The following is a 57,671-nucleotide window of genomic DNA, read 5'->3' as shown; positions in this document are numbered from 1 at the left end:
GAGTTTTACCCAGCATCTTTTTAGAGAATGTGTAACCAATGCTAACTTCTCTTAGTTTCACATAAGAAGCATCATAAGTCCATTTTTCCCATATCTGGCTATATACCTGCTCGTATAATGAACGTGTTTCAACATAGGTAGTGTTTGGCGTTCCGTCTGCATGAACACCTGCTACCAAAGTACCACCACCATCAGCTACAGCATTACGCACTGGGTTACCTTTGGCGTTATTGCCAACAGTTTCAGCACCAAGACCCGAACCATTTAGGTTCTGTTGTGTAACTGATACAAATTTGCCACCCTTTTGAAAATCAAGAGAGAAAGCCAGGGTAAATCCTTTATAATTAAAGGAGTTTGTAAAACCACCGGTATAACTTGGCAGCATGCTACCTAAATTAACTGTACTGCTCCATGTTGGCATACCATTCGCATCAACTACTATATTACCATGTGCATCACGTATAAAGCCTGAGCCAATGATCTGGCCGTATGAGCCGCCAACAACACCATTAACACCAAAGCTTGGAGAACCAACAAAACCAAAACCCGTTGCGCCAGCTGGATTATTGCCACCAGATGAGTCATAAGTGGGCTTGTTATCAGGAGCAACCGGTAAGGTGTTTGTGCCAGGGTATAGTGATAAAATTTTGTTACGGTTAAACGCGATGTTAAAATCAACATTCCAGATAAAGTCCTTTGATTTAACAGGGGTGCCGCCAAGGGAGATCTCAATACCATTATTTCTGATCGAACCTGCATTCACTACGGCCGATGAGTAACCAGAGGTTCCGTTAATAGGTAATGATAATATTTGATCTTTTTGTGTACGTGTATAGTAGTTAAAATCAAACTTGATCCGGTCTTGAATAAAATGCAATTCTGTACCTACTTCATAAGAGGTAGAAAGAGCTGGTTTTAAATTTGCATTTGGTAAAGCGTTAGGCACTGTTTGTGTAGGCGACGTTCCGTAAGGGTTTGTACCTAAATTGTATGTTTGATAAATTTGATATAGCCCTGCATCAGAACCTAACTTGGCAGCTGATAGTCTTAATTTACCAAAAGTAAATATATCATTCTTCGGCATTAACTCCGTAAATACAAATGAAGTTGAAAGACCGCCATACCAGTATGAGTTATTGTTTACAGGCAATGTTGACGACCTATCATTACGTGCATTAAAATCAAGGTATAAGAAATTCTTATATCCAAATGAAGTATATCCGTAATAACTATTTACCCTACTTAGTCCATTAAAACTAATTGCTGTTGGAGCGTTTGAAGAGTTACCTAAAGTGTAAAGATCAGGTATTGCCAAACCACCGTTGGTGTTACCACCAGTAAACAAATAACGATCCTGGCGACTTTCGGCATATACACCCGCTTTTACAGACAGATCACCAAATAGGTGATTGTAAGTCACATTTCCTACATAGTTATTTTCTTTATAGGTATACTGGTTTTGAGTGTATTGATCAAGATTCAGTGTTCCCGAAGCGGTCCTGTTATTATCATCACGATTCAAAAGATCTTCTCTTGCGATCAATGACACCGATAAGTCTTTTGTGAATTGATAAGTAGCTGTTAAATTGCCGTATACACGGTTGCTATTTGATTTAGAAGTATTTTCATATACCTCTGTATAAGGATTATCCCAATAGTGAGGTGTAAGATCGTCCGGACTGGTAATATTCCATGAAGTAAAAGTACCATCTGCACGACGGTAATTTTTTAGCTTGCTCATGTCAACATCCCGGTGAAACCATTGGCTGAATGAACCAGCAGTTTGAGTTCCGTAACCTTCATCAGGTATATTGCTTGAATTGATTTGTGAGAAGTTAACATTTGCACTTACCGTTAATTTCTTAGTAAGCTTTAACTCACCATTCAAACTTACGTTGTTACGTTTTTGATCACTGTTTGGTGTAATACCTGTACGATCAATATTGGTGTATGATACGCGGAAATTATAATTGTCGGCTGCTTTTGAAAACGCGGCATTGGTGTTATAAGTAACACCTGTTCTGTAAAAATCACGTACGTTGTTTGGCTGAGGTACAAATGGAACTAATTTACCATAACCCGGGTTTGATGGATCCCAGAAATACCAGGGTGCATATAAAGTACCATCCATTTTAGGGCCCCAGCTTTCATCAACACCATAATCGTAGTATTTTACGCCGTTAAAGTTAGCATTAGATGCTGGAGATGATCCTGGATCATAAGTATAAGTATTCCACTTGATACTGGTACCGCCACCATATTCATTTTGATAGTTAGGCAGTTGGTAAACTTTTTCAAAAGTAGTTGATTGGTTAAATGATATACCAATACCTTTATCAACACCTTTTTTAAGTTGAATAACAACAGCACCTTCAGATGCACGCTGGCCATACAAGGCTGTAGCCGCAGGGCCTTTTAAAACCGTTAATGATTCAATATCATCATTGTTTACTCCATTAGGGTCAGTAATAACACCATTTACTACATAAATTGGGTTACCCCCTTGTAAAGCGTTAACACCACGGATACGAATGGTAGATGTTCCGAATTTGGCACCAGAACCGCCCAATACCTGCACACCGGCAATTTTACCGGCAAGGGCCGTGTTTAAGTCTGATTGCTTGGTAACCGTTAAATCATCACCTTTAACCGCCTGAGCAGCATAACCTAATGATTTTTGCTCACGTGAAATACCTAAGGCGGTAACAATCACTTCATTTAAGCCTTTGCTCGATGCTACTAAAACTACATTTAGCTGGCTTTTTCCACCTACAGGAACATCCAGGGTAGTATAACCAATAAAACTAAATGATAAAATTGCATTTGGAGGGGCATTTAAGGAGAACTTACCGTTGATACCGGTTTGGGTACCGGTAGTTGTTCCTTTTACTTTTACGGTTACACCAGGCAAGGGTAACCCATCTTCTTTAGCCGTTACCGTACCAGTAATGGTTTGGCTTTGCGCAAAAAGCTGTGTTACAGCCAATAAGATACCGCACAAAACGAGGAGTAGTCTTTTTTCCATAGAAAAAAATTAGTTAATAGTTAAGGCGGTAAATCTACTGACAGCTATGAATGAAAAGCAAGCAAAGATTGTAACATTTCTCTTACAAACAAATTTTTAACTAAAACAGTCATTTTTTTTCAAAATCACTAAAACAAATTTATTTTTCTCTCGTTAAAGATGCATTACTGACACGTTCAGTTATTAATAAGACAGTTAATTTAGTTAATTAAAAAGGGAGAAAATACGCGAGGTATTTTCTCCCTTTGCTTTTTATAAATACCTGTATTACAGTTATTAAAATAACAACTCACTACCCCAGCACCATAAATTTAAAACAAGAAAAGGATGGGGGTTCCATCCTTTTCTTGTTTTAGCGGAATACTACCGTTAATTATTTGGCTACTTTTTTTGCTGGGATCAATGGTAATATAATAACAGCTAAAAAGGCAACAACTTTTAATACAACTAACATAACTTTAATTTTTTGATTAATATTTAATTCTTTCTGCATCGGTTGCGACTAAAAACATGCCATCGCCAAAAAGTTATTTTTATCAAAAAATTGCGTATTTCCTGATTTTGCTAAAATTTTTAAATGAATCGAAAAAAGGTTGAATTATTAAATTTTAAGGCTATTTTTAATAAGCGATAATAAAAAACTGATTTTCAGCAGTAATAAATCTCAATTTATTAAAAAACACAGGTATTTAAGATGAATAAACCTGACAGAGTATCTAAAACCCCTAAAAATTAAAAAGCGGAAAATTGGTTTTGCAATTTACCCCCTCTGCTTTTTAATAAGTGTCGGTTTTTCATTATCCTGTTAAACTATATCCGGGAATTATATAAATTCCGTTCGGGTTAGTCATCCAAATGTAAATATTGTCAATTTGTCAGCAAGCATGACAAACTACAACTTACTGACAAACAGACATTTAAAGCAACGTAAAAAGCATGGGTAAATTCTATAGTTATCCTTTCAGCACTTCCCTGCTAATCACGATCTTCTGTATTTCTGACGTGCCCTCGCCTATGGTACACAATTTGGCATCTCGATAGTATTTTTCGACCGGAAAATCCTTGATATAACCATATCCACCAAATATCTGTACAGCTTCATTAGCCGTACGCACCGCTACCTCCGATGCATAATACTTAGCCATGGCCGATTGTTTGGTTACCGGCAGGTGCCTGGTTTTCAAATCAGCAGCCTGCATCACTAAAAGTTCAGCTGCTTCTATTTCGGTAGCCATATCAGCCAGTTTGAAAGCTATTCCCTGGAAGTTACTGATAGCCTGCCCAAACTGTTTACGCTCTTTGGAATAAGCCACCGCCGCATCAAACGCTCCTTTAGCAATACCCAACGATAAGGCAGCTATAGAAATACGTCCGCCATCTAATATAGTCATGGCCTGTTTAAAGCCTTCACCCTCTTTGCCCAACAAGTTCTCTTTAGGTACTCGGCAATTATCAAATATGAGCTCCGTAGTTTCCGAAGCGCGCATACCCATTTTGTTTTCCTTTTTGCCATGGGTAAAACCTGGCGTGCCTTTTTCTATAACCAGAGCCGAGATACCTTTTGAGTCGCCCTTTTCTCCTGTCCGCACCATTACTACGGCCACATTACCCGATTTGCCGTGGGTTATAAAGTTTTTTGAACCATTTACTATGTAATGATCACCATCTAATATCGCGGTAGTTGCCATACCCATCGCGTCAGATCCGGTGTTTGCTTCGGTAAGGCCCCAGGCACCCAACCATTCGGCGCTGGCCAGCTTGGGCAACCATTTGAGTTTTTGCTCTTCATTACCAAAAGTCAGTATATGACCGGTGCATAAAGAGTTATGTGCAGCCAGTGACAGGCCTATCGACCCACATACCCTTGCAATTTCCGATATAACGGTTACATATTCGGCATAGCCAAAGCCAGAGCCGCCGTATTGTTCTGGCACTACAACCCCCATCATACCCAGTTCGCCCATTTGTTTAAATAACTCAAGCGGAAAATGCTGTGCCTCGTCCCATTCGGCCACAAATGGCCTGATATTTTTTTCGGCAAAATCCCTTGCCATCTCACCCACCATTCGCTGGTTATCGCTAATAGAAAAATCAAACCCTACCGGGCTGTCTGTTAATAAAGAATCCATGTTTTATAATTGGTTATTAGCAAAGTAACGGATTAATTATCAAGATAGTTTGACCTTGACGAGGGCCGAAAAGAAGTACAATTTGGTATCTGGTATAAATTATAGGTTTAGTTCAAATAGGGTTATTTTTGGGGCAAAAAGAAAGGCGGAAATTATTTTTCAGAATTTAACAAATTATTGCTTTTACTGATAGAATCAGAAGAAAAGAGGATTAATATCGAATAATGAATTCCGAATTTCCAATATCGAAATCAAAAAGTCTCTTCGGGTATATCGCAGAAGCCTTTGAGGGGGCTTAAAATAGGACAAATCATGGTTTACACTTTTTCACTACATATTCAAATATATCCATTGATTATCAAGTATTTAAATCAATGCAAACCATAAAAAGTGTAAACCATGTAAACCCACTTCTGTAACAAAATGGGGTATGTTTATGAATGTGTATAAAATCATGTAAGGGCGTTGCCTGCGGCCAGGCTTTACACTCATACCGCGCAGGCATTAATCACTGGCCGGTATTCGTTTCAATCCTTAACGCGAAGAAGTGATTACCCTGTGCAGCGGTTACCCTCAATATTCTGCCAATACTACCAGGGTATCACTGATGGGGGTTATTCGTTTACGGCCCTCTAAAAAGCCCAACTCAACCACAAAAGAAAAACCGGCTATTTCACAACCCATTTCTTTGATCAGTTCACTCGCGGCGGCTACCGTACCACCTGTTGCCAGCAGATCGTCGTGGATCAGCACATGTTGCCCGGGCTCAAAAGCATCGATATGGCATTCAATAATGGCAGTACCGTACTCCAGTTTGTAGGCTTTTTGTTTGATGGTAAAAGGTAGTTTACCGGCCTTACGTATGGGTACAAAAGGGACTCCCAGCTTAGTGGCCAATGTTAGTCCGAATAAAAAGCCCCGGCTTTCAATCCCGGCTATTACATCTATTTGTTTTCCTTGCAATTGTTCAACAAAGGCATTAATAATGCTATCGCATAAAACAGGATCTTTGAGTATAGGGGTTATATCTTTAAAAACAATTCCGGGTTTCGGAAAATCTGGAATATCACGAATGGCAGATTTTATTTGCTGGGTTATCATTTGAAAGTTAAATATGGCTCAATTTTACGCAAAATTCCATCATCAAGTATGGCAATATTTTTCATATCATCAACTGATTCATAATCACCATGCTGATTGTGATATTCTAATATGGCATTGGCCTGTTTGTAGCTCAAATACGGGAACCGCCTGAGCTGATCAAAACTGGCCGTATTTACATTTATTTTAGTGATATGTTTGTTATCAACACCGACGCCGCCTTTTATTTCGGCGTATTTAGCTTCATCAATGCCAAATACTTCTTTTAATTGTTCTTTATTATAAAAGCCACCCACACGCTCCCGATACCTGATAATGCGCATAGCAAACGCTGGCCCTATTCCTCTTATACGGGTTAATTTTGCAGAGTCGGCGCTATTCACCTCAATCACTTCGCCCGGTGCAGCCTTTTCCGTGCGATGATAAGTATCCGGTATATTGATGTATGGCTCCAGGCGCTGATAATCGGCATCGGTAATGGAATAGATCTTTTTAACATCATCCTTGGTATAAAAGCGCCCGCCTTTTTCCTCATAATTTTTGATCACTTTGACCTGCCGTTCGCTTAAGCCCAGTTTCTGCCACCCGGCATCTGTTAACTCATTCGGGTTAAAGGCAAACATTACCGCGGTGGCCGTCTTCGATTCACCTTCCCATGATTTATTCTCTGTACTTACTCTTTTACCCTTACTTAGCAATGCAACCGCTTTATCAAATTCATTAAAATTTATTATATTATCTTTGCGGATTGCCTGATAAACATAGGGCGCTGCTAAAATCAATGCCATTAAAATAATAACTACTACCATTCCGTTCCATTCTTTTTTGGTTACAGACAGGTAGTTTTTAAAATACGGCTTCATTTACAGCGTTTATCGATTGTTAAAATAAATAAATTTTCAGGATATTTATAAGTTAAATAAAACACCCCCTTTTTATAAAAATGAAAGTAATAACCACCGAAGAGTTTGCCAAAGCCACCAAACTGGATAAGTTGAAAATGCCGGGCCTGGCCGCTTTATTGATGGAGCTCATGAAAATCAACCAGGTTAACGAGCTTTTTGCACAAGCCCAACCTAAAGAAGGCCCCGAGTTTGTTGATGCTATTTTAGAGGGTTGCGGAATTGATATTGAATTTGACGAACGTGAATTACGAAACATACCCAAGACGGGGGCTTTTGTTGCCATAGCCAATCATCCTTATGGTGGTATTGAAGGTATGGTTCTCCTAAAAATATTATGTATGGTTAGGCCTGATGCTAAGCTGATGGCTAATTTCCTCCTTAAAAAGATTCCCAACCTAAGTGATTATTTTATAGCCGTTAATCCTTTTGAAAATGTGGAACACTCCTCCAGCATTAGTGGCTTAAAAAACACCCTGGAGCTTTTAAATAATGGCACACCTATCGGCATTTTCCCGGCAGGCGAAGTATCAACCTTTAAGGTGGAACAAAAACAGGTAACAGATCGCCTTTGGCATCCGGTTGTGGGTAAAATAATAGCTAAGGCGAAAGTGCCTGTTGTGCCCATTTATTTCCACGGCAATAATGGCTTGTTGTTCAATTTGCTGAGTTTGATACACCCTGCCCTGCGTACGGCCAAATTACCTTCTGAACTGTTTAACAAGCACGGTCACACCATTAAACTGCGCATTGGCAAACCCATTAATATAGAGGACATACCCGATCATAACAACAGCGCCAAACTCCTTAACTTTTTGCGCGCCCGTACCTATGCCCTTGGCACTGGTCTGGAGGAAGAAAAAAAGTTATTTAGCCCGCGTAACCTGTTCAAAATAAAACGCCTGCCCGAGGCTGTGGCTCCAGAAATCGATTCGACCATATTGGAGAAGGAGATAGAGCCACTGCGAGAGAACTACAGGATATGGGCCGAAAAGAACTACGAGGTATTTATTGTACCCACGTCAACTATTCCCAATGTTATACGGGAGATAGGCCGCCTGCGCGAAATTACCTTCAGGGAAGTGGGCGAAGGCACCAACAAAGCCATCGACCTGGATGAATATGACATTTATTACAACCACCTGTTTATTTGGGATGTTGATGCCAAAATGATTGTAGGCGCCTACCGTATAGGTTTGGGCGACGAGATATTTTACAGCGTTGGTAAAAATGGATTTTACATTACTGAGCTATTCAAACTTAAAACTCAGTTTACCCCTGTGTTACGTAAGAGCCTGGAACTAGGTCGTTCCTGGATCCGCAAGGAGTATCAGACTAAACCGCTTCCATTGTTTTTACTGTGGAAAGGCATTCTGAAATTTCTGATCGATAACCCCAGATACCGTTACCTTATCGGGCCGGTAAGTATAAGTAACTCATTCTCTAAGTTCTCCAAGTCGCTTATTGTTGATTATATCAACCGTAACCACTTTGACCATGAAATGGCGCAGTATGTAAAACCGCGCAAAAAATTCAAGGTTGATTTTGCCAAAATAGATACCGATCTGCTGATGGCCGGCGAGGATACCTTCAAAGGGCTCGATAACCTGATATCGGAGGTAGAAACCCGTAATATGAAGGTGCCGGTACTGTTGCGCCAATATATCGCGCTTAATGCCAAGATCATCAGTTTTAACATCGATCCCAAATTTGCCGATTGCCTGGATGGTTTCCTGGTGCTCGACCTGGAGAAAGTACCTCAGGACATTTTGGAAAAACTGGGCAAAAATCTGTAGCTAACAAATGCTGTTTTATGATCCAAAAAACTTTTTAAAGCTCAAATTTTAACACTTTTTTAGATAAAAACGGGTTAAAAACATTTGCTTTTTGGTCATTTTAACAAAGTTTTAACGCCATTTTAACATTTTTTAACAAATTTTTGATGGGTTTTTAAAACTTTAAAAAGTATCTGTTTATTGATTGTCAAATAACTGCGTACTAACCGGTTGTTTTTTTGCCCTCTTTTGTTATTTAACCAAACAGCCCGACTCCCTTGAAAAAGGAGAGCCGGGCTGTTTGCTGATATAAAGATACGAAATATTTGTCTGGATACCAATTTGGGTGGCCAACCCTTGCTTCGGTTTTTTTGTTTGAAATTGAATATATTGCGGTAAACAACCTTAACCCCGCAACATGAATAACAAGCCAACCGGCGATCACGCCGAAACCGCCCAACTGAAACAGGTGCTGAGCCTGCCCACCGGAATTTTATTGGTAGCCGGCATCATGATCGGCTCGGGGGTGTTCAAGAAGATCGTCCCCATGTCGCAGGCTTTGCATAGCGAAACGTATATTTTGCTGGCCTGGATCATTGGGGGTGTTATTACCATGTTCGGCGCTTTTACCTATGCGGGCCTGGCTACTATGACCACGCAAACCGGCGGCGTATATGAATATCTGCGATTGATCTATGGCGATTTTATTGCCTTCCTCTTCGGCTGGACTATCTTCACTATTGTTGGCAGCGGTGCCGTGGCGGCGTTATCCTTTGTATTCGCGCAATCTGTCAATACCCTTTTGCCCCTGCCCGAGTTTTTATCGTCCATTAAAAATATGGGCATCGGCGATTCTATTTTTCCCTTTGCCGACTCGGGCATTAAAATGCTGGCGGTACTTACTATTATAGCCCTCACCTGGGTAAATTACAAGGGGGTAAATAAAGCCGGGGTTTTAAACAACATCGTAACCTCAGCAAAAATACTGGGTATACTGCTGCTCATTATCGCGGGATTCCTATATAGCGGCCATCCGGTTGTTGCAAAAGGCACTGAAGCAGTTGAAGCACCACATGGCGCCTCCTTATATAGCGGTTTGTTTGGCGCCATGCTCAGCGCGCTATGGGCTTATGACGGATGGGCCAACATCACTTTTGTAACCGGCGAAATCAAAAACCCCAAACGCAACATCCCACTGGCCATTGTTGGCGGTGTAGGCATCGCCATGACCTTGTATGTATTGCTCAATTACGCTTACATGAAAGTTTTGCCCGTATCGCAGCTGGCACTACTGGGCAGTAATAAAATAGCCGCGGCCGAAATAGCCGGTATCATCATGGGTAAAACAGGTACTATCATTATCGCTATACTCATCATGACCTGCACTTTTGGGGCCTTAAACGGCTGTATCATTTCGTATCCCCGGGTTTATTTCCGGATGGCACAAGAGAAAGTTTTCTTTAAAAAAGCGGCACTGGTGCATCCTGTATTCCGTACCCCGCACATCGCCCTCCTGTATTCGGCTGTCTGGAGCATCATCCTGGTATGCAGCGGTACCTTCGATCAGATCACCAACCTGGTTATTTTTGCCTCTTATGCGTTTTTCGCGCTGGCTACCGCGGGTTTGATCAGGATGAAGATCAAGGGCGTGATCAAATCAAAAGTTATCGGTTACCCGGTAATTCCGGTTATTATTATCTTATTCTGTATCGCGCTCACCATCAATACTATTATTACCCAACCATTGGCCTCGGTGTTGGGCCTGTTGCTCATTTTAAGCGGCGCGCCTTTTTATTGGTATTTTAAGAAGAGGATATAAGGGCATAAAAAAGACTTACGAAGTTTTGAAAACTTCGTAAGTCTGACGTTTCAGTTTAAATTTTTTTTCTTTCGCTAACGCACGCGTGTCGCGTGTGCGTTAGCTCGATATCCCAGATATTTACCAGTGCATCAGAAAGCACACGCGACACGCGTGCGCCAGCCTGGGAGCCTGATGTTTCCTGGTGTTTTAAAAAGAAGGTGCAAAACAACAACCCTTTATTTCCATAACAGCTTTATAATTATTTAATAATTTAATAATACTAAGTACAGTGCTAAAATACAACCTACACATATATTTAATATTATAAACACACATTAAACTTTATCAAAAGCATTATGAAAAACAAATTCAAGATTCATTATTACTTATTATTCCTATTATTACTACCATTACTTAACAGTTGTAAAAAGGATTTATCATCAAGCTTACCACAACCCGGTAAAAGCACAGACAGACCCAAAGGTGTAAACACGCTTACTCCGTACCCCTTTGATTGGGAATCAGGAGACTATATGCCAACTCCAAACGGGACCCAGATCTTAAAGCCATGGGCAAGCGGTTCAAACCAATCATTTCCTTTGCTTTATGCTACAGATATAAAAAAAGCTGATGGCTGGGAATTGGTTTATAATACTTTTAAACCAACAGAATTTGTACAACCGGCTTATTTTGTTTTATACAACCGGTACAGGGGCATTTTGAGGGGCTATTTTTATTTAACCCCCGGCACGCCTATCCCGAGCAGTTACATTTCACATACGCTTATACAGAGAACAAATGGCTCAGATGCCCCGCTGCTAAGTTATTCGGGAAATAGTGCTGCTGATTTAAGCGTTATAGCCAGCAATACCAACCTGGTTCAACAGTATAAAACCACGGCAACCGGAACATGGTACGCTGCTGAATTTGAAATGGCTTATGATCCTTCGGTTGGCACAAAAGATGCCAACAGTAATACCATGACCTGGCAGGTTAACTCCATCAATGCAAGCGATCTTGCCATAAACGGAACTTCACAAGGAAGTATTAACGGTACTATTGCACAACCAAACCCTCCTGGCCCAAGTATTTTTGGCAGTGTGATCAGCGGAGCTTTAGATTTTGTTGGGCTTAAAGCGCTGAGCAGCATAACCCTTAAGGCAACTACCCCAAAAATAGCATCGGATGTTATCGGATCGTTAAAAGACGCTGCAAAAGCAGGACTAACAGGACAGGCCAAAAACATAGCCAATGGCATATTTGGCGGCACTTCCAGCGGGGGCGACAGCACCAAACAGTATGTACACCTAACCACTAATACCAATTATAAACTAACCGGTACGTCAACAGATATCTATACACTGGCCAATCCGAGCATGGTTATACCCGGAAGTAACGGCCAAACAAGTGTAAGCGGCTATGCACCGGCATATACCAAAGCATTAGGTATCATGACGTTATCAGCAGCGCCTACTTCACAATTATATGAATATGACTATTCCTGGGGATATACCTTCGGAATGACCTTAAATACCAATTCCTATACAATTGTATGGAATCCTGGCATTATCAATTCCAATCCGGACGGAGCCGTTATCAGAAATTTAAAGCAGGAAATAATCAGCTATGAAAATTATAACGACCCATACTCAAACCCTGGCGAAAGCTCTATCCCATGGCCTGCTAATATAACTGAATATGACGGCTTTAACCCATATCTGAAAAACGACCTGGCTGTAGATAATATCATCCGGCTGAAACTTTATAATACATGTTATGGTTGTGATTTTAGTAATGATGCATTAAATTATCCATTAACCGATGGAAAGAAACTACCTATGCACGTACTCCGCATTACCTTTGATGTGGTACCGAATAACGGAACTCCTAAGGTTACTATAGTAAAATCTTTTAACATCATTTTAAAAGGCCCTACTATTTATCGTTAATGATGACCCTGTCAGATCGGTATAACTGATACAACAAAACGCCCCCTGCCGGTAAAATGGCAGGGGGGTTGTTTTTTGTTACTTTTCCTTTTTATTTCACGGTACAAACTGCGACATATACCAGCAAACACTTGCCTTTCCCCATGCATGTTTGCCCTATTTGGTTGGCTCAAATCAGTCGAAACACCCATTACATATGCCCATAAGCGGGAAGCTTGCGATAGGGAAAGTCTGATCATTGGGTTTAAATCAGACTTCACAAAATTTCTTTACTTGCGCTCGTTTGCAACGAGTGCTTAACATGGGTTTGCGTTTAAAACGCAAGGGCGATACAATCGCTTAACCACGATAAGCGCTCGTTTGCAACGAGCGTAAGGCAGATATTATAAGAGGCTATAAAAAAGACTTACAAAGTTTTGAAAACTTCGTAAGTCTGGTCGATCCGAAAGTGATGAAGTACCATGCGATGAAACCCCTTCCTCCCCTTCCCCAAGGAAGGAATCGCACATACCCATTCTTTTCTGTAATAACTGCACAAAAACAGGCTATAAAACAAAAACACCCTACCGTTTTACCGGTAGGGTGTTTATTTATTGTTTTAGTTTAGTTTTTGTTAGGTATTACCAGCTGTAACGGATACCAAACTGCATTTGCCAGCGTGATGCGAACAAATCAACCGAGTAAGGCAATCCTGGATCCGCAAATGTATATTTCGGATAAGTTTTCGAAGCATTTTCAAATGATGGAGTTCCACCTTTTGCCGGCGTTAAACCAACACTTGCTGAAGAATTGAATGTATTAGCTGAGAAATAATACTGACCCCATTTTTTGTTCAGTAAGTTGGTCAGGTTGATGATATCATAAGTAAAGGTGATCATCTGTTTGTGTTTACCACCAAATTTAAAGTCCTGAGTGAAACGGAAATCTAATTGATTATTCCATGGTGTAAAAGCAGCGTTACGTTCGGTAAAGTTACCACGACGTGATGATAAATATGAGTTCTTATCAATAAAGGCATCAAATGCAGCAGCTTGTTGAGCTGCAGTTTGGCCACCTGGAATATCAGAGAAGAAATTTACTGTTTCGCCACGTTTAGGGATATAAGCTAAGCTTAACTGTTGGCCTGTTCCGTCGATAGCATTAGGGTAAGTATCAAAAGTATACGGGTTACCGCTTTGCGCGCTAAAGAAGAAGGTAAAGTTAGCTGGATAATTATGGTTAGCATCCCAATCGTGTTTGAAATTCAAATTTGAAACGATACGGTGACGGATATCAAAGTTTGAATTGGCTAAACCCGGATTATTAGGATTTAAAGCCTGATTTAACTGCCAGTTTGACTCCATTGAGTTACGGATACCATTCGTAACATCTTTTGAGTGGCCGTAGGTGTAAGCAACAGAAACATTTAAAGCATTTTTTGGATCAAATTGAGTGAATTTAGCAATCTGTCCTGTTAAGCTATAACGGTAACCCTCACTGGTATTTGATAACAAGTAAGCATTGGTATATAATTTATTGATTTTACCATTACCATTAATAGCGGTGGCGGTGTTATTAAATATAGGCTGCAGATGCTGAGTATCATAAGGATAATATGTTACCTGATCTTGAGTATTTACCTGTTGAAATTTTAAATCATGAATAACTTTGGTATAAATACCTTCACCGGTAAATTTCCACTGATCATCAGTAGTATAGTCAACCGCTAAACTACTTCTCCATACCTGCGGCATTTTGAAGTTGTTATCGATCATATCTACCTGGGTAGCACCAGCAGGAGTAGTATTAAAGTTTTGTTGGTTAACAAAGTTTAAACCACCATTAGCAGGTGCTTGTACTGGGTTAGTACCTGGTGTAATTGGCGATGTAGCTGACGGTTTTTTATCATAAGCACCATAAGTAACACCATTATTGTAGAAGGCGTAACCAAACCATGCAAACGGAACACGACCGGTAAAGAATCCGCTACCACCACGTAAAACAACACTTTGATCACCTAATACATCATAGTTAAATGCCACGCGTGGGTTCCACTCTATGTTACCCAGGTAGTTTTGTTTGATATCTTTTGGTTTGGTGTAATTAAAAGTGGTACCATAGTTAGGATCAACCGGAGCGTTTGTTGTTTTATCACTCAATGGTTGTTTGTTTGGTACATCTGCATAATCAGCACGTATGGCAACTGTCAACTTGAAATTGTCGGTTAACTGAATTTCATCCTGGCCGTAAAAGCTTAACAAGTTAACTTTAAATTTAGCCGAAGGATTATTTAAGATATAATCACGTGTGTTATTGGTATAATTAAAGTTGGCACGTATACGAGCCGGGTTATTATTCAGGAAGTCTTCAATGCTGTTATAAGCAATACGGCCGTTCCATGAGTTCACGAAGTTATAAGTGATATTATAAAACTCGTTGTGCGTACCGAAGGTAAAAGTATGTTTACCTTTTGTCCAGGTTAGGTTATCGGTAAACTCAGCGGTTTTCTGGTGCATATCAAATATGGCGGCCTCACGGTCGGTACCCATAAATATGGTTGTACCAGGAGTACGGCCGGTGATCTCGATCTGTGGTAAAGCAGGGTTTGAGTTTGGATCACGGTAATCATGAACAGCCGAATAACCCAATACCAAGCTATTGCTCACACTGTTAGAAAACCTTGATTTTAACTCAGCCACGGTTGAGGATGAGTTGTTATGTGAGGTATAATCGATACCACTAAAACGGAAGTTTTGCTGATCGCGCTCTAAGTTGGTAGCTTTTGAAGTAATGGTATTGTTACGGATGGTTAACTGGTTATGATCATCAATGTTCCAGTCCAAACGGTTAAAGAACTTGTTTGAGTTAGAGAAGATAGTGGTATTGTTATATGTGCCTGGATCAATTCCACCTGTATAAGCTTTAAATGCGGCAACAAGCTTATCACCATCCGCCTGACTTAATATATTAGGTGAGCCATTGTGATCAAGTCCTCTGATCACGGGATCCTGTCTGCGGGCAATCTCCTCGTTAGTGAAGAAGAATAATTTGTTTTTGATGATCGGGAGACCTATACGGATACCGGTTTGGTAATCATGAAAATCAGACAATTTTGAACCATCACCACCGGCAGCAGTAGGGGCGTTGTTTGCGCCTACCATGAACGAGCCACGGCCAAAACCGTAAATCGAACCGGTAAAATCATTAGTGCCGCTGCGGGTTACGGCGTTGATACTACCACCCAATACGTTACCAATTTTAATATCATAAGGAGCAACCAATACCTGGATATCCTGTATCGCATCTAATGATACCGGGCTGGTACGGGTACTGCTACCTACTTGTCCTGACGCATTGTTCTGACCACCTAATGATGGGCTGAAACCGATCGCATCGTTATTGATAGCACCATCCAGTGTTACGTTATTGTAACGGTAGTTGGTACCCTGGAATGAGTTGTTGTTACTTTGAGGAGTGTTACGTGTAAGATCCTGTAAGCTGCGGTTGATAGAAGGCTGCGTACGGATCTGGTTTTGGTTGATACGGGTGCCTGCACCGGTTTTGGTGCCGCCTGCTGAAGCTGTAACCTTTACCTCCTTTAATGAAGTAGTTTCGTCGGCAAGAGCGAAGTTCAGGGTAGTGCTACCCAGGCTCAGTGTAATATTTGTTCTTTCGTCTTTTTTAAATCCAACAAAAGAGGCCGAAATGGTGTACGGACCACCTGGGTTAATGTTGGTGATAGTGAAACGACCATCAGAGTTAGTCTGGGCGCCGTAACGTGTTCCTGTACCGGTGTTCAGCACAGTTACAGTTACACCAGGCAGGGTAACCCCCTTTTGGTCGGTAACTTTTCCGCTTACTACTGAGGTGGTAATTTGCGCCTTGGCAACGTTAGCAACCCCTATAATAAGCACTGATAAAAGGATAAAGTAAAGCTTTTTCATTTGTGTTTATTTAGAACACAAAGGTTCGGCTACAATATTAACAGTATGTTAACACTAGATTATTTTTAACCCCAATTGTTAACATTAAGTGAAAATGACAAATTAGTACTTAAGCGATAACTTTTTAAGTATGAGGTGAAGCAGATAGATAGGACCGATAAGCAAAAACTTAATATCATCTAAAAAAGATGGTTTCTTACCTTCAATTTTATGGCCAACGAACTGCCCTATCCATGACACAAAGAAGATGACCAGTGAAACCAGCCATAGTGCAGGACCACCAGCCTGGTGCCAATGTTCCAACTGTATAATACCATAGCTAAAGCCAAATAATATCAACAACATAATGTACGACAGTACCGGCGAAAGTTTCAGATAGTAGTAGATACTAAATGCAATTAAAAAGGATGCCCAGTTAAACACGCCGTTATAACTACCCAGGAATTTCAGGTACGGAAAAGGGATTGACCATACCAGGCCCAGCAGGCTGAACACGATAAGCGGGATACAAATAAAATGGATAGCCTCATTAGTTCCGTTCCGATGGCTTTCGGCGTATTTGGCAAAGTAAACATCAACCGGACGAATAGGGTTAGCATCGCCGGCACCACTTTGTGAGGTATTTGATATATTACTGGAGGCCATAATTTAATCTAATATAAGAAAAAGTATCAAGTAGTTAGTATCAAGTATCAAGACTTGGGGAAAATAGAAGCAAGAGATAAGAATAAGGAGTCAAGACCCAGGAAAATAAAATAGAACCAAGAGTCAAGAATCAAGAGCCAAGACCTGGGAAATAAAAACTGGAAAATAAAAAAGAGTCAAAACCTTATCGATCTTGACTCTTATCTCTTGATTCTTCTTTTTGGATTCTTATCTCTTAGCTCTCTCCTACTACTTAGCAAATGCTACCGAGCGGGTTTCCCGGATCACGGTAACCTTGATCTGGCCTGGATAGGTCATCTCGGTTTGGATACGGTTGGAAATATCTGCCGCCAGTACTTCAGACTGCGCGTCGGTTATTTTTTCGCTTTCAACCACCACACGCAGCTCACGGCCAGCCTGTATAGCGAAAGTTTTTTCGACACCAGGGTAAGATAACGCCAGTTCTTCCAGTTCTTTTAAACGTTTGATGTAGCTTTCAACCACCTCACGGCGTGCACCCGGACGGGCGCCCGATATAGCGTCACAAGCCTGGATGATAGGTGATAACATCGAGGTCATCTCAATTTCATCGTGGTGAGCGCCAATAGCGTTGCAAACTTCAGGGTGTTCTTTATATTTTTCGGCCAGCTGCATACCCAATATAGCGTGTGGCAGCTCTGGGTTATCATCAGGTACTTTACCAATATCATGTAACAAGCCTGCACGTTTAGCCATCTTCACATTCAGACCCAGCTCTGCTGCCATGGTAGCGCAGAAGTTAGCCACCTCACGTGAGTGTTGCAGCAGGTTTTGCCCGTATGATGACCGGTAACGCATACGGCCAACCATACGGATCAGCTCCGGATGTAAACCATGTATGCCCAGGTCAATCACCGTGCGCTCACCTATTTCTACTATTTCTTCTTCAATTTGCTTTTTGGTTTTGGCTACTACCTCCTCAATACGGGCCGGGTGTATACGGCCGTCCGTTACCAAGCGGTGCATAGCCAAACGGGCAATTTCGCGCCTTACCGGGTCAAAACCCGAAAGGATAATGGCTTCCGGAGTATCGTCAACGATGATCTCGATACCGGTTGCGGCTTCCAAGGCGCGAATGTTCCTACCCTCGCGACCGATAATACGGCCCTTAATTTCGTCGTTCTCTATGTTAAATATCGAAACCGTGTTTTCAATAGCGCTTTCGGTAGCGGTACGCTGTATGGTTTGTATAACTATCTTTTTAGCTTCTTTGGTAGCGGTTAGCTTAGCCTCGTCAACAATATCCTTAATCTGGATCATGGCTTTGGTGCGGGCTTCTTCGCGCAGGGTATCCACCAGCTGGTTACGGGCATCATCGGCAGATAAACCGGCAATGGTTTCCAGTTGTTGTACATGTGAATTTTTAAGCACTTCTACTTCTTCCTGTTTTTTAACAACAATTTCTGTTTGTTTTTCCAGGTTTTTACGGGTGTTGTCCAGCTCGCTTTCTTTGCGGTTCATGTTTTCCAGGCGCTGATTTAATGATTGCTCCTTTTGTTTCACACCGTTTTCGCGCTGGTTGATGGCGTTATTTTTGTTATTTACTTCCTGCTCATGCTCGGCCTTCATTTGTAAAAACTTCTCTTTGGCTTCCAGCAGTTTATTTTTCTTTAGTATCTCGGCATTGTTTTCAGCATCCTTCAGTATCTTTTTCACTTTATTCTGGGCCGATGCCTCCTGGTCTTTAAAAAGCTTCCGCAGCAGGAAGCGCCCGATAACTATCCCAAGGCCAACGCCAAGCAATAGTCCTATTATTCCGTATAGTAATATGTCCATCTTCTTTTTTAGGGTGTAAGGTTATATAAATAAAAAAACCGCAACTAAACTCTTAAGTATCATGTATTTAAAAACTTCATTTCGGATATTGGGGACCATGGTTACGTTAATACCATTCGAGTAACGCATGCCTCTTTGATCCGCTTAATATTGAAGCGTTAAGTTTTTAATAGTGAAACTTAAAATTTAACTGCGGTTAAATCTTAATTGTGCTCTGTATATGTAAAGAACGCTAATTACTTTGAGAAAAACTCAGTCAGCAAATGATCCAGCTGGTAAACCTTTTCGGCAATATCGGTATCTTCAACGGTAACCTTTTTTTCGGCTTTTAATGATGATGTAGCATAGTGCAACACCGCCATGGAAAGCAGATCCTGCTTATCCCTCACCGCGTAGTTTTCCTGATATTCCTTTATCCGGTCATTGATCAGTTTAGCCGCCCTGCGTATTATTTCTTCTTCCTCCATGTTTACCTTTAAAGGGTAAACTCTGTCAGCAATATTTATTTTTATTGAGATTTCTCCCATTGAGCTTTTCACTTTTTGCGTTATTTCTTCAATAACACAATACACTTATCTATTTCCTGCACAAAGTCGTTAATTTTTTGCTTTATATCAAGACTTTTTTCATTTGTTTCTGAAAATGACTTGGCCAGCTTCAATACACGAAGCTTTTCTTCCAGTTCCTTTGTCTTGTTTTTACTGGCATCAAGGGCTACGGTCAAAGCCTCACTTTCCAGTTTTAACAGATCGTTTTCCTCCTGTAAAGCAGCGCAAAGCTCTATCAACCTCTCGGTTTTATCTACAATTTTATTTAACTGTTCTGCTACAGAAGGCATCTTTTTTAATTAGTGAATTATTGAATTAGCGATTTAGTGAATTGATGATTTTTTAATTACCTGGCTATTGAATTATAATTCTAAAATTTTAAACTCTAAATCCGAAATCAAAATTCCGAAATCCGAAATCATCCTTATTTTCTGATCTCCGCTCCGGCTTCTTTACCTAAGTTATAAATTAATTTTTGCATAATGGCATCAATCGCTTTGTCGGTAAGGGTCTTTTCGATATCCTGAATGATGAAGCTTAACGCGTATGATTTTTTACCGGCCGGTAGTTTGTCGCCTTCGTAAACGTCAAATACACTAACTTCCTTCAGCAGCTTGCGTTCGGTTCGCTGGGCAATTTGCTTTAACTGACCAAAAGTAACTGCTTTATCAATCAGCATAGACAAATCACGACGTACTGCCGGGAACTTGGAAACCTCCTGGTAAACGATCTTGTTTTTGCGTACAGCCGTTAAGATTAGGTCGAAATTAAAGTCAGCATAAAATACTTCTTTATCCACATCCACCTTTTTCAAAGCCTCGCCTGCAACCGCGCCAAACTTAACCAGCTGTTTGCCGTTCAGCATATACTGTAGCCCGTAAGCCAGTTTTTTGCAGGTAGCATCTTCTACCACATAGCCGGTAATATTCAGGCGCTCTAAAATGCTATCAACGATAGCTTTCAGGTTATAAAATGATACCGGTTTTGGTTTTTGGTTCCATTGCTCGGCGGTTGTTGCTCCGGTCAGAAATACTGAGAAACGTTGCACCTCGTTATATTTATCGTCCTTCACGCTGTAAACCTTGCCAAACTCATAAAATTTCAAGTCGGCAGCACGGCGGTTCTGGTTATAGGTAATCGCTTCCAGGCCCGAGAACAGCATGGTTTGGCGCATCACATCCAGATCGCTGCTCAGCGGGTTCAATATTTTTACGGCAGCATCCAGGTTATCTGAATAAGCCGATTTGGTGAGTGAGTTGGATAGGATCTCGTTAAAACCATTCGCAGTAAGTAAGTCCGACAGCTGGTTTTGCACAGTATCCTTCTCTGCCCTTTGCGAGTTATTTAACGATGCCCTGATCTGGGTAGGGATCTCGATATTGTTATAGCCGTAAATACGCAGTATCTCCTCTACCACATCTACCTCACGGGTAACATCAACACGGTATGGAGGTACTTGTAAGGAAAGTGTTTCTTCTGTTTCACTAACTACCTTAATATCCAATGCCTCAATAATGGCTTTGATCTCGGCATGCGGGATGTCTTTACCTATCAGGCGGTGAATATTTTTATAGCTTACCTCAAAAGCAAACGGCGCAACAGGTGCCGGGTAATGATCAAAAATTTCTGACGATACTTCGCCGCCGGCTACCTGCTGTATGAGCAACGCCGCGCGTTTCAAAGCGAACACAGTCATGTCCGGGTCAGTACCACGCTCAAATCTGAACGAGGCATCAGTTTTCAACCCATGCCTTTTAGCAGTTTTACGTACCGATACGGAATTAAAATAGGCGCTCTCCAAAAAGATGCTGGTGGTTGATGCTTTTACACCTGAAGCAATACCGCCAAACACACCGGCAATACACATTGGCTCTTCGGTGTTACCTATCATCAGGTCGTTTTCTGATAGCTTGCGCTCTACATCATCAAGGGTTTTAAAAAGCGTTCCTTCGGGGTAGTTTTTCACCAGTACTTTGTTGCCTTTTATTTCGTCGGCATCAAAGGCATGCAGTGGCTGTCCCAACTCGTGCAGCACATAATTGGTTACATCCACAATATTATTGATAGAACGGACGCCGATAACAGCCAACCGCTCCTTTAACCATTTTGGTGATTCTTTTACTTCCAGACCGGTCATGGTTAAACCGGAATAACGCGGACTTGCCTGCTCGTTCTCCACCACAACTTCAACAGTTCTGTTGTTATTGGCAATTTTAAACGCACTAACATCCGGCCGGGTAACACCGATCTTTAAAAAAGCAGCAATATCACGGGCAGTCCCCAGGTGCGACATAGCATCGGCACGGTTTGGTGTTAAACCTATCTCGTACATATAATCGTCGTTCACCTTAAAATAGTCTTTGGCCAAAGTACCAACCGGGGCGTCGGCATCTAATACCATAATACCTTCGTGACTGGTGCCTAAACCTATTTCATCCTCGGCGCAGATCATCCCTTCGGATACTTCACCGCGTATTTTTGATTTTTTGATGGCGAAAGGTTCACCGCTAACAGGATATACGGTAGTACCCACCACGGCTACTACTACTTTTTGTCCGGCAGCTACATTGGCTGCACCACAAACAATCTGCAGATCTTCGGGGCCGCCTACATCAACTTTAGTTACGTGCAGGTGATCGGAATTGGCATGATCAACGCATTCTTTAACATAGCCGATCACCAGGCCTTCCAGTCCGCCGGGAATAGCCTGTACTTTTTCCAGGCTTTCCACTTCCAAACCCGTTCCGGTAAGGATAATAGAGATTTCCTGCGGCGTTTTATCCGTATTAATAAACTCTTTTAGCCAGTTATATGATATTTTCATTATTGAGCAGCGATAATCGGCAAAGATATAAAGATTTCGGAAGTCGGATTTGGGATTTGGGATTTAATTGTATTTCGGATATCGAATTTTATCTGAACCTCGATTTGCCTGATGAACGGATTAAAGGATTCCCTTTTTTCTGGGTAAAATCAAGTTAATCCTGCAATCCTATAAATCACGGTTCAGATAAAATCCGAAATCGAAATTCCCAAATCCGAAATCATAAAACTCCTTCATCTCCAAAGCTATAATAACCATTATCAGTAATAATCAAATGATCAAGCACATTAATATCCAGCAAACGACCGGCTGCGCTTATTTTTTTGGTGAGATCGATATCCTGGTGACTGGGTTTCAGGTTGCCCGACGGGTGGTTATGTACCAGGATAATACCACTGGCCTGTTGCTGCAGGGCCATATAAAAGATGATCTTGGGATCGGCAACTGTAGCTGATAAGCCGCCTTTGCTCACCAGTTCTTTAGCCAGCACTTTTTGTGAGCGGCCAACCAGCAATATCCAGAATTCCTCGTGGTTCAGATCCATCAAATGGCGGCGCATAATATGATAGGCATCGCGACTGCTGTTAATATATTCGATGGCTTTGGTCTCGGTATCGTTGCGGCGGCGACCGATCTCCAGTGCGGCAATAATGGATATGGCTTTAGCCTCTCCTATCCCCTTGAATTTGGAAAGTTCGCTAATGGAAGCTTTACCCAGCTTGTTCAGATCATTTTCATAATGATGCAGAATGCGCTTGCTCAGTTCAACGGCGGTTTCGGTTCGGCTACCCGATCCGATCAGGATGGCAATCAGCTCGGCATCAGTGAGCGCTCGACGCCCCTGGATGCTTAGTTTTTCGCGCGGGCGATCTTCCTCGGCCCATGATTTAATGCTAATCTTTTCGTTGTAGTTTTCCACGGTATCCAAATATGGAGAAAACTATCAAACAAAAAAAATTGCGACACAGCGCCGACTCACCCTGACATCGCCGCAGTAAGCACCTTTTTCTCTACACGTCATTGCGAGCGCAGCGTGGCAATGACGTGTGTAATAACAAAAAAGGGTCGTACTTTTCAGTACAACCCTTTTTATATATTTTTAGTTAAGCGATTAGCTTAAGCCATTAACAAATTTAGTAAGCTTTGATTTATTGTTCGAAGCTTTGTTTTTGTGAATAACATTCTTTTTAGCTAAACGGTCTAACATAGAGATCACTTTACCTAACAGTGCGCTTGCATCAGCTTTAGTAGTAGTGTTTCTTAATTTCTTAATAGCGTTCCTGGTTGTTTTAGCCTGGTACCTGTTACGCAGACGCTTCGCAGCGTTTGACCTGATTCTTTTTAAAGACGATTTATGATTTGCCATTGTATAGCTTTGTTATTCTTTTTTCTATTTATTTTAAGGACTGCAAATATATGCCGATAAATTTAAATATGCAAGTGCTTTTTTATTAAAGTTTTAAAGCCCGATTTAACTAATGACACTCTCCTGATTTACGTTAGCCCTGCGCGTTCATATTATACACAGAAAACAACTATATAGAATGGCAAACGTTGTATATGTAAATATTTTATTTTCTTAGAGATATGGACAGCACCAAAAGATTCAGTAACCGGGTAGCCGATTATGTAAAGTACCGCCCTCATTACCCTACTGCTATCATTACCTTTTTACAGGATAGTTACCAATTGACTACCGATAAGTTGATAGCCGACATTGGTGCAGGTACCGGAATATCTACCCAATTGTTCCTAAATGCCGGGTACCAGGCTATTGCGGTTGAACCCAATGCCGAAATGAGAGAAAAATCTATCGATTTGCTCGGTCGTTACCCCAATTTTACAGCGACTGATGGTACGGCAGAAGCTACAGGCTTAAATACTGAAAGTGTTGACGCTATTATTGCCGGGCAGGCTTTCCACTGGTTTAACGCGAAAAATGCGCGGGAGGAATTTAAACACATTCTTAAACCCGACGGTATCGTGGCATTGATCTGGAATGAACGAAAAACAGCATCTGCATTTGAACAGGACTATGACCAGCTGATCATCACACACGGCCAGGATTATGTAAAAGTTGGCCATCGCAATATTGATTATGATAACATTGGCTCCTTTTACGATCCTGAGCCTTTTGAACTTAAAGTATTTGAAAACAAACAGGTTTTTGATTTTGAGGGATTAAAAGGCCGACTGCTATCTTCATCCTATATGCCTACCAAAGATCAGCCCGGCTATGGACCTATGATCAATGATCTGCAAGAATTGTTCAACCGCTACCAACAAGATGGCTTCATCACCATAAATTACGATACCAAGGTTTATGTTGGACGTTTGTAGCAACTACGCAATAAGCCCTTCTGCAATCAAATGATTCTTTGCCTCCTTAAAATCAAGGAACAATTTATCGGCAAAGCTTAGTTTATGATGTTCACCGGTATTGCTTTGAATGGCGAAACAGGTAAGTCCGGCAGCTTTTGCCGATTTAACGCCATTGATGGTATCCTCAAAAACAAGGCATTCCTCTTTCAACACGCCGAGTTTTTCGACGCATACCAGGTAGCTTTCCGGATCGGGCTTGCTTTTGGCAACCTCGGTGCGGGTGATAATCAATTCAAAATACCTGCCTAAACCATTCCTTTCAAATACCGCCTCCACATCCTGCCGCGGACTTGAAGTTACCAATGCCAGCCTCAATCCTTTACTTTTAAAATACTCCAGCACATCAGCCACATGCGGCATCAGGTTTACATCTTTGGTTTTCAGGCGTTCCAAGGTCAGCCTTTCCCGTTTATCAATAATTTGCGGTAATGGGGCAGCAATACTATATTTTTCGGCCAGACGGGCCGCATTGGCGGGCATAGGAACACCAGCGTAGGTTTTCAGCCAGTCATCATAAGTTAATTGCACATCAAACTCCGATAAAATTTCGTTCCAGCATTCGAAATGAAAAAATTCAGAATCGATTAAGGTACCGTCCAGGTCGAACAACAGGGCTTTAAGATATTTCATTGTATAGGCTTAGGCAGTAAAGTTATAAACTTTGGTGTTTCTGTGATCTAAAACTCAAAACTTAGGCTCATATTTATGCCAATGAAACGGCGCTTTATTTTAAGCTTATCAGTTGTATGTTTAATGTTCCTCTGTTCGTCATGGGGGTTCTTTGCGCATTATCGCATCAACAGACTGGCGGTTTTTACGCTTCCTAAGGGCATGTCCGGTTTTTACAAGGCCAATATCGCTTATATTACAGAACATGCCGTGAGTGCCGATAAACGCCGCTATGTAGACTCGGCCGAGATACCCCGGCATTTTTTTGATGCCGACCATTACGGCAAAAAACCATTTGCTGCCATGCAGCAACGATGGACAGATGCTGCTGCCAAATACTCTGCCGATACGCTAAACAAATATGGCACCGTTCCGTGGACTATCCAATACCAGTATTACCGCTTGGTTAGGGCATTTAAGGCTCACGATACCACAGCTATACTTAATGCATCGGCCTACCTGGGGCACTACGTTGCCGACGCACATGTACCCCTTCACCTTACCCTGAACTATGACGGGCAGCTTACCGATCAGACAGGCATACATGGTTTATGGGAAACCCGGCTTCCGGAGCTGTTTATTAAGCAGTATCATCTTTATGCAGGCCGGGCACGCTATATTGATAATCCACTGGCCGAGGCATTTAAAATTTGCCGGGGATCCTTCAAAAGTGTCGATTCGGTGTTGCGGTTTGAGCGGATGATCAACAGAAGTTTCCCACCCGATAAAAAATACAGCCTGGTTATGCGCGGCAAACGTAAGCTTAATGACTATTCGGTTGCCTACAGCCATGCTTATCAAAAAATGTTGAAAGGCATGGTAGAGCGGCAAATGCGCTCATCGATACTTTCGGTTGGAAGTTTCTGGTACTCGGCCTGGGTAGATGCCGGGCAGCCGAATTTGAATAATCTGATAGCACAGCCGCTAAGCCCGGAAGATCGGGTTAAGCTACAGCATGAAGAAGCCATGTACAAAACAGGCAAATGCATTTACCAGGCACCTCAATAAAACTCTGAACCTACCGCTGAGATATATTTATACTGAAGCTTTTTTGCTGGCCCTGCTTTTTATGGCCGCATAAATTGGCGGCACTACAGATATCAATATAATAGCCATTACCACCAGGGTAAAGTTTTGTTTGATCACTGGGATATTGCCAAAAAAGAAGCCGATAAACAAAAAGCTCAGCACCCATGATGCACCACCTACAATATTATACAGGCTATAACGTAAAAAAGGCATACGACCAACGCCGGCTACAAAAGGCGCAATTGTTCTGATGATAGGTAAAAACCGGCTGAATATAACTGCCTTACCACCATGTTTATCAAAAAACGCTTTAGTGCTGAGGTAATATTCCAGTTTTAATATTTTGTTATCCTCTTTAAAAACCTTTGGACCTAAATAATTACCCAGCAGATAGTTAACCGTATTACCCGCAAAAGCGGCAATAACCAACATAATGGCCAGCAAAGTTATATCCAGGCCGGTTTTACCATTAGCAATAAGCGCGCCTGCTGCAAACAGCAGCGAGTCGCCGGGTAAAAAGGGAGTAACCACAAAACCGGTTTCGGCAAAAATGATCGCAAACAGTATGAGATAAGTCCAGCCTTTATAGTCGCTGGTGATCTGGCTTAAATGCACATCAATATGCAGTATAAAATCGATAATGGCTTTTATTACTTCCACGGTTTTTTGAAATTTTGGCTAAAAATAGGAATATAAATCAGAATCAGGTATCAAGTAGTTAGTATCAAGTATCACGACTCCCTAAACACGGTAGTTAGCATTCGCAAAAAATCTTGATACTTGATACTACTTCGTGGTTTTCAGCAGTAAATTATTGGTCAATATAGCCGCGCCAAATGCAACCGAGTCTGTACGGCCTACTATTCCTTGTGTATAAATAGTATAGGCACGGCCATCCTGTATGGTAACATTAGGCAATGTGAATTGAGCATTATCGGGCGAGGTATTTAAATTGATAGTGAAATTATAATTACCTACAGGCAGCTGAACATATTTTGATACGGAATCAAAAGGAATTTTCGTCCACAGCGCTGTCCCGATACCATTAGCTCTAAGATCAAGCGGGGCCGAGGTAGGCGAGCAATGAACAAACCGTACTATAGCTCTGCCTAAAGGAGGAACAGTAGCCGTATCTAATAACAGCATTGATTTTTTTATGGAATTATCGCTCCTGAAACCGGTAATGAATAAGGTGTATTTGGAGTTAGCTTTTAATGCTACTGTACTATCGATAGTAACCAGGTTTATAGGGGCCAGTGTTGCTGTGCGTAATTGCACTGGCGGTAACAGGGTGGATATAAAAAAATAACCTGAATTAGTAGGATAGGTATAACTGGTTGTATTCTCCTTAAGGAAGTTGAGGTATAAATTTACCGGTTGTATGTCGGGACTTAAATTAACTATCTGCAGCTGCGTATTCAACCCTGTAGGATTAGCATTGGCGCCTTTACCGCATGATGACAGGAAAGGCAACAGCAAAGTACCAACGGTAATTAAAAGTAAGGAAACCAGTAAGCTGCTTTTATTGGGGTTAGTCATTAATTAAAATTTTATTGATTAACTATTAAACTGGCGCCAATTGCCTGATTGCCGCCTGAACCTATAGTACCATAACCAACTACAGTATAAATTCTACCCGTACTAATTGTTACCGTATCTTTTCTGGCGGTACTTATATCAGACCCGGTTTGGTAAACACTAAAAATAAGCGAACCCGGGCCAAGTGTTGTGCCAGGTGTAGCTGTTGTACTTGGCGTAACGTTCAAAAAGTTGGTTGTTGTTTTATAAGCTATATTACTCAACTGAGGGGTAATTACCGGAGAGGCGCCCGGAGATACAAAAGCCAGTGTAAGGGGCCCCGCATCCGGCGATGCATTTACAAATCTGAGTTTAGCGGTATTATTGGTAGGTGCGGTTGCGGTATCGGTAGTAAAAAAAATCCCGTCTGCTGATCTACTGCTTATATATAACGAATATCTTTTCCCACTATCAAGCGTAAGCGGCAAAGTAAATAAAGGGTTAGGGGCAGAAGGCTTTGCCAGTTTAACCTGATAATTTTGCAAGCCTGCTTTTACGATTAATAAATTGGCCAGTGTACCGCCAGGAAAATACGTTGAGGTATTATTGATCAATGTGCCGTTCTGATAAAAATTAACCGTATCCTTTGATGCGTTAATCACCCTGACATTGGTAGTTGGCAGAAACGTAGGCCTATCATTATTTTTTTTACAGGATGCCCAGCATGCCGCCGCGGCTATAATAAAAGTAAAGGCTTTGATCCTGATATTCATATTGGCAAATTAGTGATTTAGTGAATTAGCGATTTAGTGAGTAAAGATATTTGAATCATTAATTCACTAAACCACTAATTCACTAACTAAAAATCAATCTATATAACTGATTCCCGCGTTTTTTGTTATCCGCGGCGAACAAAAAAGTCCGGTTCTTTTAAACCGGACTTAGTTTTGGATTTATAATTTAAGTTTACACTTAAGCATAACTATTGAGCATCACCGGCATAACCAGCATCAGCACATCTTCATTTTCATCGCCACCCTGAGGTAACAATAACCCGGCACGGTTTGGTGTCGACATCTCCAAAGATACTTCTTCGCAACTTAAGTTCTTCAACATTTCTATTAAAAACCGTGCGTTGAAGCCAATTTCTATGTCTTCGCCCTCGTATTGGCAGCTTAAACGCTCATGCGCTTCGTTGGCAAAGTCAATATCCTCTGATGATATATTCAACTCGCTGCCGCTTATTTTAAGCCTTACCTGGTGAGTGGTTTTGTTGGCATAAATAGCCACACGGTTCAATGAACCCAGGAAGGTAAGCCTGTCGATATTTAATTTATTTGGATTTACCTGAGGTATAACCGCCTCATAATCCGGATAGCGCTCGTCAATTAAACGGCATACCAGGTTAATATTACCAAACTTAAAGAACGCACTGGTGGAGTTATACTCTACAGATACATTCACATCATCAGTTGGTAAAGATGATTTTAACAGCGTTAACGCCTTTTTAGGTAATATGAACGAAGTGGTACTTGCAGCTTTGGCATCTTTACGGCGATAGCGTACCAGTTTGTGCGCATCTGTAGCAACAAAAGTAAGGTGTTGGGTGCTTAGCTGGCAGTATACACCTGTCATGGCCGGGCGCAGTTCATCGTTACTTACCGCAAAAATGGTTTTGTTGATCGCTTCGGCTAAAACCGATGCCGGTAAATTTACCGACGAAGCGTTCTCTACTACCGGTATCTTCGGGAAATCCTCGCCATTTTCGCCACTTAGTTTGTACTTACCATCGCCCGCGTTTATTTCAATTGCAAACGTGTTATCATCCACAGAAAAAGCTACCGGCTGCTCTGGTAACGACTTCAAGGTCTCTAATAATATACGCGATGGTATGGCAATACGGCCATTTTCTTTAGCCTCAACAGCTAATGACGTGGTCATGCTGGTTTGCAGATCGGTTGCAGAAATGGTTAAGTTTCCATCCTTTATCTCGAACAAAAAGTTTTCCAGTATAGGCAAAACAGTGCTATTGCTTAAAGCCCCGCTTACAGCCTGCAGTTGTTTGAGTAATGTTGATGTAGAAACAATAAATCTCATAAGGGAATATTTTATCAATCAAAAATATAAAATTAAGCCTCACCTAAATCCTCTCCAAAGGAGAGGACTTTAACTCCTCATTTTTTTATCCCTCTCCTTTGGAGAGGGCAGGGTGAGGCTTATTAGTTATCAAAAATATAAAATTTAATGCGCATACTTCCGTTTACGGATGTAATGTTGAAAAATAGCACATATTAACACTAAAAGCAAAGGGCCAACCGTATTTACCAGTTGCCAGTACATTTTTTCGTTGCGGATACGTGCACGGTTGAGCAAACGCATCTTGATCTCCTTGGTACGCAGGGCTATCAGGCCCGAATCATCGGTCATGTAATCGGCAATATTCAGCAGTAGGTTTTTGTTGCCATAAGTTTGCTGGGTATAGTGGTCATAGCCCAACGGATAAGGCGATCCATCGCTGCCTACCTGGTTTTTCAAAATATCACCATCACTGATCACAATCATTTTGGTAGGTACACTCTCTGGCTGTATAGTCGCTTGTTCGGTAAACCCATCGGGAAGCGGACGGTTGCGCCAATCGGATACAAATTTACCCTCCAGCAGTACCCCTACCGTTTTTTGCGGACTTTGAAAATCTTTAGGATTAGGCTCCTGTTCCAATGCCTGTAACGACAGCATATGCGGCGCACTCATTTTTTTATTATAAGGCGACGAGGTAAGCAGGATGGTTTTCTTTACATCCTTAGTATCCAGCAGGTCAATAGTACTGGCAAATTCGCTGCTGATGCCGTCCAGATTTTTCACTACCGGATGTTTAGACAGCGGGATAAATATCGGATAGAACAGCCAGGGCAGCATTTGTATCTGTGCCTGCCCGCCTACACTGCCCGTAGTAACCGGTATCTGCGAACAGTTCATATCGGCTATCAGATCGTAATTGATCCGCACACCATAACGGAAAAGCTGATCGTCCAGGTTCAATTGTTTGGCAAAAGCCAGCTGCTCGCCGCCATGCCCGCGCAGGCTGTCCAGTTCGGCGCTTACCTGGTCAATCGTCCACAGTACCCGACCGCCATGCATAATATATTGATCGAGCTTGAATTTTTCCAGTTCGGTAAACTTTTTATCAGGTTTGGGTATCACCAGCAGTTTTACCTTTTGCAAGCCGGCGGTGCTAATCGTACTTAAGTTAACCCGGCCAACCTGGTATCCGTCGGAAAGCGATTTCATCGCATCGTTCAGTTGCAGGTCGCTCAGTTCGTTATGACCTTCGGTAAAGCCAATTTCGGGCTTGCCCCCGCTGGTTGCTTTTTTTATGGCCGATGAAAAAGCATACTCCAGGTTTTGGATGGAGTTATTCAACACCTCATCCGGCGAAAGCCCTATCCTGCTTAATAATAGCTTCACAGCAATATCTTTACCATTGGCCGATACCAGCGCACCCGGAAATATCAGTTTTTGCGATACGCCGTCGTCGGTTTTTACACTCAGGTTGGTGGGTTCGATGCCTTTGGCTTCCAGGTTTTGGATGGCCTCGTTTTGCTGATCGCCGGAAAGATTTTTTAGCGGGTCAATAAACTCGAATTGTAGTTTACGGTGACTGTATGCCTGCAGATCATTAAGCATATCACGCGTTGCACCCTGCAGCCTTTTAAAGCCACCCGGCAAATTGCCACCCTGCAAATACACCGTAACTTTCACCGGCTGCTGCAAACCATCCATAATTTGCCTGCTGATGGGCGAAAGCGTATAACGTTTTTCGGAAGTAAAGTCAAAACGGGTAAATGCGACATTGCCAATGATAGCCAAAACCAGCAAGCCCCCCAGCCCCCTGAAGGGGGAGCTTGAAATAATATTTTTTTTGCGCTGACGGATGATCACGAACAACGTAAGCCATATAAATATGCCGCTTACTATGATAAAATAAGTCAGGTCGCGCGTGTCCAGTACACCGCGGCTTACGGATTGATAATGCTCTGTAATACCCAGGTTTTGCAAACCCAGGTCCTGTAACGACAGCAACTGGCTCAGCGAATCGAACCCGCTGTAAAAAAAGAAGCACAGGAACACCGCCACTGTAAAGGCAATGATCTGATTTTTGGTGATAGATGAGGCGAACATACCGATAGCTGCGAATGCCGCGCCCAATAAAAACAAGCCTATGTAGGACCCTATAACCGCTCCTGTATCAATGTTACCCTGTGGCGTACCCAGCGTGCTCACCGAAAAATAATAAACCAGTGTTGGTAGCAAAGCGCAAATCACCAGCAACACGCTGGCCAGGTATTTACCCAATACGATTTGCCAGTCGGTAAGCGGACGGGTGAATAACAATTCAAAAGTACCCTCCTTACGTTCCTCGGCCAACGAACGCATGGTGATGGCGGGTATCAGGAACATAAATAAGTATGGAGCTGTGCTGAATAAACTTTCGAGCCCGGCATAGCCATAATCTAAAATACTCGAATCCGGGAATACCCACAAAAACAAACCCAGCACCAATAAAAACACACCGATAGTGACATAAGCCACCAATGAGCTGAGGTACGAAACGATTTCTTTTTTAAGGATACTTAGCACTTTTTTGATCGGGTGTTAGGCGCCGAAATTACAATATTTTTTTATTGGTTTATGGGTTTATATATAATGTGGTTATGCTGGCTGTCTCGTAAGGTAACCACTCCTTCTCCCACACGTCATTGCGGGGCACGAAGCAATCCCCCGATAGGCAGAGCCACTCCGTATAGCTTAGAGATTGCTTCGTACCTCGCAATGATGCGTTCTTTTCAAATTCCAAAAATGAAAATTACCTCAATCCTTTTTATCAACTATATAGGATGTAACTATTTTCACCCTATCATTTTCCACTTCATAAAAATCGGCATAATGCATGTTTATTTCCTCGCCGTTTTTGCCTTTGCATTGGATAAAGCCATCCACAGCGGCTTTATTACCTTCAATAATAACGTGGTCATGGGTTGATGAAACAATCTTTACATCATCCATTCCGCCCAAAAACTTTTCTACTTCATCCTTTCCGTTTACGATAGTAACGCTTGAACCTTTCATAGTCCATACTACGTCATCAGCAAAAAGCCTTAATATTTTATCAACATCGTTGTTATCAAAAGCATCGATAACCTGTAATACAATTTCTTTAGTTGTCATAGTAATTTGATTTTGTTGATAACAAAGTTAGCCCTTATACAAAACAGGCGGGAGGGCTCAGAATGACATTATCGGGGTGTTTTACGACAATTGAGATAGCAAGCACCCGATCTACTCCGGAGGAGTAAAAGCTTTGTAGCAAACAAAAAGAGATCTTAAGCACGCCGTAGGTATGCAACCTAAGTACAGTACCTACGGCACTGGTTTTGAAACTGAATTTTTCTACAAAGCTTTAACCCCGATGGGGTTTACCTCTCCTTAACTTAATCACATTGAGTGTGCGTCAGTAAAAGGCCAACGACCAACATTTCCTTCAAAACAGTGAGTTTACATGGTTTACACTTTTCATGGGTTTACATTAGCATAAATAACTGATAAAAAATTAGTTATAGTAAAAATACTCCTAATATCATGGTAAAGGTGTAAACCATCATTTGGCGTGTGTACCGCTTGTGATTTTTCCCATCGGAGTGGGTATTAAAATGTCTTTTAAACAAAAGAGTCCCGAAATTTTAGCTATTTCAGGACTCTTTTGTTTACTTGAGCTCTTATCTAAAACGATAAGCCAAACGCAAACCAGCCTGGCCCAGAGTACCATCTTTCGACCAGCCTTCATAACGCAGGCCAATCTCAAAACCCTCCCTAAAGCTATAACCAATACCAGGCGAATAGGCAAATGCGGTACCATCAGCCGCACCGGTAAAAAACGCGGCGCCTATTTGTCCTTCGGCAAAAAAGTTCCTGTCAAAGTAATATTTAATACCTGCTTTTAAAGGAATGGCATTGATAGCGGGACCGCCGAAATCACTATATACCCCTTTTGGCTGGAAGGAGTTATAGCCACCCGATATGGTAAACCAGGTACTGCGTTCAATCGGAAGCTCATATTTAAGCGAAGCACCTAATACCGAACCAAAAAGATGATGGGCGTCACCTGTAGGTAATCCAGCCTCAAAGCCGATGCTGAATATCCCGCTGTTTCTGCCCCTGGATTGCGCAAAGCTTTGCGCCGCGGTAAATCCAATAATGAATAAGGCTAATAGAATTTTTTTCATGATTTTTTAAATTGTGTGATTTCTATCAATACAGTCATGTAAACATATTGTTTGCTCTATATCATATATCCCGTATCATGGCAAAACCATAACCGGGTTATAAGTAACCGTACTAACGGTATAAAACATAAAGCCCCGGAAATAATATTCCCGGGGCTTTATAAATTTTAATTGTTAATTTTTAGAAGATCAGAAACGGTATGCCAATCGCAGACCCAGTTGCCCGATAGTTCCATTGTTTGACCATGCCTCATAACGAACTCCTGCTTCAAAGCCACCGGCAAAAGTATAACCTATACCCGGTGAATAAACGAATGCCGTACCACTGCCATTTCCGGTTGCAAATGCAGCACCTATTTGGCCTTCGCCAAAAAAGTGCCCGTCAAAGTAATATTTGGCACCCACTTTTACGGGTATTATACCGACAGAGCCGCCATCACTGTGAAATTGATAGCTGATATTCGGGTCATTAAAAGAAACATCAAAACTCTTGATGTGTATGCTGCTATACCCCGCCGATGCGGTAATAAATAAATTATTGGCTACCGGGTACTCATATTTAAGCGAACCACCAATAATATAATTAGAATAATTGTGGAAATCGCCAACAGGCAATCCGCCTTCAACACCGATACTGAATTTACCACCATCACCGGATTTTGTTTGCGCAAAGGTTGTACATGCTGTGCCTGCGATAATGACTAAGGCTAATAGGATTTTTTTCATAAAATAATTTTGTAATAGGATTAATGCGGACTTGTTTTTTAACCGCTGCTGCTTGGTTTGACGCACATGGGGCTACTAACGTTTAATACGCCAAAAAATATTTATAAATAATAAAGCCCGGGGATAATATCCCCGGGCTTTACCTAAATCTTAATTGTTAATTTTTTGTTTAGAAACGGTAAGCTAAACGTAAACCAACTTGACTAATGGTACCATTTTTTGACCAGCCTTCATAACGAACGCCTGCTTCAAAGCCACCATCAAAGGTATAACCTACCCCCGGAGAATAAGCAAAAGCAGTACCTCTTCCGCTTCTTGTACCAAATGCGGCGCCTAATTGACCTTCGGCAAAAAAGCCTTGCTCAATGTAGTATTTAACACCCACTTTTACCGGAACAAAACTTTCTACAGATCTGTCCTGGCCAAGGGCCTTAAACGCATCTTTAACTTCGCTTTTGTACAAAAATGCATTATATCCTGCAGAAATGGTAAACCAGGTGCTTGGTGCTATCGGTAACTCATATTTAACAGAAGCACCCAATACAGAATTAAATGCCTGATGAGCATCACCAACAGGCAAACCCGCTTCAACGCCTACACTAAATTTACCGCTGTCGCCAGATTTGGTTTGCGCGAAGGTTGTGAATGCTGTGCCAGCGATAATAGCTAAGGCTAATAGAACTTTTTTCATAATTTATTAGATTGATGTTTGTTTGTTAACACAACGTTAATAGGATTTTCCTATAACGCAGTTTTTTATTGAGAGTATAGACGCAGCTCCTGAGCAAACGTTACAAACTCTTTTAATTTTTTTTATTAAATACGTGATTTTGGCATATTAATCAACAGAATAATATGAGATACACACCCAGGGACGGTGGTGCTATTGTATCGGTTTAATTCGCAAAATAAATGTAATAATCAATAGAATAATTTTGAATACTCACCGTGGGCAGCAGGGAGTTCGTATCAATCTTATTCGCAAGTAAAATAATTAGGCGCCACAAAAATAAAAGTTTATTTTAAAATTAAAAACATTAATTGTCATGGGTACGTGAAATAAATATCTGCTCCAGGGTATGGTCATTGTTTTTTTGGCGAAGTCCTTGCAGTGTATCATCAGCTACAATTTTGCCTTTATTGATAATGATCACCTTGTTGCATACCGCTTCTACCTCCTGCATAATATGGGTAGAGAGGATGATGGTTTTGGTTTTCCCCAGTTCCAGGATCAACTGACGAATGCCGATCAACTGGTTAGGATCAAGCCCGGAGGTGGGTTCGTCCAGTATCAGCACATCGGGGTTATGGAGTATAGCCTGCGCCAATCCCACCCGTTGGCGGTACCCTTTTGATAGCTGACCTATTTTTTTATGCTGCTCGGGCCCCAGGCCTGTTTGCTCAATAATGGTGGCTATTCGTTTTTCGGGCTCCGGTAATTTATGGATCCCGGCTATAAAACCTAATGATTCTTTCACATACATATCCAGGTACAGCGGATTGCTCTCGGGCAGGTAACCAATGCGCCTGCGTACCTCCAGGGGCTGGGCAATCACATCGAACCCACAAACCGATGCTGTACCCGAGGTTTGTGGGATAAAGCAGGTGAGTATCTTCATGGTGGTAGATTTACCGGCACCATTAGGCCCCAAAAAGCCCAGCACCCCTGGCCCTGCACTAAAACTGATACTATTAACCGCTTTTTGCGTTCCGTAAATTTTGGTTAGTGACTGCACCTCGATACTCATGCGGTAAAAATAAGTTTTCGATGTGATATTCGGGATAGAAATCCCCCGATGGTTTCAAAATCGATTAAATCTTATGACAAAAAAATAAAAAAACGCTACTTTAAAGAAGTTTTTATAATCATCAATAATACAACCTGCTGAAGCACGGCTATTTAATCAAATTTCGAAATGGGAAAAACTACTATTGCAGAAACGGTGAATAACGAGGCTCCAGTTAACAGAATTGCTTCGGTAGATGTTTACCGGGGCTTCGTTATGCTGCTGATGATGGCCGAAGTAGTATCTTTTGAAAGTGTAGCGAAAGCGTTACCAGACAACAGGTTTTGGCAAATTTTAGCTTTTAACCAATCGCATGTACCCTGGACATGGCTGAGCCTGCATGACATGATCCAACCCTCTTTTACATTTTTAGTGGGTGTGGTACTTCCCTATTCCGTAGCCTCCCGGAAAAAAAAGGGAGCCACTTTCAATTCCATTATTGGCCATACCCTGTTCAGGTCGCTGGTACTCATTTTTCTCGGTTTCTTTTTAAGATCATTGGGTTCCGATCACACCGTTTTTACGTTTGAAGATACGCTTACCCAAATAGGCCTGGGTTATACTTTCCTGGTGATGCTTGGCTTTTGCTCGCCAAAAATACAACTTGGCGTACTGATCTTCATTTTGGTAGGATACTGGCTCGCATTTGCCCTTTATCCCTTGCCTGGGGCTGGCTTTGATTATGCATCAGCCGGTGTACCGCCGAACTGGGAACATAACCTGCATGGTTTTGCAGCTCATTGGAATAAAAATACCAACCTGGCCTGGGCCGCAGATCGCTGGTTTCTGAATCTGTTACCGCGCAGCCAGCCTTTCCTGTTTAATGAAGGCGGTTATTCAACCCTCAGTTTTATACCCACCCTGGGCACTATGATTCTTGGCCTTTTGGCAGGCGGAGTTTTGAAAAACAGCCAAACAGGTAAAGAGAAGCTGAAATATTTTATCATAGCCGGGGGAAGCCTCATCGCTTTGGGGATATTGTTACAGCTAACCAATATCAACCCTATTGTAAAAAGGATCTGGACACCGGCATGGGTAGTTTTCAGCGGCGGTATATGTTTTGGTTTCTTGGCTTTATTTTATTGGCTGGTTGATCTGAAACAGATTCAGAAACCATTTTTCTTCCTCACGGTGATCGGGGTAAATTCAATCGCTGCCTATGTCATGGCCGACGGTGGCCTGAGGCGATATATCAGCGAAAATCTCCACACGCACCTGGGGCAGCACTATGATCAGTTATTTGGAATAGCCTATACAACGCTTGTTAGCGGCGGCCTGACCTTATTTTTCCTATGGCTCATACTTTACTGGATGTACCGGCGGAAAATATTTATCAAGATCTGAAATATTAGGAGACGGCACATAAAAGGCCTGTCAGTCTGAGCTTGTCGAAGACTCGCGTGCAGAGGCCTGCCCACCATGCTTTGGCGGGGCTCACCATGACACCTACTTTTCTTATTACTCAGGAAGGCAGTATCTCCTTACTTTTCAAAAACAATGGCATCAGCGTTCGCGCCCAGTTTTGTTAATGTTTCGGTTATTTCAGCAACCATCGGGTCGGGACCGCAAACATAAAAGTGTTTGTTAAAATCTTTCACCTCGGCTTTCAAAAACTCCCCGTCAATACGGCGGTGGTCGTTTTTACCGTCCTTTTGCTGGGTTGTAGTAAACCGGGCATTTTCACCAAGCATCGTTTTTAATTCATCAGCCAAAATAATATCATCATCGGTTTTGTTAGAAAAGAACAGGATGTTATCCTCCAGCTTACCCTCTTTATAAAGCTGTCTTAATATGGCAATAAACGGGGTAATACCCGCGCCACCTGCTATAAAATATCCCGGACCTTTATACTCTATAGCCCCCCAGGCTTCGCGCAGTATCAGCTCGTCGCCCACCTGCAGTTCGCCTAAATGGTTAGTAACGCCGGGATGGTCACTATATATTTTAATGGTGAACTCCAGGTAATGCTCATCGGTAAGACAGGTGAATGTAAACGGATTTCGCTGCCCCTCCCATTGTGGTTGATTGATAGATAGTTCGGTAGCCTGTCCGGGGGTAAAGGTAAACCCGTCAGGCTTTTCTACTATAAACTGTTTTACGTTGTGGGTAACGTTATGAATATCCAGTATTCTTACAATTTGTTCCATAGCTGCGGTCAATTAATTGGTTATAATATAATCAAAATAACACTCATTTAGTTTTAGCTAAGCACATATAGATCGTAAGATCAGGGTTTTGAAAAAAGCATTTTTAAACCTTTGTAAGCGCTATTGTGCAAAATGGTCAAATGATTTTCGTCGGGAAAGGGGGCGAATATCACTTTCCAATCCTTTTTTCCGGCGGCCTGCAATGTTTTTGCCAGGTTATCAGCATCGTTTCCCATCTGTTTTCCTTCGGCGCCTACGGCAACATACACCGTTACAGGATGATCAAGTTGTTTGGCCAGCAATCCTGGAGCTTTATTTAACAACGATTCATCATCCCACCATAAACTGGGACTTACAATAATATATTTAGTAAACAGATAGGATTTCTTTAACACAATCTCTGTAGCCAGTAGCCCACCAAAAGATTGTCCGATAATAATTCTGGACGAATTAGTTTTATAGGTTTTATCAATAAAAGGTTGCAATTCTTTTTCTATAAACGCTATAAATTTACCCGAACTACCGGTTGTGGGGAAATCCCTTTTTTCCTTGGCATTTGTTGTCGGGAAAGTAAAATCTTTCTTCCTGTCTATATTGGCAATGCCTACAATGATTACTTTAGGCATCATTTTGGCCATATTCAAAAACTGCACCAGGCCGCTTATATGGATAAAATCTTCATTGGCCGAGCCATCAAGCAGATAAATAACAGGGTAATGCAGGGTGTCGTCTTTCCGGTATCCCTCCGGCAGGTAGATGTTCAGGATACGCTTTTCGGAAAGCTGTGCCGAATTGATCTCTTTGATCTCGCCCAGTATAAAAGGTTTACTGCCTGATTCCTGGGCTTTGAGCGCAAAGGAGACAAATAACAGCAAGATCAGACAGCAATGTTTCATTGTTTTATGAGGGTGGATGAATATCGTAAAGTTAAAAAGATCAGTCAAAAAACTGCATTTTACACCTTTAACCTTTCCCCTTTAACCTTTCCTCCTAAATTGTATCTTTGCAGCTATTATGAGCAAATCAACCGACGAACTTTTTAAAAATGTTATATCGCATGCCAAAGAGTATGGCTTTGTTTTCCCTTCAAGCGAGATTTATGATGGTCTGAGTGCCGTTTATGATTACGGCCAGTTTGGCGCCGAGTTGAAGAACAACATCAAAACCTACTGGTGGAAAGCCATGGTGCAGATGAATGATAACATTGTGGGTATTGATTCGGCCATATTTATGCACCCCAAAATATGGAAAGCCAGCGGGCACGTTGATGGTTTCAGCGATCCGATGATCGATAATAAAGACTCTAAAAAACGCTACCGTGCCGATCAATTGTTAGAAGACAAGATTGATCGCTACGATAAAGACGGTAAAACAGACAAAGCCGAGCAATTGCAGCACGATATGGACGAGGCCTTGAAAAACGAGGACCTGCCACGTTTAAAAGAACTGATCATTGAGCATGAGATCGCCTGCCCGGTAAGTGGTACCCGTAACTGGACCGATGTTCGTCAGTTTAACCTGATGTTCAGTACCCAGATGGGCGCCGTTGCCGATGATGCCGACCAGATCTATCTGCGTCCTGAAACTGCTCAGGGTATATTTGTAAACTACCTGAATGTGCAAAAATCAGGCAGGATGAAAATCCCGTTCGGCATAGCACAGATTGGTAAGGCCTTCCGTAACGAGGTGATAGCCCGCCAGTTCATCATCCGAATGCGTGAGTTTGAGCAAATGGAAATGCAGTTTTTTGTACGCCCCGGCACTCAAAAAGAATGGTTTAACCAGTGGAAAGAAACACGCCTGAAATGGCACCTGGCCCTGGGCACTGATGCCGCTAAATACCGTTATCATGAGCATGCAAAACTGGCTTTTTATGCCGACGCTGCTTTTGACATCGAATTTGAATTCCCATTCGGATTTAAAGAAGTAGAAGGGATTCATAGTCGTACCAACTATGATTTAAGCCAGCATGAAAAATTCTCCGGTAAAAAACTACAGTATTTTGATCCTGAGGTTGATCCTGAAACAGGCAAACCATTCGGTAACTATGTACCTTACGTAATTGAAACTTCTATTGGTTTAGATAGGATGTTCCTGCTGACCATGATCAACGCTTACGAAGAAGAAGATCTGAGCACCGAGGAAAAACAAGATAGCCGTACTGTATTGCACCTGCACCCTTGCCTGGCGCCGGTTAAAGCCGCTATTTTCCCGCTGACCAAAAAAGATGGTTTGCCCGAAAAAGCACGCGAGATCATGGATAAACTGAAGATCGACTTCAACATACAATACGAGGAGAAGGATGCCATTGGTAAACGTTATCGCCGCCAGGATGCCATTGGTACACCTTTCTGTATCACGGTAGATCACCAGACACTGGAAGATAACACCGTAACCATCCGCCACCGCGACAGCATGCAACAGGAACGCGTACCCGCCGACCAGCTCGACAAGATCATTGGCGACCTGGTTAGCTGGAGAAACTTATTGAAATAAGATATTCTATATCTACCCAAATAAACAACAAAGCCCGCTATTTAAGCGGGCTTTGTTGTTTATCAACCACTCCTAAACCAGGCGAATTATCATAACCATACGCTTCCTTTATTTAATAAATGTATATCTATTAACATACATAACGATGTTTATTAATATACATATTAAAGTAAATACACTCAACTATTAAGAGGCCAAACTATCATATAACATCTTTATTATCAATATATTTCAATCTAACTCGGTGTGTTTTTATCATTAAATATTTCCAATGGCACAGCTATTGTTAATAATTTCTTATTAAAATAAATTTAAAGTTAAAAACTTAAAAAACAGCACTATGAAAAAGTTTACATTATTAGCCGTATTGGCATTTATCGACTTCGGCTTCACAGCGAGCGCGCAAATACAGAAAGGGAATGTTTTAATGGGGGGCGATATCGGCAACCTTTCCCTGGGTTTAAATGGCTCTAAAAATTTCACCATGGATCTTACACCCAAAGCCGCATGGTTTATTAAAGATAACGTAGCCTTGGGTGCTTATGCTAAATTAAATTTGGCTACAGCCAAAGGAGCCGGTACAGATGTTGGATATGGCATAGGTGCATTAGGCCGTTACTATACCGGATCGGATGTTGAGGTATTAAAACACGGTCGCTTTTTTGGTGAAGCTACTGTTGGTCTTGGCGGTTTCAATCCAAGCGGCCCGGGTGGCTCAACCAATGGCCTGGACTTTAGCTTCGGCCCAGGCTTTGCTTATTTCATTACGCCAAGTATCGGTTTAGAAACCTTGCTGAAATACAACGGTACAGCTGGCTTTGGCAGCTTAGGCTATCAAAACAAACTAACTTTAGATTTTGGTTTCCAGATATACTTACCAGGACAAAGCACCCTGAACAAAGTTAAAAGAGACGTAAAATAGATTTATCTGTCTCGAAACAAAAATGCCCGCTAAATATCGGGCATTTTTGTTTTAATGACACTATTGTAATTTACAACCCAGAACGTGTTTCGCATTATTCTATTAGTTTGACATCGTAGGGTTAAAACAATTCAAGCTACTATTCCTTATCTTTTTAACCAAACTTCACCCCTGCTTAATTATGCCTGCTGTAAAAGAATATCCATTCTATTTAAAAAATACCGTTACCCTGTTTGGGCTTATTTTATTGGTATATACTTTTTCACAACTGGCAGATGTATTGATACCGTTGGCATTCGCTGCTTTTATTGCTATCCTGCTTAACCCTGTTTGCAATTGGTTAATGGAGCATAAAGTTCCCAAAATATTTTCTATTATAATTGTTATGTTAATTGGCGCTATCCTATTAGTGGCGCTATTCTATTTTCTATCAACCCAGATCATACAATTCGGTGATTCATTGCCCATGCTCAAGCAAAAGTTTGGGGAGTTGTTCACTACGTTTAAGGCGTGGATTGCCACCACCTTTAACCTCTCTGTTCAAAAGCAAGACCTAATGATCAAAGATGCCATAAATAATAGCCAGGCGATGGTAGGCCATACACTCGGCTCGGTACTGGGTGTATTCGGGTTAGTATTTGTGATACCGGTATATGTTTTTTTAACCCTTTTCTACAAAACGCTTATCCTTAATTTCGTTTTTGAAGTATTTTCAGAAGAGAACTCAAAACAAGTAAGCGAGGTTTTAAAAGAAACCAAAACGGCCATACAAAGCTATATTCAGGGTTTATTAATCGAGATGATTTTGGTAGCTATCCTTAATTCAACAGCGTTGGTATTATTAGGTGTAAAATACGGTATCCTGATTGGTGTTATAGGGGCTATATTAAACCTGTTACCTTACATCGGCGGCATTATAGCTATTGCCCTGCCCGTGCTCATGGCTACAGTTACTAAAGACGGTTACACAACTCAGTTAGGAGTTATTATAGCTTACCTGGTTATCCAGTTTATCGACAATAATATACTGGTGCCACGTATCGTATCCTCAAAAGTACAGATCAATGCACTCATATCCATCATTGTGGTACTTTTAGGCAATATGTTGTGGGGATTATCAGGAATGTTCCTGGCCATACCATTCATAGCCGTAATAAAAATTATTTTTGACCGTATTGAAGAACTTAAACCCTGGGGTAAGCTCTTAGGCGATACCGTACCTACCCGTTACAAAGGAGCAATATGGGGGCAAAAGAAAAAAAACTGATTCCCGGATAAATAAATTTTCCCCGTTGTATGGGCGATTCCCAAAACAAAAAAGGTTAAAAGGGATGGTGCAAAACCAATCCTTTTAACCTTTTATTTTACTTTAACAATATTAATGACTGACTGGGTTATCGCCTTTGTTCAGCGTACCATTGATATATAATATCTGGTTCACCTTTTTAGGATCGCCCTGGTAAACCCAAACAATGTTGTTGATATACTTGCGAAAAGCATCGCTTACCTCCTCAGTGGTCAATTTTTTAACATCATCAACCAGTGTTAATGAGCGTTTCCAGTTATTGAACAACACCTCGTTAGAGGCCATAGAAAATGCCTGCGCGCTATTGGTTTCGTTTTTATAATAAAAACCGGTAAGATAAGTAATCTTCATATTGGCAACCTCTTCAGGTTTAAAGCCTTCTGTTTTAATTTTGTCAACCAGTTTGTCAAACACAGCAATATATTTATCTGGTTGGGTTGTTGATACCGAGAAGCGGGCTGTGGATGTTTGTCCAACGCTAAACCAGGCCTGAGGGGCGTATGATAAGCCATTATTGGTACGTACATCTAAGAAATGGCGATTGGCAAATATCCTCATAGCCACATTGAATGCATCAAAATCAGGCGTGCCTGATTGCGGGCCGCTGGTAATACCTTCTACATAGTTGGTAGCCAGATCGCGCGATTCGGCATTAAATGAATTTTTATAAACACGGAAGAATGATTTTTTAAATTCAAAAGGAGGCCCCTGTTTGATACCGTTAAGCATACCCTTCACTTTTGCCTCGATAACTGCCTTATCCAGGTCGGCTACAACCACAATAACCAGGCGGGAGCGGGTTAATATAGATTGATAATAGGCCTTGGTTTCTTCGGGTGTTAGTTTAGATACGATATCTACAGTACCATTAGGATCTTTTGCATAATCGCGATTAGCAAATGCAATTTTATTTGCCAGTTGATCAATCGCGTGGTCTGGCTGCGAATCAGCTTGTTTAATATTGTTGATCGCATCCTGTTTAATACGTGCAAACTCCTTGGCATCAAAACGCGGTTGGGTTAAAGCCTCTACATACAAAGGCCAAACTATATCAAAATCGCTCTTAATACAGTTCATACGCATGGTAGCGTAATTTTTGTTGCTGCTGCCATCAACCGTGGCGCTTACTTTATCCAGCTGATCTTTAAATGCGTTTTTATCGTGTTTTATGGTTCCGCATTCGGTAAGGGCAGCCATAGCCATGGCCTCAATGCCCATTTTATCGGCTTTGTAGTTTTGTACGCCACCTTTTATAATAGTTTGTATCTCTACAATATCATTGCCACTTGGCTGCACAATTACTTTTACACCATCAACCGTGGTTTCGTAAGCTTTATTTTGCGCCTGTACTGTTTTTATATTTCCTATCGCCGCTGCAATCAACAGGGTGAATACATATTTCTTCATCATGATAAGATTTTAATTTTACTTAGCTACAAAAAATGAAGCTACATTTTGTTGTTTACTTAACTCTGGTGCTATGATTATACCTGCTGCATAAGGCTTGCCCGTGATATAGGTAGTGATATATTTTTGTATATCGGCACGGGTAACTTTCTGGTAATTATTATCCAGATCGGTGTAATAATCAAGCGAGGTGCTGCACCACTGGTAACTCAATTGGCTCGCCAGTGTTGATGGTTTCTCCTTGCGGTGAACACTGTTGCGCAATAAAATAGCTTTAGCATCATTTAACTGACCATCGGTAAAATAATCGGCTTTGGCCCACTGGTTAATTTGATTAAGCAGCTCATCATAGCATTCTTTTAATTTACCAGGATTTGGCACCACAAAAACGTCTATCGGCCCTACAAAACGGCTGGTAGTATACCCCAAAGAAACAGAGCTGGCCAATCCTTTATCAATCAGTGATTGTTGAAATTTGGAAGAGTTTAAACCTACAATGGTTGAAAACACATCAGCAGCAACTGTCGAAGCAGAATCGGTTAAATAAGCCGGCCCCTGCCATGAAAGCTGCATGTAAGGTGTTTGCGCGATAGTGGTTTCTTTGATAAAATATTCGCTTTTGGTTAGTGGCTTAAACGGTGGAATAGGATATTTTTCATGCGGATTGAAGCCACTGCTGGCCCAATCGCCAAATATGCTTTCGGCCAGGGCAAATGCGGCATCATGCTTTACATCACCACAAATGGTTACCAAACTGTTATTCGGGAAATAATATTTGTCTTTGATCACCATCATCTTCTCTGGCGTAGCCGTATTGATCACTTCGTGTATCCCGATAGGGTTTTTACGGGTGATCAGGTCGCCCCAAAGTTTTTGCTGGATACCATACCAAAGCTGGAAACCCGGATCGCTCTCGGCACGTTGAAATTCACCATCAACAACAGGGCGTTCCTTTTTCATATCTTCTTCGCGGTATATCGGAAAGCGGATAGCGGCATTCATGAATTTTAAACCGGCTTTAAGGCTATCCCTGTCAAACGTAAAGAAGTAATTAACCCGTTCCACATCGGTAGTACCATTCCATATGGCGCCTAATTCCTGTGTACGTTTTAAAAATGCTTCCTGGTTTGGATAATCTTTGTTAGCCTTGAAAAACATATGTTCAAAAAGGTGTGATAATCCGCTGAATTCCGGGCCTTCGGTATAGGCTCCGTTTTTTACAGCAATCTCAATGGTGGCCAACGGTACCTTGCTATTTTCAATAACTACAACTTCCAGTCCGTTTGGAAGCTTTTTCCAGAAATAACCTTCCGGCAATCGGGGTTGCGCTATCGCGCAGCAAACGCTAAAAACCCCAGCAACACTTAGTGCTAAAATTTTGGTAAAGTTTCGGGTCATATACTATAATATTTTATACCTATAAATATATTTAGTATATTCTATAAAAAGTAACGATTATCAATATTTAACCCTGGTTTTTAACAAAAGTTAACGTTAAAGGGAGATGGTTAATAATAAGGTGATTTTCGCATATGTCTAATATTCTTAAATACCCGATTTGATACTATTGTATGCCAAACCCAGATCATCAATAGAGTATTGAGTAAGAACGCTATCCTTCAGCGTACAATAATCGCCCCGGTGGCTTACAATGAGCTTGTCTATCCCATCTTTATTATCGCGCATAGGTACTGTTGCTGATACTACTTTCCCGGTGCCGTCAAATTCAATGATGTATACTTCTTTTTTTGGATCGTTAACTTCGGTAAAAGGCACTATCAGTGTATGATTACTATCATCGATAAACTTTCCCAGGATGTGTTTTCCCTGGATCTCTCTTGGGTCGAGCTCCAGCAGATGTTTGGCATCTTGTGCAGATAAGCCTTTGATATTTAAGCGTACAATGGTGCCGTCGGCATCTTTCAGGGTATCCTGCATAGTGGTTACAGAAGCAGCGGGATATTTGGCAACAGCATAAAAATTATCAGGGCCTGTATTTTTATCATTGTGTCCCGGCAACATGTAGCAAAGCTGCAAATTACTTAATGCCGAACTATCCGCCTTGATTTTTGCGGCAATATTGAGCAGATCAGTTTGGCTTAAACGCGTGCTGATATTAACGGTAAGCTTAATGGCAGTATCACTTTTAACTACTCTTGATATGGTATAATGAGGGACATCTCTTTTTTTACAGCCAAAAGCGGCCAGCACAATTACTAAGCAAAGCAGGGTATTTTTCATAAGTGGCAAAGTTAACCGTTGATTTTGGGGATTACGCCGATTACGTTGATTTTTCTTTTATTAGGAACCATGATTTATAGTATTATGAGATTTTCATGATTTCTTTCGTCCTTATTCCTTGCTCTCAAAATCCTTGCTCCATAAAACCTTAAATAATTCCATGCAGCGCTCCGCCCTTTTCGCCCATTTTATCAACGAGCTTTTCCACTTCGGGGTCTTTTTCGAGCACAGGGGCGTGATGCGGTTTGATACGGGCATCAATAATAAGCGGACCGGTACAGCCCCAGTGTTTGTGTTCGGTGAAACTACCTACACCATAGATATCATGCGATGGATTGCTGCGGGTAAAGGTTACCCAAACAAAATTATTCACGTTTTCGGCTGCGAAAGCAGCATCATCACAGAGTACGATCAGCGGCAAACCACTAAGTTCTTCTTCCTCCTCTTTTAACCAGTATTCGATAATGCTGATGATATTATCAATATCCTGATGATTTACATGTTTGGGCACTTCTACCATCAGCACACCAGGAATAGCCATTTTATAATTATTGACAGGTTTGGGCAGATCAAACCATGATGGCAACTCCGTCCAGAGTTCACGTTTGATATCGCCCGCTACAGTGATGGCTACTTTACTGCCGGAGTTTAAGCCACTGCCGCTATAATCCAGCGTATCTATGGTGGTACGGGTATAAAAATGCAGGTCGCGCGTAAGATCGATCCGTTGCAGGATATGATTTAAAAACGCGCCGATATGATTGACATTTAGTGCAGGATCATCTTCCTTAGCGGCAATGAACAAGTATTTGGCTAAGCTCAATTGACTTTTGCCCAGTATATGATTGGCAATGGTTAATATTTCCTGCGGCTTGCGCTCCTTGATATATGGTGTATAGCGCTCACTGCCGATAGCAAACAACAGCGGATGTACACCCGCCGCGTCAACGGCGTTAACCGCGTGCAGGCCAGGGATTTCTTTTGGAATAGCCGCCCCGCTGATCTCATGGATGAGCGCACCGAAACTGGTATCCTCCTGCGGGGGGCGCCCAACAACGGTAAATGACCACACAGCGTCTTTACGGTGATATACATTGTGTACCTTGAGCAAAGGGAATGGATGTATCAGGCTGTAATAGCCCAGGTGGTCGCCAAAAGGGCCTTCTGGTTTGTTATCATGGGGCATTACCGTTCCGGTGATCACAAAATCAGCATCTGATGAAATGCAGAATCCCTCATCATCATAAAAATAACGGAACCGACGATTGCCAAGAGCCCCGGCAAAGGTCATTTCTGATAACCCTTCGGGCAGTGGCATTACCGCTGCTACAGGGTGCGATGGCGGACCGCCTATAAATATACTTACTTTTAAAGGTTGTCCCTTGGCGTTTGCCTTGGTTTGATGTACGCCAATGCCCCTGTGGATCTGGTAATGCAAACCAATCTCCTCGTTCAGGATATAATCGTTACCGGCCAGTTGTATGCGGTACATACCCAGGTTGGCATTCATAATGCCTGGTTTATCGGGATCTTCGGTATATACCTGGGGCATCGTTACAAAGGGGCCACCGTCCATAGGCCAGTTCACTATCTGCGGGATGTCGCTTATTTTACAGCGACCGAAATTAACAGGCGCGCCCGCGCGTTTTTTCATCGGCAGGGCCGATAAAGCAGTAAGTGCTACGTTGGTATACTGAAAAGGGTGTTTGATGGCCTTTAAGGGATCGTTCTTGAGCTCGACCAGGGTTTTGATCCTATCCAGCGTATCCCTGAATATGAATTTGGAGCGCTCCAGTGTACCGAATAAATTTGATACCGCCGGGAACTTGCTGCCTTTTACTTTCTCGAACAATATGGCCGGCCCCTGGTTTTCAAATACCCGCAAATGAATGGCAGCCATCTGCAAATACGGATCAACCTCCTCCTTAATACGCACCAGGTGACCGTTTTTTTCCAAATCGGCAATACAGGCCTGTAAACTTTTGTAACCCATGGCACGAAAGTAGCAAATTTAGTCATTGGGACATTTGTACTTAGGTCATTTTTACTTTCCAGACATGTATTTAGGGGTCAGGCCATTAAGTTGTTAGTTATTTTATCTGTAGATCATATAGACTTTATTAATACCTAATCTCTTTCTCATTCAACGAGTTAAATGACCAAATTTTGCTACTTTCGCAGTTCAAGTTGACTGCAAATGATGTCGGTAATTGTATTAACGCTTATCCTGTTTATCGGCTCGTATTTTGCGGGTTTATTAGGCTCCTTAACCGGTTTGGGCGGTGGTTTTGTGATCATCCCATTACTTACCCTGGTATTGCATGTTGATATCCATTATGCCATCGGTGCTTCACTGGTATCTGTGATCGCTACATCGTCGGGTTCGGCCGCGGCTTATGTTAAAGAAGGTATCACCAATATCAGGCTGGGCATGTTCCTGGAAATTGCCACTACAGCCGGTGCTATGGTAGGCGCCCTCATCGCGGTTTATATCCCTACCAATTTCATCGCTATTTTGTTCGGCATTATCCTAATCACATCGGCTATTATGTCCTTACGCAAAAAAGCCGAACTAATAAATCAGGAGAAAAACCTGTTGGCCGAAAAATTAAAACTCAACAGCAGCTTCCCTACACCCAACGGCCCTGTAAACTACACTGTAAAAAATGTAGGCGGTGGCTTCTTCATGATGGGTTTTGCCGGGATAATATCTGGCTTGCTGGGTATAGGCTCGGGAGCATTAAAAGTTTTGGCGATGGATACCATTATGCGAATACCATTTAAAGTATCCACCACTACCAGTAACTTTATGATAGGCGTTACCGCGGCGGCAAGTGCTGTTGTTTATTTACAGCGCGGATATATTGATCCGGGCCTGTCTATGCCTGTGGCTATTGGTGTATTACTCGGTGCTTTAAGCGGATCAAAAATATTGGTTCACACCAACTCATCGGGCTGGTTACGCTGGGTGTTTGCTGTAGTAGTGACCTTTTTGGCAGTGCAAATGATATATAATGGATTCATCGGGAAAATATAAAACTAAATGAACAAGCAACCAATGAGTCAAAAAACATTTAGAGATACCGATATGCAGGCTGTTATCGGCTGGATATTACGGCTCGGCGTGTTGCTTTCTATGAGCATTATTTTCATCGGTGGTGTCATCTATCTTTACAGGCACGGTCAGGCTATTGCCAATTACCACACATTTAAAGGCATTCCCGATTTTGTACATAATATCCATGGCATACTAAACGGTATCATTACCTTCAGGGGGCAAGCTATTATACAAGCTGGTATTATTCTACTTATCGCCACTCCTATTATCCGGGTAATATTTTCGGCCATAGGCTTCGTGCTCGAAAAAGACTATCTGTATATCGGCATTACCATACTGGTTCTGCTCATTATTATGGTGAGCATGCTTAGTGGCCACGCCGGTTAATATTGTACAAATAACAATTAATTAAAACTTTTTTTAGCCCGCTTATATTATAACATATATGCAACGGCAAGTAGTTGAATCATCGGCACTTAACAGCATGGGCTATGACCCCTCAAGCAAAATACTGGAATTAGAGTTCAGGGATAGCGGCGACGTATGGCAGTATTTTGGATTTCCGGTTACAGCCTATCGAAAGTTCATCAGTGCCGATTCCCTTGGCAATTATTTTGTTACTAAAATCAAAGGCAAATATCCCGAGTTACGCGTCAGGTAATTAATTATTACCATTGGTGCGCCGTTGTTCATCATCGCTACCGGTTGTATGCTTACTGGCCGATTTAACAGAGGTTTTACCAAAACGATAACTGAAGTTGATCATCACCCTGCGGGTTTCTCTTTTGTCGAGACCCGTAAGATCAATATTCTGGTACTGTACCTTATATCGATACCGGTCGCTGTTAAAAATATCAATAACGCTTAGTTTTAAATTACCGCGTTTATTCAATATCTGCTTACCTAGCCCTGCGTTTACCCTATACTGTTGTTTAAGTTCATTAATTCCGTAAAGAGTTGGCGATTCATACATGCCAGATAATTCGGCTGTAACCGTGCTGCTTAATGTAAAGTTTTGTGTAGTATTAAAAATAACATCCTGCATTCCCCGGTTAAAATTACCGTATATAGCATAGGATTTATAACGTTGATACATCGCATCCAGGCTAAAATTGCCACTCCACCAGTTATTAAACTGAACCGGCGCGTAAAATGTTGCTCCATAAACGAATACCCTGCCAAAGTTTCGCTTAATGGCTATATTAACCTTTGACGAATCATCTTGTTCATATACCGGGAAGTCATAAATATCATTAGTTACATTATAATACAAGGTGGTTATAAATTTATCATTATAGGTATGTGATAGTTGTATCGAGTTGGTGTACTCCGGTTTTAAGTTAGGATTACCGGAATTATAGTCATACAGGTCGGTATAATACAAAAACGGATTAATATCCTGATAATTAGGCCGCTCAATACCACGATTATAACTCAGGCCTAATACATTTTTTTTATCTACCGTATAACTGAATTGTAATTGCGGGAACAGATTAAAATAGCTATTCATATTGTTTACCGCGCTGCTTTTATCAATTCCGGATGAATTGCCTCTGGTGTTTGTTTTTTCGCCCCGCAGGCCGGCAGTAATATCCAGCTTCCCTATTTTACCTATATAATTTAAATAAGCCGCACTTACTATCTCGGTATAAATAAAACGATTGGTATAGTCTGGATCGGGTTGGTAGCTATTATTTACCAGGGGGCCAAATACCATGTTGTTATTACTTTGCACATGATTATATTTCACACCAGCCTCCAGTCTGGAAGTTTTTGAAAGGGGATTCACATAATCAATCTTCCCTGTCCATATATGAATATCAGAAGGGGAAAGATTTTCCAATTGTAACGAATCGCGGTATTTTACACCGGCCGGGGTATAAAAATTATTGGTTATATATTCGTTGGAGTGACGGCGATAGGTTGAATAATTTACATCAGCTGATAGTTTTTTTCCGGTTTTATCCAGCGTACCATTATAGTTGATATTGTAATTTAAAAAGCTGCTCCCCCTGTCTAATTTCGATTTGGCAATAATCACCGAATCGAGCCGCTTTTGATTGGATATCTTCAGATCATTATCTTTCAAAAAATCATCTTCGCGCACCACCCCGCTCACCAGCACCCCGATAGTTTGTTTGGACGAAATAGCATAATCGGCCCCAAGCCTGAAATTATGATTATAGTTTTTTTGAATATTATTATAATCAACGTTATAATTACTTAAAACATCGTTATAAATAATATTCCTGTTAGTGTTAATATACCTGTTGGTTTTGTTATCATCAAAGGTATAATTGCCAAAAATATTAAGTTTGGCCGAGCGATTGTTAAAGGAAATGCCCGCCCGGCTTTTGTAATATTTACCATAGCCGCCACCCAGGTTAATGGATCCATTGGTGCCGATATTGGTACCCTTTTTGGAAATAATATTAATGATTCCTCCGCCCGACGCGTCATATTTTGCCGACGTACTGCTGATCATTTCTATCTGGTCGATGGTACTGCTTTGCATACTGCGCAATAGGTTCACCAGGTCGTCGCCGGTTAAGTTGGTTGGTTTGCCATCAATGGTGACCAGGGCTGCCTGTCTGCCGCTAATGATCAGGGCTTCATTACTGCTGTTAACATGTACTCCCGGCGATTGCCGTAAAATATCATAGGCTGAGTTTCCTTCGGCAGTTAAGCTGCTCTGCACGTTAAGTACTATTTTCCCAGGTTTTACTTCAATATAAGGCTTTTTGGCTATTATTTTAACTTCCTGTAACTGATTGTTTATCCGTTTCAGCAATATATTATCGGCAATTATATTTTGCCCCTCTAAAACTTTATATGGTTTTGAATAAACTTTACTACAGCCTATGCTGGTGGCTAAAATGAGGTATGTATTCTGGGCGATATTAGCAAAACCATATTTACCGGCCGCATCCACCAAACCCGACTGCACTACCGATGAGTCTGCAGCATTTAATAAAACCACGGTAGCAGCGTCAGCTGCCTCGTTGGTATCCATCAGAACTTTGCCCTGTATTGCTGAAAGTTTTGTTTGCCCGTAAGAAAAAAAACACATCCCGACCAAAAATGCCGAGAATAAGCCCCCAAATAAAACCTTCATTAATAAGTAGTGTAGAAATTTTCTATAATCTTCAAGCTAATATTATATTGTACTGCAATATAGTAACAATATATTCAACCATATAAATCACATATTGATAATTTTACGATATCTAAATAATAAATGTTTCCGCTATTTTATTTTTTTAATTTAGCGGTTACCTGCAAACGTTATCTTTTTTAGATAAACATCTATAGTCAATTAAGTTAAAAACAATCAATTTTTATTTAATTTCGGCCCAACAGACCACCATACTGTTTTGATTACCATAAACATGAAGAAAGTAAGCCTTTTTATCCTGATCATCTGTTTTTTTACAATCGGTACCATAGCGGCGGCACAACCGGCACCCGCTAATTATGCCATCGCTTTAAATAAGTTTAAACGGTTGTATAATGCCGGGCAAACCGACAGCATATTTAGTATGTTCAGTACCGAAATGAAAACGGCTTTACCTGCAGAACAGTTCAGGACTACCACCCAGCAGTTAAGATCACAGATAGGCAACCTTACCGATGCTGATTTTGTAAAATATGAAGCCCCATTGGCTTCTTATAAAGCTACTTTTCAAAAAGGAACCTTTTTATTGAATCTTTCTGTAAACTCACAAACACAGTTTACCGGTTTGCTTTTAAAACCTTACCAGGCTCCCGCAACAGAAGCTGCTCAGGCAGTAGCTACCCCAACTTTACCTGCAGATCCATCCGTAACAGAATCTCCGGTAACCTTGAAAACCTTTTCAGGCTCTATTTCTGGCACATTAGCTATGCCAAAGAATGCTGCCGACAAAATACCTGTCGTGCTGATCATAGCCGGTTCGGGCCCTACAGATCGTGATGGCAACAGCCCAAAATTGGGTTTAGCCAGCAACGCCTATAAAATGATAGCCAATGAACTGGGCAAAAATGGCTTTGCTTCCCTGCGTTATGACAAACGCCTGGTTGGCCAAAGCGTAAGCTCCACCAAGGAGAATGAGCTTCGCTTTGAAGATTATGTAGACGATGCCGTAGGCCTGATCAACATGCTGAATGACGACCAGCGCTTTTCAAAGATCATTATCCTGGGCCACAGCGAAGGATCATTGGTTGGTATGATGGCTGCTAACGGTCAGCCTGTCAAAGCGTTCATTTCTGTAGCTGGCGCCGGTGATTCGGCTGATAAGATCATGACCGAGCAAATGAAATCAAAAGGTGCCCTGATATCTGATGGTTTTAACCGCATGCTGGATAGTTTGAAAAGAGGCAAAACAACCGACAATATCGATCCATCCCTGTATCCCTACGCCCGGCCAAGTATACAAAAGTACCTGATGTCGTGGTTCAGGTATAACCCTATCCGCGAAATCAAAAAGATAAAAATACCTATCCTCATTCTTCAGGGTACAACGGATTTGCAGGTGACCGTATCCGATGCCGAAAAATTAAAGAAAGCGAAATCAGATGCCATACTTGACATCATCCCGGGCATGAACCACATCATGAAAGATGCCCCGGCCGATAGGGATAAAAATATAGCCACCTACAACGAACCCGAGCTACCACTAAAATCCGAATTTGTAAAAGCCTTGATCAGCTTTTTAAATAAGCAGAAGTAAACTGTAAAATTAACCGTTGCAAAAACTTTTTAAACCTCGTTTTTTAACAAATTTCTGCACAAAAACAGGGAAAGAAGCGGCAAAATTTTATCAAAATCATCGATTTTAACACTTTTTAACAAATTACAACTGTGTTTTGATAAGTTTTAAAAACTTTAAAAAGTATTAAATAGCTAACTTTCAAACAACAACATACAAAGCAGTCGATTTTTGACACATTTTGTCTTTAACCAAACAGCCCGGTTCTCTTTGATCAGAGAACCGGGCTGTCGATTTATATAAATATACGAAATTTGGGGCAAAAGTAAAAATCTTAATAAGATCAAACACCGAATTCTGAATATTCAACACAGAAGTATCACCCTCATTATTCTATATCCAACATTTCATGTTCGATATTCAAATTTAACTCCGCTGCCTGTGTCCTCACAGGAAGCTTGTATTTAAATTGCCTGTGAGGACACAGGCAATGGAGAAATAGTATCAGACAACGAACTTCGAATCTCCAACACTCGAAGCTTTTTTATCATTCGATATTCAACATCCCATGTTCGATATTAAATAAAATTCCCCCTTCAGGGGGGTTAGAGAGCTCACCACGCGCCCAACAACCTTCTGATCATGACAATCTCGGCCACATGGTAAGCCTCATGATCGGCAGCCTGTAAAACTTCGCGCAGAATGGTTTGCCCATCGCCATACGGTATTTTGCTGAACAGATCACCTGTTTTGATCAGATCTATAAATTCTGCCCGGTCAAGTTCTATCTGTTTTATTGATTTTTCCCAGGCCTCATCGCTTTTAGGGGCGGTTTCTTTGGGCCAGTAATCATCGGGCCAATTGGGCGACTCATGGCTGCCATCCTTACTAAACTCCAGCATATCCCACTGGGCAATACGGATATGCTCAACCAGTTGCCAGATACTGTAAGGCAGCTTATCTGGCTTTACTCCTCTTAAATTTGCCGGTAAGCCTTTCAGCGCCCGGTCAAGATCGACATGGGCATTGCCCCCGTTCAGCAGGTGCAGCAGTTCGTTTATTAATATGTCCGTTGTATTCATCGTATAACTTCTCCTAAATCCTCTCCAAAGGAGAGGGCTTTGATTTGCATGTCTCTTTTTTTATATTTCTAAAGCCCCTCTCCCTCGGAGAAGGGTTGGGGTAAGGTTAAAGTAACAAATTAATCTACGGTTTGATTTATTTGCGTTAAATGTTTTAAGTTTATCGTGCATTATTAAATCATTTTATCCCGTGATCATAAAAAATATATTCGTAAGGCTGGCTTTGGCCGTTATTATTTTCCTGGTTGCTTTTACCGGCTGTAAAAAAGATATGGGCGGTGGCGGCAGCGGCGCCCTGTTAGGTAAGGACGACGCGGCTTTTACCACTTATGAAAACTCCTTCCTGGAGCATTTATGGAAACTGAACCCCGACTGGGCAACTTCGGTAGGCTATCATAAGTACGATAGCTTATTGTACATCCCCAGCGAACAAAGCCGGAGCAAAATGCTGGAGTTTGTAAAATTCCAGATCGATTCGCTAAGTCGTTTTGAGGTGAACACACTTAACGAGAGCAACCGGATTGATTATAAAATAATGCAAAACCAGCTGGATTATACTCAATGGCAAATTGAACGCCTCAAATCATACGAGTGGGATCCATCGTCATATAACGTTATCAGTACCTTCGCCTATATGCTCAATGAGCATTATGCTCCCCTCATAAAGCGTATGCGCAACTTTTATCAGCGGCTGGCCAATGTCCCTGCTTATTACAAAGAGGCGCAGAAACAAATTAAAAACCCGGTTGCCGAACTTACTTCGCTGGCCATTGAACAAAACCTGGGCGGGCTTGATGTGATCGATAAAGATTTTGCCGACTCGCTCAAAAAAACAGATATACCTAAAGCCGAAAGAAAACTGATGACCGATCGTGCCGCGCTTGCCGTGCAGGCCATCAAAGGTTATACCGATTGGCTCAAGGCTTTAAAAAACGATCACCCACGCAGCTTTCGCCTGGGGAAAGATCTGTATGAAGATAAATTTAAATACGAAAACGTAGCTGCCAGCAACGGGCAGCAAACCTATAACGCGGCCATGCAGCGTAAAAAATACCTGCACAGCCAGATGGCCAAAATAAGTCGCGATCTGTGGCCAAAATACTTTGGAAGCAAAGCGATGCCTGGTGATACGTTAACACTCATCAGGGCCATGATTGATACCCTCTCGTCCAAACACGTGAAGCCTAATGATTTTCAGTCGGCCATTGTGCAGTTGATCCCCAAATTAAAAGATTTTGTAAAAACCAAGGACCTGCTTACGCTTGATCCTACCAAGCCACTCATTATACGCAAAGAACCCGGTTATATGGCTGGTGTGGCGGGTGCTTCCATGAGCGGCCCCGGCCCGTATGATAAAAATGGCAACTCGTATTACAACGTGGGCAGCCTGGCCGGCTGGAGCCCAGAGAAAGCAGAAAGCTATTTGCGCGAGTACAACCAGTATATCATCCAGATACTGAGCATCCATGAGGCTGTACCGGGGCATTATGTACAG

General features: G+C 41.7%; 45 protein-coding genes (2 of these 45 cut by a window edge). 14 read left to right on the top strand and 31 right to left on the bottom strand.

Annotation, left to right across the window (positions count from 1 at the left end; all coding sequences use genetic code 11):
- The 4 genes from ACTJKG_RS21895 to ACTJKG_RS21880 all read right to left on the bottom strand — a co-directional run.
- A protein-coding gene (locus tag ACTJKG_RS21895) for a SusC/RagA family TonB-linked outer membrane protein (protein ID WP_172336445.1) crosses the window boundary here: on the bottom strand, positions 1-3,025 show its 5' portion. It extends 161 nt beyond the left edge of the window; only the first 3,025 of its 3,186 coding nucleotides appear in the window; it begins with the start codon at positions 3,023-3,025; its stop codon lies off the left edge, out of view.
- A gap of 953 nt (positions 3,026-3,978) precedes the next feature.
- Positions 3,979-5,154, bottom strand: coding sequence for an acyl-CoA dehydrogenase (locus ACTJKG_RS21890; RefSeq protein ID WP_172336446.1), 1,176 nt, complete (start codon positions 5,152-5,154; stop codon positions 3,979-3,981).
- A gap of 573 nt (positions 5,155-5,727) precedes the next feature.
- The gene (locus ACTJKG_RS21885; protein ID WP_172336447.1) at positions 5,728-6,255 is read right to left on the bottom strand and encodes an adenine phosphoribosyltransferase; all 528 of its coding nucleotides are present in this window, start codon (positions 6,253-6,255) and stop codon (positions 5,728-5,730) included.
- Positions 6,252-7,118: a ComEA family DNA-binding protein gene (locus ACTJKG_RS21880; RefSeq protein ID WP_172336448.1), complete on the bottom strand. Its 867-nt coding sequence runs from the start codon at positions 7,116-7,118 to the stop codon at positions 6,252-6,254. The genes ACTJKG_RS21885 and ACTJKG_RS21880 overlap by 4 nt, the downstream gene beginning before the upstream one ends.
- A gap of 80 nt (positions 7,119-7,198) precedes the next feature.
- On the opposite strand from ACTJKG_RS21880, the gene ACTJKG_RS21875 reads away from it, so the two are divergent.
- The 3 genes from ACTJKG_RS21875 to ACTJKG_RS21865 all read left to right on the top strand — a co-directional run bounded on the left by ACTJKG_RS21875 (position 7,199) and on the right by ACTJKG_RS21865 (position 12,682).
- Positions 7,199-8,953 carry a lysophospholipid acyltransferase family protein gene (locus ACTJKG_RS21875; RefSeq protein ID WP_172336449.1) on the top strand — a complete coding sequence of 585 codons (1,755 nt, stop codon included), beginning with the start codon at positions 7,199-7,201 and terminating at the stop codon, positions 8,951-8,953.
- A 397-nt stretch (positions 8,954-9,350) separates the two neighbouring features.
- Positions 9,351-10,751, top strand: coding sequence for an APC family permease (locus tag ACTJKG_RS21870; protein WP_440740421.1), 1,401 nt, complete (start codon positions 9,351-9,353; stop codon positions 10,749-10,751).
- Positions 10,752-11,089: 338 nt separating this feature from the next.
- Positions 11,090-12,682, top strand: coding sequence for a hypothetical protein (locus ACTJKG_RS21865; RefSeq protein ID WP_440740420.1), 1,593 nt, complete (start codon positions 11,090-11,092; stop codon positions 12,680-12,682).
- Positions 12,683-13,302: 620 nt separating this feature from the next.
- Here the strand turns inward: ACTJKG_RS21865 and ACTJKG_RS21860 are convergent.
- From ACTJKG_RS21860 to rpsT, 8 genes are all read right to left on the bottom strand, one after another.
- The gene (locus ACTJKG_RS21860; RefSeq protein ID WP_440740419.1) at positions 13,303-16,605 is read right to left on the bottom strand and encodes a carboxypeptidase regulatory-like domain-containing protein; all 3,303 of its coding nucleotides are present in this window, start codon (positions 16,603-16,605) and stop codon (positions 13,303-13,305) included.
- A 102-nt stretch (positions 16,606-16,707) separates the two neighbouring features.
- On the bottom strand, positions 16,708-17,250 hold the full coding sequence (locus tag ACTJKG_RS21855) for an Mpo1 family 2-hydroxy fatty acid dioxygenase (RefSeq protein WP_440740418.1): 543 nt from the start codon (positions 17,248-17,250) through the stop codon (positions 16,708-16,710).
- A 249-nt stretch (positions 17,251-17,499) separates the two neighbouring features.
- Positions 17,500-19,065, bottom strand: coding sequence for a ribonuclease Y (gene rny / locus ACTJKG_RS21850; RefSeq protein ID WP_166090147.1), 1,566 nt, complete (start codon positions 19,063-19,065; stop codon positions 17,500-17,502).
- A gap of 236 nt (positions 19,066-19,301) precedes the next feature.
- Positions 19,302-19,592, bottom strand: coding sequence for a cell division protein ZapA (locus ACTJKG_RS21845; protein ID WP_172336454.1), 291 nt, complete (start codon positions 19,590-19,592; stop codon positions 19,302-19,304).
- Between the two features lie 20 nt (positions 19,593-19,612).
- Positions 19,613-19,903: a hypothetical protein gene (locus ACTJKG_RS21840; protein WP_076374860.1), complete on the bottom strand. Its 291-nt coding sequence runs from the start codon at positions 19,901-19,903 to the stop codon at positions 19,613-19,615.
- A 134-nt stretch (positions 19,904-20,037) separates the two neighbouring features.
- On the bottom strand, positions 20,038-22,437 hold the full coding sequence (gene pheT, locus ACTJKG_RS21835; protein WP_440740417.1) for a phenylalanine--tRNA ligase subunit beta: 2,400 nt from the start codon (positions 22,435-22,437) through the stop codon (positions 20,038-20,040).
- A 220-nt stretch (positions 22,438-22,657) separates the two neighbouring features.
- On the bottom strand, positions 22,658-23,356 hold the full coding sequence (gene radC / locus ACTJKG_RS21830; RefSeq protein ID WP_440740416.1) for a RadC family protein: 699 nt from the start codon (positions 23,354-23,356) through the stop codon (positions 22,658-22,660).
- A gap of 192 nt (positions 23,357-23,548) precedes the next feature.
- Entirely contained in the window at positions 23,549-23,803 is a 255-nt protein-coding gene (gene rpsT / locus ACTJKG_RS21825; protein ID WP_076374856.1) for a 30S ribosomal protein S20, read from the bottom strand.
- Between the two features lie 221 nt (positions 23,804-24,024).
- Here rpsT and ACTJKG_RS21820 point away from each other — a divergent pair, with 221 nt between their 5' ends.
- Complete coding sequence (locus ACTJKG_RS21820) at positions 24,025-24,777, top strand: class I SAM-dependent methyltransferase (protein ID WP_440740415.1); 753 nt, start codon at positions 24,025-24,027, stop codon at positions 24,775-24,777.
- A gap of 3 nt (positions 24,778-24,780) precedes the next feature.
- Here ACTJKG_RS21820 and ACTJKG_RS21815 read toward each other — a convergent pair whose 3' ends face one another.
- Complete coding sequence (locus ACTJKG_RS21815) at positions 24,781-25,449, bottom strand: HAD family hydrolase (RefSeq protein WP_440740414.1); 669 nt, start codon at positions 25,447-25,449, stop codon at positions 24,781-24,783.
- Between the two features lie 75 nt (positions 25,450-25,524).
- Between ACTJKG_RS21815 and ACTJKG_RS21810 the strand changes: the two genes are divergently transcribed.
- Positions 25,525-26,496: a zinc dependent phospholipase C family protein gene (locus ACTJKG_RS21810; protein WP_440740413.1), complete on the top strand. Its 972-nt coding sequence runs from the start codon at positions 25,525-25,527 to the stop codon at positions 26,494-26,496.
- 27 nt (positions 26,497-26,523) lie between these two features.
- On the opposite strand, the gene ACTJKG_RS21805 is transcribed toward ACTJKG_RS21810, so the two are convergent.
- From ACTJKG_RS21805 to ACTJKG_RS21760, 10 genes are all read right to left on the bottom strand, one after another.
- Positions 26,524-27,177 (bottom strand): DedA family protein, encoded by a 654-nt coding sequence (locus tag ACTJKG_RS21805; protein WP_172336459.1) that lies wholly within the window; start codon positions 27,175-27,177, stop codon positions 26,524-26,526.
- Positions 27,178-27,303: 126 nt separating this feature from the next.
- Positions 27,304-28,056 (bottom strand): DUF4397 domain-containing protein, encoded by a 753-nt coding sequence (locus tag ACTJKG_RS21800; protein WP_172336460.1) that lies wholly within the window; start codon positions 28,054-28,056, stop codon positions 27,304-27,306.
- Between the two features lie 11 nt (positions 28,057-28,067).
- Positions 28,068-28,808, bottom strand: coding sequence for a DUF4397 domain-containing protein (locus ACTJKG_RS21795; protein ID WP_440740412.1), 741 nt, complete (start codon positions 28,806-28,808; stop codon positions 28,068-28,070).
- 199 nt (positions 28,809-29,007) lie between these two features.
- Positions 29,008-30,132 carry a DNA polymerase III subunit beta gene (gene dnaN, locus ACTJKG_RS21790; protein WP_166090165.1) on the bottom strand — a complete coding sequence of 375 codons (1,125 nt, stop codon included), beginning with the start codon at positions 30,130-30,132 and terminating at the stop codon, positions 29,008-29,010.
- Positions 30,133-30,276: 144 nt separating this feature from the next.
- The gene (gene gldG / locus ACTJKG_RS21785; RefSeq protein WP_440740411.1) at positions 30,277-32,673 is read right to left on the bottom strand and encodes a gliding motility-associated ABC transporter substrate-binding protein GldG; all 2,397 of its coding nucleotides are present in this window, start codon (positions 32,671-32,673) and stop codon (positions 30,277-30,279) included.
- Between the two features lie 231 nt (positions 32,674-32,904).
- Positions 32,905-33,261, bottom strand: a complete 357-nt coding sequence (locus tag ACTJKG_RS21780; protein ID WP_172336464.1) for a nuclear transport factor 2 family protein — start codon at positions 33,259-33,261, stop codon at positions 32,905-32,907.
- A gap of 548 nt (positions 33,262-33,809) precedes the next feature.
- Positions 33,810-34,316, bottom strand: a complete 507-nt coding sequence (locus tag ACTJKG_RS21775; RefSeq protein WP_172336465.1) for an outer membrane beta-barrel protein — start codon at positions 34,314-34,316, stop codon at positions 33,810-33,812.
- A gap of 189 nt (positions 34,317-34,505) precedes the next feature.
- Positions 34,506-35,042: a hypothetical protein gene (locus tag ACTJKG_RS21770; protein ID WP_172336466.1), complete on the bottom strand. Its 537-nt coding sequence runs from the start codon at positions 35,040-35,042 to the stop codon at positions 34,506-34,508.
- A 169-nt stretch (positions 35,043-35,211) separates the two neighbouring features.
- Positions 35,212-35,733 (bottom strand): hypothetical protein, encoded by a 522-nt coding sequence (locus ACTJKG_RS21765; RefSeq protein ID WP_172336467.1) that lies wholly within the window; start codon positions 35,731-35,733, stop codon positions 35,212-35,214.
- 346 nt (positions 35,734-36,079) lie between these two features.
- Positions 36,080-36,790 (bottom strand): ATP-binding cassette domain-containing protein, encoded by a 711-nt coding sequence (locus tag ACTJKG_RS21760; protein WP_172336468.1) that lies wholly within the window; start codon positions 36,788-36,790, stop codon positions 36,080-36,082.
- Positions 36,791-36,958: 168 nt separating this feature from the next.
- Here ACTJKG_RS21760 and ACTJKG_RS21755 point away from each other — a divergent pair, with 168 nt between their 5' ends.
- Positions 36,959-38,173 carry an acyltransferase family protein gene (locus ACTJKG_RS21755; protein ID WP_440740410.1) on the top strand — a complete coding sequence of 405 codons (1,215 nt, stop codon included), beginning with the start codon at positions 36,959-36,961 and terminating at the stop codon, positions 38,171-38,173.
- Between the two features lie 137 nt (positions 38,174-38,310).
- On the opposite strand, the gene ACTJKG_RS21750 is transcribed toward ACTJKG_RS21755, so the two are convergent.
- The gene (locus ACTJKG_RS21750) at positions 38,311-38,976 is read right to left on the bottom strand and encodes an FAD-binding oxidoreductase (RefSeq protein WP_440740409.1); all 666 of its coding nucleotides are present in this window, start codon (positions 38,974-38,976) and stop codon (positions 38,311-38,313) included.
- Positions 38,977-39,056: 80 nt separating this feature from the next.
- Positions 39,057-39,872, bottom strand: a complete 816-nt coding sequence (locus ACTJKG_RS21745; RefSeq protein ID WP_440740408.1) for an alpha/beta hydrolase — start codon at positions 39,870-39,872, stop codon at positions 39,057-39,059.
- Between the two features lie 118 nt (positions 39,873-39,990).
- On the opposite strand from ACTJKG_RS21745, the gene ACTJKG_RS21740 reads away from it, so the two are divergent.
- The 3 genes from ACTJKG_RS21740 (at position 39,991) to ACTJKG_RS21730 (ending at position 43,661) form a co-directional block, all read left to right on the top strand.
- Positions 39,991-41,472, top strand: coding sequence for a glycine--tRNA ligase (locus ACTJKG_RS21740; RefSeq protein WP_172336471.1), 1,482 nt, complete (start codon positions 39,991-39,993; stop codon positions 41,470-41,472).
- Between the two features lie 340 nt (positions 41,473-41,812).
- Positions 41,813-42,394, top strand: a complete 582-nt coding sequence (locus ACTJKG_RS21735; protein WP_172336472.1) for a hypothetical protein — start codon at positions 41,813-41,815, stop codon at positions 42,392-42,394.
- Positions 42,395-42,575: 181 nt separating this feature from the next.
- Complete coding sequence (locus ACTJKG_RS21730; protein ID WP_172336473.1) at positions 42,576-43,661, top strand: AI-2E family transporter; 1,086 nt, start codon at positions 42,576-42,578, stop codon at positions 43,659-43,661.
- A 111-nt stretch (positions 43,662-43,772) separates the two neighbouring features.
- Here ACTJKG_RS21730 and ACTJKG_RS21725 read toward each other — a convergent pair whose 3' ends face one another.
- From ACTJKG_RS21725 to ACTJKG_RS21710, 4 genes are all read right to left on the bottom strand, one after another.
- Entirely contained in the window at positions 43,773-45,110 is a 1,338-nt protein-coding gene (locus ACTJKG_RS21725) for a M16 family metallopeptidase (protein ID WP_172336474.1), read from the bottom strand.
- A 15-nt stretch (positions 45,111-45,125) separates the two neighbouring features.
- Positions 45,126-46,505, bottom strand: coding sequence for a M16 family metallopeptidase (locus tag ACTJKG_RS21720; protein WP_172336475.1), 1,380 nt, complete (start codon positions 46,503-46,505; stop codon positions 45,126-45,128).
- A gap of 147 nt (positions 46,506-46,652) precedes the next feature.
- Positions 46,653-47,348 carry a hypothetical protein gene (locus tag ACTJKG_RS21715; protein ID WP_440740407.1) on the bottom strand — a complete coding sequence of 232 codons (696 nt, stop codon included), beginning with the start codon at positions 47,346-47,348 and terminating at the stop codon, positions 46,653-46,655.
- A 148-nt stretch (positions 47,349-47,496) separates the two neighbouring features.
- Positions 47,497-49,341, bottom strand: coding sequence for a UbiD family decarboxylase (locus tag ACTJKG_RS21710; protein ID WP_440740406.1), 1,845 nt, complete (start codon positions 49,339-49,341; stop codon positions 47,497-47,499).
- Between the two features lie 207 nt (positions 49,342-49,548).
- Between ACTJKG_RS21710 and ACTJKG_RS21705 the strand changes: the two genes are divergently transcribed.
- The 3 genes from ACTJKG_RS21705 to ACTJKG_RS21695 are packed head-to-tail and all read left to right on the top strand — an operon-like array spanning position 49,549 to position 51,067.
- Complete coding sequence (locus ACTJKG_RS21705; RefSeq protein WP_172336543.1) at positions 49,549-50,385, top strand: sulfite exporter TauE/SafE family protein; 837 nt, start codon at positions 49,549-49,551, stop codon at positions 50,383-50,385.
- Between the two features lie 6 nt (positions 50,386-50,391).
- Positions 50,392-50,793, top strand: coding sequence for a DUF1634 domain-containing protein (locus ACTJKG_RS21700; protein WP_440740405.1), 402 nt, complete (start codon positions 50,392-50,394; stop codon positions 50,791-50,793).
- Positions 50,794-50,851: 58 nt separating this feature from the next.
- The gene (locus ACTJKG_RS21695; protein WP_172336478.1) at positions 50,852-51,067 is read left to right on the top strand and encodes a KTSC domain-containing protein; all 216 of its coding nucleotides are present in this window, start codon (positions 50,852-50,854) and stop codon (positions 51,065-51,067) included.
- On the opposite strand, the gene ACTJKG_RS21690 is transcribed toward ACTJKG_RS21695, so the two are convergent.
- Positions 51,068-53,419: a TonB-dependent receptor domain-containing protein gene (locus tag ACTJKG_RS21690; RefSeq protein WP_440740404.1), complete on the bottom strand. Its 2,352-nt coding sequence runs from the start codon at positions 53,417-53,419 to the stop codon at positions 51,068-51,070.
- 376 nt (positions 53,420-53,795) lie between these two features.
- On the opposite strand from ACTJKG_RS21690, the gene ACTJKG_RS21685 reads away from it, so the two are divergent.
- A complete protein-coding gene (locus ACTJKG_RS21685; RefSeq protein ID WP_172336480.1) occupies positions 53,796-55,115 on the top strand; it encodes a serine aminopeptidase domain-containing protein in 1,320 nt (439 codons plus the stop codon).
- A 593-nt stretch (positions 55,116-55,708) separates the two neighbouring features.
- Here the strand turns inward: ACTJKG_RS21685 and ACTJKG_RS21680 are convergent.
- On the bottom strand, positions 55,709-56,176 hold the full coding sequence (locus ACTJKG_RS21680; RefSeq protein WP_440740403.1) for a DinB family protein: 468 nt from the start codon (positions 56,174-56,176) through the stop codon (positions 55,709-55,711).
- Positions 56,177-56,366: 190 nt separating this feature from the next.
- Here ACTJKG_RS21680 and ACTJKG_RS21675 point away from each other — a divergent pair, with 190 nt between their 5' ends.
- Positions 56,367-57,671, top strand: the 5' portion of a protein-coding gene (locus ACTJKG_RS21675) for a DUF885 domain-containing protein (protein ID WP_440740402.1). It continues 489 nt past the right edge of the window; the window shows 1,305 of its 1,794 coding nt (coding positions 1-1,305); its start codon is at positions 56,367-56,369; the stop codon falls past the right edge of the window.

The sequence above is a fragment of the Mucilaginibacter sp. 22184 genome (assembly GCF_052045695.1).
Classification (GTDB): domain Bacteria; phylum Bacteroidota; class Bacteroidia; order Sphingobacteriales; family Sphingobacteriaceae; genus Mucilaginibacter.
This window is presented reverse-complemented; position numbering and strand designations above follow the sequence as displayed.

Bases quoted from the DNA above. Each gene is read 5' to 3' on its own strand.
- ACTJKG_RS21810 (WP_440740413.1), top strand. From the start codon at position 25,525: ATGCCAATGAAACGGCGCTTTATTTTAAGCTTATCAGTTGTATGTTTA.
- ACTJKG_RS21725 (WP_172336474.1), bottom strand. From the start codon at position 45,110: ATGATGAAGAAATATGTATTCACCCTGTTGATTGCAGCGGCGATAGGA.
- ACTJKG_RS21730 (WP_172336473.1), top strand. From the start codon at position 42,576: ATGCCTGCTGTAAAAGAATATCCATTCTATTTAAAAAATACCGTTACC.
- dnaN (WP_166090165.1), bottom strand. From the start codon at position 30,132: ATGAGATTTATTGTTTCTACATCAACATTACTCAAACAACTGCAGGCT.
- ACTJKG_RS21685 (WP_172336480.1), top strand. From the start codon at position 53,796: ATGAAGAAAGTAAGCCTTTTTATCCTGATCATCTGTTTTTTTACAATC.
- ACTJKG_RS21860 (WP_440740419.1), bottom strand. From the start codon at position 16,605: ATGAAAAAGCTTTACTTTATCCTTTTATCAGTGCTTATTATAGGGGTT.
- rpsT (WP_076374856.1), bottom strand. From the start codon at position 23,803: ATGGCAAATCATAAATCGTCTTTAAAAAGAATCAGGTCAAACGCTGCG.
- ACTJKG_RS21840 (WP_076374860.1), bottom strand. From the start codon at position 19,903: ATGCCTTCTGTAGCAGAACAGTTAAATAAAATTGTAGATAAAACCGAG.
- ACTJKG_RS21885 (WP_172336447.1), bottom strand. From the start codon at position 6,255: ATGATAACCCAGCAAATAAAATCTGCCATTCGTGATATTCCAGATTTT.
- ACTJKG_RS21890 (WP_172336446.1), bottom strand. From the start codon at position 5,154: ATGGATTCTTTATTAACAGACAGCCCGGTAGGGTTTGATTTTTCTATT.
- ACTJKG_RS21875 (WP_172336449.1), top strand. From the start codon at position 7,199: ATGAAAGTAATAACCACCGAAGAGTTTGCCAAAGCCACCAAACTGGAT.
- ACTJKG_RS21770 (WP_172336466.1), bottom strand. From the start codon at position 35,042: ATGAAAAAAATCCTATTAGCCTTAGTCATTATCGCAGGCACAGCATGT.
- ACTJKG_RS21775 (WP_172336465.1), bottom strand. From the start codon at position 34,316: ATGAAAAAAATTCTATTAGCCTTATTCATTATTGGATTTACCGCGGCG.
- ACTJKG_RS21855 (WP_440740418.1), bottom strand. From the start codon at position 17,250: ATGGCCTCCAGTAATATATCAAATACCTCACAAAGTGGTGCCGGCGAT.
- ACTJKG_RS21845 (WP_172336454.1), bottom strand. From the start codon at position 19,592: ATGGGAGAAATCTCAATAAAAATAAATATTGCTGACAGAGTTTACCCT.
- ACTJKG_RS21760 (WP_172336468.1), bottom strand. From the start codon at position 36,790: ATGAGTATCGAGGTGCAGTCACTAACCAAAATTTACGGAACGCAAAAA.
- ACTJKG_RS21700 (WP_440740405.1), top strand. From the start codon at position 50,392: ATGAACAAGCAACCAATGAGTCAAAAAACATTTAGAGATACCGATATG.
- ACTJKG_RS21710 (WP_440740406.1), bottom strand. From the start codon at position 49,341: ATGGGTTACAAAAGTTTACAGGCCTGTATTGCCGATTTGGAAAAAAAC.
- ACTJKG_RS21820 (WP_440740415.1), top strand. From the start codon at position 24,025: ATGGACAGCACCAAAAGATTCAGTAACCGGGTAGCCGATTATGTAAAG.
- ACTJKG_RS21735 (WP_172336472.1), top strand. From the start codon at position 41,813: ATGAAAAAGTTTACATTATTAGCCGTATTGGCATTTATCGACTTCGGC.
- ACTJKG_RS21765 (WP_172336467.1), bottom strand. From the start codon at position 35,733: ATGAAAAAAGTTCTATTAGCCTTAGCTATTATCGCTGGCACAGCATTC.
- ACTJKG_RS21705 (WP_172336543.1), top strand. From the start codon at position 49,549: ATGTCGGTAATTGTATTAACGCTTATCCTGTTTATCGGCTCGTATTTT.
- ACTJKG_RS21750 (WP_440740409.1), bottom strand. From the start codon at position 38,976: ATGGAACAAATTGTAAGAATACTGGATATTCATAACGTTACCCACAAC.
- ACTJKG_RS21815 (WP_440740414.1), bottom strand. From the start codon at position 25,449: ATGAAATATCTTAAAGCCCTGTTGTTCGACCTGGACGGTACCTTAATC.
- rny (WP_166090147.1), bottom strand. From the start codon at position 19,065: ATGGACATATTACTATACGGAATAATAGGACTATTGCTTGGCGTTGGC.
- ACTJKG_RS21780 (WP_172336464.1), bottom strand. From the start codon at position 33,261: ATGACAACTAAAGAAATTGTATTACAGGTTATCGATGCTTTTGATAAC.
- ACTJKG_RS21865 (WP_440740420.1), top strand. From the start codon at position 11,090: ATGAAAAACAAATTCAAGATTCATTATTACTTATTATTCCTATTATTA.
- pheT (WP_440740417.1), bottom strand. From the start codon at position 22,437: ATGAAAATATCATATAACTGGCTAAAAGAGTTTATTAATACGGATAAA.
- ACTJKG_RS21745 (WP_440740408.1), bottom strand. From the start codon at position 39,872: ATGAAACATTGCTGTCTGATCTTGCTGTTATTTGTCTCCTTTGCGCTC.
- ACTJKG_RS21800 (WP_172336460.1), bottom strand. From the start codon at position 28,056: ATGACTAACCCCAATAAAAGCAGCTTACTGGTTTCCTTACTTTTAATT.
- ACTJKG_RS21690 (WP_440740404.1), bottom strand. From the start codon at position 53,419: ATGGATACCAACGAGGCAGCTGACGCTGCTACCGTGGTTTTATTAAAT.
- ACTJKG_RS21880 (WP_172336448.1), bottom strand. From the start codon at position 7,118: ATGAAGCCGTATTTTAAAAACTACCTGTCTGTAACCAAAAAAGAATGG.
- ACTJKG_RS21755 (WP_440740410.1), top strand. From the start codon at position 36,959: ATGGGAAAAACTACTATTGCAGAAACGGTGAATAACGAGGCTCCAGTT.
- ACTJKG_RS21720 (WP_172336475.1), bottom strand. From the start codon at position 46,505: ATGACCCGAAACTTTACCAAAATTTTAGCACTAAGTGTTGCTGGGGTT.
- ACTJKG_RS21695 (WP_172336478.1), top strand. From the start codon at position 50,852: ATGCAACGGCAAGTAGTTGAATCATCGGCACTTAACAGCATGGGCTAT.
- ACTJKG_RS21715 (WP_440740407.1), bottom strand. From the start codon at position 47,348: ATGAAAAATACCCTGCTTTGCTTAGTAATTGTGCTGGCCGCTTTTGGC.
- ACTJKG_RS21680 (WP_440740403.1), bottom strand. From the start codon at position 56,176: ATGAATACAACGGACATATTAATAAACGAACTGCTGCACCTGCTGAAC.
- ACTJKG_RS21740 (WP_172336471.1), top strand. From the start codon at position 39,991: ATGAGCAAATCAACCGACGAACTTTTTAAAAATGTTATATCGCATGCC.
- ACTJKG_RS21870 (WP_440740421.1), top strand. From the start codon at position 9,351: ATGAATAACAAGCCAACCGGCGATCACGCCGAAACCGCCCAACTGAAA.
- ACTJKG_RS21795 (WP_440740412.1), bottom strand. From the start codon at position 28,808: ATGAATATCAGGATCAAAGCCTTTACTTTTATTATAGCCGCGGCGGCA.